The organism is Occallatibacter sp. (assembly GCF_049582745.1).
In the GTDB taxonomy this organism is placed as follows: Bacteria; Acidobacteriota; Terriglobia; order Terriglobales; family Acidobacteriaceae; genus Telmatobacter.
This window is the reverse complement of record NZ_JBAUUO010000074.1, coordinates 57,672-115,342: the sequence shown is the minus strand read 5'-3', so window position 1 is coordinate 115,342 and position 57,671 is coordinate 57,672. Positions and strand designations below refer to the sequence as shown.

Here is a 57,671-nt window from a genome sequence, read left to right as displayed (position 1 = left end):
GCAGAAAGCGCCCGTGGTCATATCGATTGTCGGAGCGAGACCTGCCTGATACTGCGCAGGATCAAAGCTCGCCAGCCGATTGTTCCGCTCCCATGCGTGCGGCAGTGCGTCATAACGGATGCCGTACTGCAGGCTCAGGCGATTCGAGAGATGCCAGTTGTCTTCGGCATACGCAGAAACCGTCTGGTTTACATAGTGGCGAATATCCTGATTCTGCAACTGAGAGTAGTTGGTGCTCAGTCCAAACAGGAAGTCCAGGTACGAATCGCCTGTCAGGTTAGCGGTTGTCGGAGCACCGGTCGTCTTGTCTCCGCCGTCGCTGAAGTTGAAGTAGCCGTTCGTACTGCCGAACAGCTGCTGGTTCTTGATGTAGCGGTTATAGCCGCCGCCGAACTTCATCGCGTGTTTCCCGTGCGTAACCGACAGGCCGAATACTTCCGCGTAATCAAACGCTGCATTTTTCCAGGGCTGTGACCACGGGTCGAATGCTGTTCCATACGAGCCGAGATTCACGCTGGGCAGACGGTTGAGTGCGTCGGCAGACTGCGCAAAGAAAGACTGCCCCGTCCAACCGGATGGCTTCGTGAAGGCCGGTCCTGAAGGCTGAATGCTGATCTTGTTGCCGTCAAAGTTAAACGCGGCCTCAAGCAGCACATTCGGCGTTAATGAACCTGTCAGCTTGATCACTGAACTCCACGATGGATTGCTGAAGTTCGATCCTACTGTCGGATAGTTGTCGCCGCTCCAAATTGAAGTGGCATACGTCTGTCCGACGGAGTCGCCAATATAGTGGCCGAGCAGCTGCCATTTGTCATTGATGTTGTGGTCGATGCGGAAGAGGTCTTCCCGCACGTTGGTCGGCTGTTTGCTCGATACGGAGGTAAGATCGCCAGCAGTGTTTGCCTTGGGGATTGCCCCGACAGACATCAGCTGGAATGCTGCATTATCCACAAATAGGTCTTGCGGAATGAGGTTATTCGGGAACGGCTGTCCCGGAACCAGGTTGGCGTGACTAGCGATCGCCTTTCCCAACGGTGTCGTAGGATCGACCACCGGCACATAGACGCTCTTCTGAGCACTGGGAGCGTACGCCGGAAGAACAAACGTCAGATCCTGCGGTGCAGTGATATAGTCGGCGGCCGGAATCGTGTGAATGCCCGCCGGAGCGCTGCCCTGGACGATCTTGCGCCACTCTTCGTTGTAGAAGAAGAATGTCCGTTGCTTGTTCTCGTTGTAAACGTGCGGAATGTAGACCGGACCGCCAATATTGCCGCCATAGATGTTCAAACGGAGCTCTGGCTTGGTGGCACCGGGCTTGTCAAAGTAGTTATGCGCCTGAAGTGCGTCGTTGCGGACGAACTCCCACATTTCTCCATGAAACCCCTGCGTGCCTCTCTTGATCGACATCGAGATCGTGCCGCCCGAAGAGATACCGTAGTCAGGGGGATAGTTGCTGGCCATCACTTGGAACTCGCCAAGAGCATCCTGTGAAGGCATCATGGACGATTTGCCGCCGGAACCGCGATCATAAGCTTCGCCGCCGTCGATCAGCCAGAGGTTGTGCGCCTGGTTCAGACCGTTGAAACTGATGGCAAAGCTCGAACCGACCGAGGTCGGCGTGTTGGAGTCGGGAAGATTCCCGCTAACGCCGAGACCGAGCGTAGCGAGCGCCACAATGTTGCGGCCGTTGGTCGCGAGTTCGGTGATCTGCTGCTCATTGATCAGGGTGCTCACCACGTTTGAGTCGCCCTGCACCGTCAGCGCATCTGCGTTCACAGTTACTGTCGTCGACTCCGAACCGACCGTCAACTTGGGGTCGACACGGAACGTATTGGATACGTTGACTACGATTCCATTTTGCTCGAATGTCTGGAATCCTTTCGCCGTGACCGTCATGTTGTAGTTTGCGGCATTCAAACCGGCAATTGAATACAATCCGGTTTCGCCGCTCTCTGTAGTTTTCGTTGCACCTGTGGCTGGATCAACGAGAACAATCTTCGCTCCCGCGACGACTGCGCCCGTCTGGTCCGAAACGATGCCGGTGATATTTGAGTTCGCCTGCGCAAATGCACCCGCGCAGGTCAGCACAAACAGCAACGACAGCAGAAGAATCCTGCAGCTCGTTTTTCTGATGTTCACTTCCATATGACTCTCCTATTCCAAAGTGATACTGCTTGTTAATTGCTGCCCGTGAGAGGGTCTTCTGATTCCGCTCGATCCGAAGGCTCGGCGCTTCGCCGATTTTGAAACTGCTCTTCGTTCGAGTTGCGCTCTCGTCGGTGCCGCTTGGCCCTTACTGGCGATTGGCTTTCAAGCTCGTTTCCTGAGCTCATGCCATTGGTCGGCTACCCGCACACAAAAGCGATGCAATTTCATACGTGTCAAATTGCCTCCGCAAAATACTCTCTGCGGTAAGGCTCAATGGCTAAGGCTCAAGGAAATGCCTGCCTAAATCGTTTCAGTAGACCGTCAACCACGCTATAGCAGGCGGCAAGGAGATGGCGTGATGATCGTCACTGATCACAGGAAGAGAGTTTGGATTGAGCACTTTTAGAAAAAGGACAAGGCCCAATGCTCCCATCTCATCAGGAGATAGCGTTTACTCGATATATTTCAATACCATGCCGCTGGCGGTGACCCCGCCAGCCGTCGCTTCAAATTCTCACGCGGAGCGACCCCTCAGCGACGGAATCGAGAGACCAGGTAGAGGAGGATGGAGAGCGCCACGCTGATCAGAATCGAGGTTCCAAGCGGAAGGAAGACGGTGGCGTTCTTCCCGTGGTAGGACACATCGCCAGGCAGCAGTCCCAGAGGCCATCCAAAGCGTGCCGCAATCATTAGCACCGCTCCGATCGCAATCAGCAGCAGTCCTAGACCGAGCAACATTTTCCCAAGGTCAGCAATTGGGCTCCCAGGCGGCTATTTCAGCTAGGATACGGTAATCGGGGCGGCGCAATTCACGCATCCGCACGAAGCGCCGTCGAAGGGGGTCAATGCAAGTCTTCACCATGCTGTCGGGCATTCTCTGTTTGATGGTCGTCCTGCTGGATGCCTTTCAAACCGTCATCCTGCCACGCCGGGCAGCAGGGCGCCTCCGGCTCACGCGCATCTTCTACATCCTTACCTGGATTCCCTGGAGATTCGTTGCCGTCCGCATCCACCACCCCCGCAAGCGCGAAACCGCCCTCAGCTTCTACGGACCGCTATCGCTCATCTTTCTTCTCGTCGTCTGGGCTTGCGGGATGATCTTTGGCTTCTCACTTATTTACTACGCCCTCGGCACTCCGTTCACCGACGTATCCCGCCGCATAGGCTACTTGACCGATCTCTACGTCAGCGGCACCAATTTCTTCACCCTCGGTCTCGGCGACGTAACCCCTCACGCATTGGTTGCGCGCGTCCTCACCATCTGTGAAGCCGGTACAGGCTTCGGCTTTCTCGCCATCGTCATGGGTTACTTTCCCGTGCTCTACGGAGCATTCTCGCGACGCGAGGTCAGCATCTCGCTCCTCGATGCCCGCGCAGGCTCACCACCGACCGCTGCCGAACTCATGCGCCGTCACTCCTTCGACGGAGCAGAAAACGCCCTCGCATCTCTCCTCTCCGAGTGGGAGCGCTGGTCCGCCGAATTGCTCGAGAGCCATATCTCCTACACCCTGCTCTGCTACTTCCGCTCGCAGCACACCAATCAAAGCTGGATCGGCGCCCTTACCGCCATTCTCGACACATCCGCCCTGCTTATCGCGGGCGTTCAAGGACACGAAGCTCGCCAGGCGCAGCTCACCTTCGCCATGGCTCGTCACGCCATGGTCGATCTGGCCCAGGTCTTCTCACTCAAACCCCGGCAGAACCTTCCCGACCGACTTCCGCGCGAGCGGTACGAGCAGCTCTATCAACTGCTCTGCCAGAGCGGCGTCAGCGTGTGCCGCGATGGAGCGTCCTACGAGCGTCTCCGCGATCTTCGCGCCCTGTACGAAGGTTATGCCGCGTCGCTCAGCGAGCATCTCTGCATGCCGCTTCCACCCTGGATGACCGAGCATCCCCACAAGGACAACTGGCTCGCTGTCGCCAAGGTGCGCGACCAGGCTGAAGCCGCCAATCCCGGGCCCAACACGATCGCCGAAGTCATCGATCGGCATCACGAGTTTTAGATCACGAATTCCGGGGCGTGCGCTGCGATAAACTGCTGCGTCCAAAACATCTGGATTCTTCCACTTTCACTCGAGCGACAGTTTCTGTAGCCTGTAAGGGACAGGCAGCGCAGGAGAACCATAGAAAAATGAAGCAATCCGTTCTCAACCACGAGCCGGCCGACCTCCAGACTCCGCCAACCACCAACAAACACCTGATTCGATGGGTCGAAAAAATGGCGGAGCTTTGCCGCCCCGATTCCATCCACTGGGTCGATGGCTCCCGGGCGGAATACGACTTCCTCTGCGATCGCCTCATTGATGCCGGAACCTTCACCCGCCTCGATCAGAAAAAATGGCCCGGATGCTACTACGCCCGCTCTACACCGAATGACGTTGCCCGCGTCGAAGACCGCACGTTTATCTGTTCTCTCTCGCGCGACGCCGCCGGCCCCACCAATAACTGGGAAGATCCATACGTCATGCGCCGCCGTCTGAAGCAGCTCTTCAAGGGCTGCATGCAGGGCCGCACCATGTACGTGCTGCCCTTCAGCATGGGCCCCGTCGGATCGGCCATGTCCGGCATTGGCGTACAACTCACTGACTCACCCTACGTCGTCGTCAACATGCGCATCATGGCGCGCATCGGTGCGCCCGTTTTCGCCGAGATCGATAAGGACGAAAAGCGCGTCGTTCCCTGCATGCACACGCTAGGTGTGCCGCTCAAGCCCGGCCAGCAGGATGTACCCTGGCCCTGCAACGACACCAAGTACATCGTCCACTTTCCTGAAACCCGCGAGATCTGGTCCTACGGTTCCGGATACGGCGGCAACGCCCTGCTCAGCAAGAAGTGTTTTGCTCTTCGCATCGCCTCCAACATCGCCCGCGACGAAGGCTGGATGGCCGAACATATGCTCATCCTCGGCGTCGAAAGTCCCGATGCCGAAAAGACCTACGTCGCCGCCGCCTTTCCATCCGCCTGCGGCAAAACCAACTTCGCCATGCTCATCCCGCCCAAGTCCATGCACGGCTGGAAGGTGTGGACCGTCGGCGACGACATCGCGTGGATCAGGCCGGACACCCGTGGCCACTTAAGAGCCATCAATCCTGAATACGGGTTCTTTGGAGTCGCTCCCGGAACGAGCGTGAAAACGAACCCGTCGGCCATGGCGGCACTCTCACGCAACGCCATCTTCACCAATGTTGCACTCACTCCCGACGGCGGAGTCTGGTGGGAGGGCATGACCGACAAGCCGCCCGCAGAATGTCTCGATTGGCGCGGCCAGCATTGGACGCCCGCCATCGGCAAAAAGAACGGCACCACCGCCGCGCACCCCAATGGACGCTTCACCGCACCCGCTTCCCAGTGTCCCACCATGGATCCCGATTGGGAGTCTCCCGAGGGAGTGCCTATCAGCGCCATCATCTTCGGCGGCCGCCGCTCTCATACTCTTCCGCTGGTTTATCAGGCATTCAACTGGTCCAGCGGCGTCTACATCGGCGCCACCATGGGTTCAGAGACAACCGCGGCAGCAGCCGGCACAGTGGGCAAGGTCCGTCGCGATCCCATGGCCATGCTCCCCTTCTGCGGCTATCACATGGGCGACTACTTTCGTCATTGGATCAAGATGCAGCGCGGCCTCGACGTCACGCCCCGCATCTTCAACGTCAACTGGTTCCGTAAGGACGACGATGGCAAATTCCTCTGGCCCGGCTTCAGCGAAAACATGCGCGTCCTCCGCTGGATCATCGAACGCGTCCAGGGCCAAGGCCACGGACGCGAAACCTCGATCGGCTGGGTTCCGCGCTATGAAGACATCGACTGGATCGGCCTCGATTTTTCGCGGGAAGCCTTCGACGCCCTCATGACCGTCGATCGCGCGGCCTGGCGCAAGGAAGTCATTGCCCACGAAGAACTGTTCATCGAGCTCCACGATCATCTCCCACCCGAAATGATCTATGAGCGCGAATTGCTCATTTGCAAACTATGATCAATTCACGTCGAGATCACGCAGTATGCGTGCATCACAGCCTGAAAGATCAGGCTGAAATTCACTAATCTTGCAATTCGGGATAAGCATGACGAATTTTCAGCTATCATAAAAAGTTCAGCACTGTCCCCGTGTGAACGGGCCTGCCACGACAGGCTATTGAAACACCCCAGGCGAACTCCACTGGGACTCGCTTCGCCGATTGTGTCTTTGACGTTCACCTCAACTGAATTTGTAGAACGACCTTATTCCATAAGCGAAGGTACCAATGCAGACATCGGATTATCGCCATCGCCTTCCGGCACCCCAGGGTCTCTATCACCCGCGCAATGAACACGATGCCTGCGGTATGGGCCTCGTAGCCAGCATCAAGGGCGAAAAAAGCCACGACATTATCCGCAAGGGCCTCGAGGTGCTCATCAACCTAACCCATCGCGGAGCTGCGGGCTGCGATCCCGAGACCGGCGACGGCGCCGGCATTCTCATCCAGATCCCTCATGTCTTTTTCGCGCGTGAGTGCGGCGAACTCGGCATCCAGCTGCCCGGCCCCGGCGCATACGGCGTTGCCATGGTCTTCCTTCCCGTCGACAAACACAGCCGCCTCCAGTGCGAAGGCGTCTTCGAGCGCATTGCCGCCGCTGAAGGTCTCAAAGTTCTCGGCTGGCGCGACACACCCGTCAACGGTGACGCCATCGGCCGCGAAGCCCGCGCCTCGCAACCTTATATCGAACAATTCTTTGTGGCGCGCCCCGACGGCATGGAAGAGGATACCTTCGAGCGAGCGCTCTACCTCGTTCGCCGCCGCACTGAAAACGAGATGGCTCTGTCCGACATCGAAGGCAAGGACGACTTTTACGTCCCCTCCTTCTCTTGCCGCACCATTATTTACAAGGGCCTCATGCTGGCCCCGCAGATCGAGAAGTTCTACTTCGAGCTCGCCAATCCCCTCGTCACCAGCGCGCTTTGCCTCGTCCACCAGCGCTTCTCAACCAACACGTTCCCAAGTTGGAAGCTGGCCCATCCCTACCGCTACGTCGCCCACAACGGCGAAATCAACACCATCCGCGGCAACGTCAGTTGGATGACCGCCCGCCAGTCCATCCTCGACAACCCGGTCCACGGCGAAAAAATCAAGGATCTCTTCCCCGTCATCATGCCCGAGGGCAGCGACTCCGCCTCGCTCGACAACGCCGTCGAATTCCTCTTCCAGTCCGGCCGATCCCTTCCTCACGTCATGGCCATGCTGATCCCCGAAGCATGGGCCGGCAATCCCGACATGGACGAGGACAAGCGCGCCTTCTACGAGTACCACGCCTCTCTCATGGAGCCCTGGGATGGCCCCGCCGCCATCGCCTTCACCGACGGACGCATCGTCGGAGCCACGCTCGACCGCAACGGCCTGCGCCCCGGCCGCTACATCGTCACCAAAGATGATCTCGTGGTCCTCGCCTCTGAAGCCGGCGTTCTCGACGTTCCTGCCGAAGACATCCGCAAGAAGGGCCGCCTACAGCCCGGTCGCATGTTCCTCGTCGACACCGTGCAGAAGCGCATCATCTCCGACACCGAAATCAAGAAGAGCCTCGCCGCGCGCCAGCCCTACGCTGATTGGTTAAAAGAGCAGCAAGTCTTGGTCGATGCCCTGCCCGAGCCGTCCCGCGTCATCGCCTCGAATCCTGAAACTCTTCTGCGACGCCAGCGGGCCTATGGCTACAGCGAAGAAGACCTCCGCCTCCTGCTCGGCCCCATGGGCGCACGCGGCGAAGAGCCCGTCGGCTCCATGGGCACCGACACGCCGCTCGCCTGCCTGTCTGACCGCCCGCAGCCGCTATTCAATTACTTCAAGCAGCTCTTCGCCCAGGTCACCAATCCGCCCATCGATCCCATCCGCGAAGAACTCGTTATGTCGCTCATCAGCTACATCGGCACCGAGCGCAACATCCTCGACGAAACGCCGGAGAACTGCCACACTCTCAAACTCCCGCATCCGATCCTCTCGAATCGCGATCTTGAGAAGTTACGCCGCGTCTCCTCCGGCGACCTGCTCGCCACTACGCTTCCCGCGCTCTTCCGCGCCGAGGATGGCGAGCCCGGCCTTCGTCATTCGCTTGAAGAACTCAGCGCCCGCGCCGCACACGCCGTCGCCTCGGGATACACGTTGCTCATCATCTCCGACCGCGGGGTCGATCCCACGTATGCGCCGATCCCCAGCCTCCTCGCCATGGCCGCCGTGCACAATCGCCTCGTCAAGGAGAAGACCCGCACCCAGGTCGCGCTAATCATCGAGAGCGGCGAGCCCCGCGAGGTCATGCACTTCGCCCTCCTCATCGGATACGGTGCCAGCGCCATCAACCCTTATCTCGCCATTGAAACGCTGCACGACCTCAAGCGCCGCGGCTTGCTGCCGCATAACGTCTCCGCAAGCCACGCCGAAAAGAGCTTCATCAAGGCCATCAACAAAGGCCTGCTGAAGACTTTCTCCAAGATGGGCATCAGTACACTGCAAAGCTATCGCGGCGCGCAGGTCTTTGAAGCCATCGGCCTCAACGACAACCTCATCCAGACCTACTTTCCCCGCACCGCGTCGCGTATTGAGGGTATCGGCCTTGACGTGCTCGCCCGCGAAGCGCAGATGAAGCACGCTCATGCCTTCCAGCCCCTCACCGACTCTGAAACCGAATTGGTCGTCGGCGGCCACTATCAATACCGCGAAGGCGGCGAATATCACATCCTCAATCCCCTCACCATCAGCAAACTCCAGCATGCGGTTCAAGCCAACAGCGCGACCACGTTCCAGGAGTACACCGACCTCCTCGATCAGCAGAACCGCACTCTTTGCACCCTGCGCGGTCTGCTCAAGCTCAAGTACGCTGACACCCCGATCCCCATCGAAGAAGTCGAGCCCGCCAAGGAAATCGTCAAGCGTTTCACCACCGGCGCCATGAGCTTCGGCTCCATCAGCAAGGAAGCCCACGAAACTCTCGCCATTGCCATGAATCGCCTCGGCGGCATGTCAAACACCGGCGAAGGCGGCGAAGAGGAAGCGCGCTTCACACCCGATGCCAACGGTGACTCCCGCCGCAGCGCCGTCAAACAAGTCGCCAGCGGCCGCTTCGGCGTCACCACCAACTACCTCGTGAACGCCGACGAGTTGCAGATCAAGATGGCGCAGGGCGCAAAGCCCGGCGAGGGCGGCCAGCTCCCCGGACACAAAGTCGACGATGTCATCGCCAGAACCCGCCACTCCATCCCCGGCGTTGGACTCATCTCACCGCCGCCGCATCACGACATCTACTCCATCGAAGATCTCGCGCAGCTGATCTACGATCTGAAGAATGTCAATCCAAAAGCGCGCGTCGCCGTGAAGCTCGTCTCTGAAGTCGGCGTCGGCACCGTCGCCGCCGGCGTATCGAAAGCTCATGCCGACGTCGTACTCATCTCCGGCGATAACGGCGGAACCGGCGCATCCCCGCTCAGTTCCATCAAGCACGCCGGCCTTCCGTGGGAACTCGGCCTCGCCGAAACCCAGCAGGTGCTGCTGCTCAACGATCTCCGCGGACGCATCAAGGTACAAACCGACGGCAAGCTGCAGACCGGCCGCGACGTCGTCATAGCCGCGCTTCTCGGCGCTGAGGAATTCGGCTTTGCCACCACACCGCTCATCACCATGGGCTGCATCATGATGCGCAAGTGCCATCTCAACACCTGCTCCGTCGGCATTGCCACACAGGACCCCGTCCTCCGCGCGCGCTTCACCGGACAGCCCGAGCACGTCGTCAATTTCTTCTTCTTCATCGCCGAGCAGATCCGCCAGCACATGGCTAAACTCGGCTTCCGAACGATGGACGAAATGATTGGCCGCGTAGACAAGATCGAAGCCTCCCTCGCCGACGCTCACTGGAAAGCGAAGGGCATCGATCTCTCCTCCATCCTCTACGCGCCCACCGTTCCCTCCCGCGTCGCGCGCCGCAAGATACAAGCGCAGGATCACGGCCTCGATCAGGCTCTCGACCACGCGCTCATCACCAAGGCCGCCCCAGCACTCGAATCCAAAACTCCGGTCACCGGCAACTTCGCCATCCGCAACGTCCACCGCACCGTCGGCGGCATGCTGGGCGGCGAGATCGCCCGCCGCTACGGATCTGCTGGATTGCCTGACAACACCATCCACTTCAAATTCGAAGGCTCCGCCGGCCAGAGCTTCGGCGCATTTGTTCCCAACGGCGTCACTTTGGAACTTGAAGGCGACAGCAACGACTACCTCGGCAAAGGGCTCTCCGGCGGACGCGTCATCGCCTACCCACCCAAAACTTCTTTCTTCCTTCCCGAAGAAAGCATCCTCGTCGGCAACGTCGTCCTCTACGGCGCCACCAGCGGCGAAGTCTTCCTCAACGGCATCGCCGGCGAACGCTTCGCAGTCCGCAACTCCGGTGCTACCGCCGTCGTTGAAGGCGTGGGCGATCACGGCTGCGAATACATGACCAACGGCACCGTCGTCGTACTCGGCACCACCGGGCGCAACTTCGCCGCCGGCATGAGCGGAGGCCGCGCATTCGTCTTCGACGACCACGGCGACTTCTCCACACGCCGCTGCAACAAGTCCAGCGTCGATCTCGAACCTCTCGAAACCGAAGCCGACATCGCGGAGGTCCGCGCCCTTCTCGAGCGCCATCGCGACTACACCGGCAGCCCGCGCGCCGCATGGATCCTCGAGCACTGGGCCGACGCGCAGCCGAAGTTCATCAAGGTCTTCCCGCACGAGTACAAGCGCGTGCTCGGCGTCGAACGCGTCGACACCATCTACTGTCCGCCAACTACCGCAGCGCCTCAGGTCGAGGCAGCAGCCGCCGAGGTGCAGCATGGGTAAGATCACAGGGTTTCTCGAAATCGAACGCGAACAGGCAACACGCCGCAGCGTAGAAGAACGCGTCCAGGACTGGTTCGAAATCTATCAACCGTTCCCGGAGGAGAAACAAAAAGAACAAAGCGCCCGCTGTATGGATTGCGGCGTTCCCTTCTGCCACACCGGCTGCCCCGTCAACAACCTCATCCCCGACTGGAACGACCTCGCCTACAACGGCCGCTGGCAAAACGCGATCCGCCGTCTCCACGCCACCAACAACTTCCCCGAGTTCACCGGTCGCGTCTGCCCCGCGCCCTGCGAGGCTTCCTGCGTGCTCGGCATCAATGCGCCCGCGGTTTCCATCAAGCTCATCGAGCGGAGCATCGTCGAGCGCGCGTGGGACGAAGGCTGGATCCATCCAGAGCCGCCCGAGCACAACACCGGCAAACGCGTTGCGGTCGTCGGCAGTGGTCCCGCGGGTCTCGCCGCCGCGCAGCAACTCCGCCGCGCCGGACACTCCGTCTCTGTCTACGAAAAGAACGACCGCATCGGCGGCCTGCTCCGCTATGGCATTCCCAACTTCAAGCTTGAAAAGCATGTCCTCGATCGCCGTCTCCAGCAGATGCGCGCCGAAGGCGTCACCTTCCTCACCAACGCGCACGTCGGCGGAAACGTCCCCATCGAATCTCTCACCGGACACTACGACGCCATTCTGCTCGCCGGCGGCTCAGAACATCCCCGCGACCTCAAGATTCCCGGCCGCGAACTCAAGGGCATTCACTTTGCCATGGAGTTCCTGCCCCAGCAGAACCGCCGTAACGAAGGCGACACCGTTGACCCTGCCATCTCCATCAGCGCAGCGGGCAAGCGCGTGCTCATCATTGGCGGCGGCGACACCGGCGCGGACTGCCTCGGCACCACCCATCGCCAGGGCGCAAAGAGCGTACACCAGATTGAAATCATGCCCAAGCCGCCCGAGACCCGCGCAGCATCAACGCCCTGGCCGCTCTGGCCGCTGCAACTGCGTACCGAAGGCGCGCACGAAGAAGGCGGCATTCGCGACTGGGCCATCAACAGCATCAAGTTCACGGGCGACGAAAACGGCAACGTGAAGCAGGTCCATGCGGTTCGCGTAGGTCCGCCGCCAAAGTTCGAAGCCATCGCCGGCTCCGAGTTTACGCTCGACGTCGACCTCGTCCTTCTCGCCATGGGCTTCCTCGGCCCCGTCAAAGGCGGCATGATCGAGCAACTCGGCGTCGCTCTCGACCAGCGCGGCAACATCGCCACCAATGCGGAGTACATGACCTCCGTCGATGGCATCTTCGCCGCCGGCGACATGCGCCGCGGTCAGTCACTCGTAGTCTGGGCTATCGCCGAAGGTCGCAAGGCTGCAGCCGCAGTCGACAACTACCTCGCCACGAAGGAGACGACTGCGCCCATGCCCAGGCACGCGCGAGCGTAGCTGTTAACGCTGTCATTCCGACTGACCAAAGGGAGTGGAGGAACCTGCAGTTGCCTCTCCTCCTCACACCGCGAGAGCGACACGAAGCCCGCGGCCTTGTCCCAACATCCCGCTGGCTCAAATCTGAACCGCCCTCCGCGAGACAACAACGGACATAGAATGCTGGTCCACTCGGCATTCTATGTTCCAGCTACTTTCCCTTGCTTTTCCCCCGCCGATACTGCCACACCCCGTACAGCACCCCAAGCACCAGCAGCGAAATGTACGCGACGAGGATAGGCGTACTCCAACCCTTCAGATCCTTCTGCCAGAAGTTGATGACCACCCGCCCATAGGTGTAGCCCACCCAGGCCACAAGGCCATACCGCACCGCGCGGCCACCGCCGTATGCGAAAAAAAAGCGCGCACGCGAAAGCCCCATCGCCCCGGCTGCAAACAGAAAGGGCATCAACGGCACGGGCGGCGGCAAAAGCGCGGCGATCGCCACAGAAACCACCCCATTCCGCTTCACCCATCCCTGCACGCGCCGCACCAGGCGGCCTTTTCCCAACTTCTCGAGCGCCGCTTCTCCTCCCTTTTTTCCGGTCGCCCACGTCATGTAGCCGCCCGTCACCGATCCGGCGAAGGCGCACGATCCAAAAAAGACAGGCGATGCAATCGACTTCGACCGGAACACCGCAAGCAGGAAAAGCACCAGGTCGGTGCTTCCCGGCAGCGATACCGGAATCATCGACGAGTCAATCACCGCCAGCCCGAACAGTCCGACACCGCCGAGATTCATCAGCCATCCCAGCCTGTGAGCGCCGCTTCCCTTTACCGCATGGCTGTTCAAAGCCGTCTTCAGCAAGAAGACGTCAGAAACGCAGCACACTGCCGCAATCAGATTCCACGCAGAACTCAAGGCTTGCCCTGCCGTCCCGCACGATCGCGCACGCCCACTCCATCTTCGAGATCAAACGCAGCGTTCACCAGCGCAATATGCGAAAACGCCTGCGGAAAGTTTCCTACCAGCCGCTTCCCTTTTGTGTCGTATTCCTCTGAAAGCAATCCGAGGTCATTCGTCAGTTTCAGCAAATCTTCAAACAGCTTCCTCCCCTCCGGCTCGCGCCCCACCGCCTTCAGGCTGCTCACCATCCAAAAGCTGCACGCTAGAAAGACTCCTTCGCCCGGCGGCAATCCATCCGGCGACTTCGAAGTGCTGTAGCGCATCACCAGCCCGTCTTGCATCAGTTCGCGCCTGATCGCCTCCACCGTGTTCTGCACTCGCCGATCGCTCCCCGGCAGAAATCCCACCAGCGGCATCAACAACAGAGATGCGTCCAGTTCATCCGAACCGTACGCCTGCACAAAACAGTCTCTCTTCGCGTTAAACCCTCTTTCGCAGATCTGCGCGCGAATCTCACCCCGGATCGTCTTCCACTGCTCAATCGGCGCCTTGTAATTCATCTGCTCCGCAAGCTGCACCGCACGATCAAACGCCACCCACGCCATCAGCTTTGAATATGTGAACTGCTGTGCCCCGCCTCGTGTCTCCCATATGCCTTCATCCGGCTCGTGCCAGATCGTCTCCAGATGTTTCAGAAGCAGCACCAGCACTCGGAAATCATCCTCCGTATGCTGTCCCATCTGGCGCTGTGCATGGAAAAAGCAATCCAGCACTTCTCCGTAGATATCCAGTTGCACCTGCATCGACGCCGCATTGCCGATCCTCACCGGCTTTGAATTTTCGTATCCCGGCAGCCAATCCAATTCCCACTCCATCAGTTGCCGCTCGCCGCGCAGACCGTACATGATCTGCACCTGGTCCGGACTTCCCGCCAGCGCCCGCAGCAGCCAGTCCTGCCACGCCACCGCCTCATCCACGTAGCCTGCATTCGAGAGTGCCAGCAGCGTAAATGTCGTGTCCCTCAGCCAGCAGTAGCGATAGTCCCAGTTCCGCACCCCGCCAACGCGCTCCGGCAACGACGTCGTCACCGCCGCCACAATTCCCCCCGTGGGCATATACGTCAACGCCTTCAGAGTAATGAGCGACCGCTCCACGATCTCGCGATACTTGCCGTCGTATTTCAGAACCTCCGTCCACTCTTGCCAGAACGCCTCCGTCTCCCGCAGGGCTTCGTCAACATTCTTGCCGTCCGGATCGTCCTGGTAAGAGAGTCCATAAGCAAGCGAGAACCAAGCGCGCTTCCCGGCCGCGACCTCAAACTCCGCCAGCGTCTTCAGATTCTCGCCGCGGGTCTGCACCGACGCATGCAGAATAGCCAGGTTCGGTCCGGCTACAGCGCGAACTCCGTTCTCCAGCCGCGTCACCCAGGGCACCGTGCGCCCATAATCAAACCGGAGACACAACTCCATGCCCATCCGCACGCTTCCGCGCAAACCCTCGACGATCCTCACCACATGCGAGTGTGCATTCCGCACCGGCATAAAGTCCAGAAGGCGCACCGCGCCCTCCGCGCATTCAAACACCGTCTCCACGATTAGCGTGTGCTCGCGATACTGTCTCGTTGTCTTCGAGTCGCCCTCGCACGGCGCAATTCGCCAATAGCCGTTCTCTTCCTTGCCCAGCAGCTTCGCAAAGCACGCCTCTGAGGCAAACGTCGGCCAGCAGAGCCAGTCAATCGACCCGCCCCTGTCCACCAGCGCGGCCGTCTGGCAATCGCCAATCAATGCGTAGTCTTCAATCTTCGCAGCCATATCTCGCTTTATTGTTCTCGATAATTGCGCATCAGCCCGCCGTCCACCACGAACGTCGAGCCCGTCACATAAGCCGCGTCGTCCGACGCCAGAAAAGCCACAACGCCCGCCACATCCTCCGGCGTCCCCATCCGCCCCAGCGGAATATTCTTGAGCAGCGCATCCAGCTTCGGCTTGTCCTCAAGCAGCGCCTTGTTGATCGGCGTCGCGATAGCCCCAGGCGCCACATTGTTCACCGTAATGCCCAGCGGTCCTAGTTCCACCGCAAGATTCCGCATCAACATGCGCAATCCGCCTTTGCTGCAGCAATACGAGTCGAACCCCGGAAACACCATGTCCTCATGCACCGAACTGATGTTGATCACGCGCCCCGTTTTCTTCGCGTCCCGCAATCGCCGCACAAACGTCTGGGTCAGAAAGAACGGCCCGCGCAGATTCACCGCCATCACCTGGTCATAATCGCTCTCCGGAGTATCCCAGAACTCCGACTTCTTCTCCATCCCCGCATTGTTCACCAGGATGTCCGCCGATCCAAACTGCTCCCACGCAGAGTCAACCAACCACTTCACATCATTCATCCGCGTCACGTCAGCCCGCACGATGCTCCCCTGCCCGCCGGCCTTTTCAATTGCAGCTTCGGTCTCCTGCGCTCCATCGGGATTGCCCACATAATCCACGATCACCTTGGCGCCCTCGCAGCCAAGCCGCTTCGCAATTCCCTGTCCAATCCCCGATCCGGCGCCGGTAACGATCGCGACCTTCCCCTCAAAACGCTTCATCGCTCCCCCAAAAAGAGAAAGAATGTCTGTACTTTGCATTAGATGCATGATCAGAAGGAAGGCGCATCAAAACCCAGCGATTCCGGAGTCGGAGCCCTGAAACTTCTCAGGCTCAACAGACCGCACGACCCCGGTCACTGCGACCGAAAAAACCCAAACAGCAGCACCGCCAGCACCACGGCGCTGACCGCAATATAGAGCTTGTCCCGCTCGATTCCGAACGCAATCAGAGCAAACACCACCCGGGCTACCGGGGTAGCAATCAGCAGCAGCACTGCCAGTTGAATCACCGCCTCGGAGTCACCCTTCGCTGCACCCCGCATCACTCCGCCGATGCGCCTCAACGCCTGCGGTTCGCTCTTGAAAACCCGGTAATCCGGTATCGCCGCATGATGGGCCCGCACGTAAAGGATTCCACCCACCAGCATTACAAACGACGCCAGCAGCACGCCGACCTGGAGCAAACGCCCCATGATCGACTCCATCTCGCGGTCGTCGAAATGCTCTTCGTGCCCCTCCGGCATCGGCTTCTCCCTCAGAACCATTGCTTCACCCCGTTGACAATCATCTCGACTCCCAGCGCCAGCACCACGAACGTGAACACGATCCGTAGCACCCCAACATGCGCCCGCACCAGGTACCGCGCGCCGATCAGCGATCCGCTCAGTACCCCCAGCATTACCGGAAACGCGAGTCCCGGCGCGATCAGGCCACGATGCAGAAAGATTCCCGCACTCGCCGCCGCCGTCACGCCGATCATGAAGTTGCTTGTCGTCGTCGAAACCTTGAAGGGAACCTTCATGATCCGGTCCATCGCCAGCACCTTCACCGCGCCCGATCCGATGCCCAGCAATCCCGACAGCGCCCCCGCAACAAACATCATCCCGAACCCGCCCGGAATATTCTCAACTTCATATTTGCAGCGCGATCCGTCCTTCGCCGGATAGTCTCCCGATAACCTCAGCCTGCCCGACCACGGACTACCCTTCTTCAGTTCAGGAACCGGATTCCGCGCCTGCTGCCAGGAGAGAAACGACGAATACAGCAGCACAACGCCAAAGATGATCGCCAGCGCCTGCGTGTGGACTACCGTCGCCAGGTATGCGCCCAGAATCGCCCCCAGCGTCGTCGCCACCTCCAGAAACATCCCGATCCGCACGCTCGAAAATCCCTCGCGCACGTACGCCGCCGCCGCCCCCGACGAAGTCGCAATCACTGAGATCAGCGACACCCCGATGGCATAGCGAATGTCTACATGAAATCCCAGCGTCAGCAGCGGCACCAGCACAACGCCGCCGCCGAGTCCTGTAAGCGCCCCCAGCAGCCCTGCAAGCAGCGCACCAACAAAAAGAAGTGCAGTAAACGTCAACAATGCCATAGAAAAAATGTGAAACCCGTTGCTTTGAAAGGGCACGGCTATAGCCGTGCCGAAAGTGGCACAAGCCCCTTGGCGGCTTTAGCCGCTGAGGGACGTTTTCTTTGGCCGAGTCCCAGACGCTTTCCCGTAAACGCTTCAGCTATTCGCTCCCTCACAACGGTTTCCCCCTGAACAGATAAAACAATTCGATCAGCAGGATCAGCACGACCGTAAACTCCAGGAAAAACGCCCGGCTCTGATCGAACTGATCCACCATATAGTTGTACAGGTCTTCGGCCGTCTTCACCTTGCGCGAAACAAGTTCCTTGTAATCCGGAACGCCCACCTTGGCCGCTGCCAGCCTGTAAAGCCTCGCCGCAAACATATCGCTCAAGAACTTGATCGCATTATCCGCGCGCTCCGTCAGCTCCGCCACATCCAGCAGCGTCGTGTGCAGTGTGCGCGCCGACTTCGCCATCCTCCACCGCGCGAACACTCCCGTCCTCTGCTCCAGCAGCGCGTATGCCTTGTCCAGAATTGCCGTCAGCAATTCGTCGTAATGCCGAAACTCCAGCAGCTGCGAATTCGCATACTCCAGCAGTTGAATCGCGGTCTCCGCGCCTGCCGTGCTGTCGTAAAGAAACGCCGCATTCCAGCCGATCACCGTCAGGTCATTTGCGTAATACGAAATCTGCGAGTGCAGAACCTCATTGCATTCCCCCTGGGACAGCCGCATCCTGTCTCCGCGAACCACTTGTGCGATTTCGGGCCCGTGATCCAGAATCAGATCCGCAGCCGCCGGGCCTTCCGGCCCCTCGCTCACGTGAAAAATGAAGTAGTCTTCGCTCAGCCACCGCGCTGCCGGCCGAATCATCGCATCCGCATATTGATCCAGCCTCGCCCTCACCAGTGGTTCGGCCCGCGAAGCAAAATCGATATCCCACACCCACCGGCTCGCCAGCTGCACCAGGTTGTCCCACCCGCCTGAAAACGGCAGCTGAAACACAACGCTGACCACCCCGTAGTCGTAGTACTTGATTACGCCTTCCAGCCGTTCTCCGCTGTCGAGTTGCAGCGCCTCCAGCGGTTCCACCACCGGCGGCCGCTCATAGCGCACATACGCAGGAGCACCGTGCTTCATGCTCGGCTGCTGCTGAACAGTCCGCTCCTTCACGTTCCTCAGCTGATCCAGGCGCAGTTCTTCGCACACGTCAAACTGGATCAGCACAAGCACCGAGCCATTCAGTAAATTCGTTACCGTCGTTGGGGATTCATTCGGCACGTACAAGCGCATGGTAAAGCATCGCACCCGCGTTTCGCGTCAACAGCAGTCGATCTAGCCTTTCTAACCGGCGCTCGCTTTAGTCTTTTCCCGTGCGGCCTTCACGCGCTTCGAAAGCAGCTTCTTCGCTTTTTCCAGTTTTGCCCTGCGCGACTTGCTCAGCCCCTTTCCCGCGCGATTGATAAAGTAGGTCAGCACCCGCATTCCCGATCCCGGCCTCTTCGGCGAAACCTTCTTCGACGCCAGTTGCCGCGCGATCGTCGCCGCATCTTTGGTAAACAGCCCCTCCGGCGGGTACGTCGAAAGCGTCTTGACCTTGCTCACCCACTTCCGCTTCGAGCCAGTTCCAGACCCACGCTTCTCTGCCTTCGTTTTCAATCCGCGCTCCTAGTGCCTCTTGAAATACTGAACATCGCGCTCGTGTTTCTTCGCCTTCTCCAGCGTTGAAAATGTTCCAAGGTTGCGCCGCTTCCCAGTCGAAGCATCCTTCTTCTTCGAATACAACCGATATTCTCCGGATTTGAGTTTGCGAATCATGCCCCTGTGATGCCGCTGCCTGAACACACGCTGCCTGATCCAGTCAGCACCCCTCCAGGGACAACTTGCCCCATAATCGCTACATCGAACGACTGGGGCTGCGAGAGCGGGCACCACACGCGATTCCTACCCGTGCGCGCGCCCCGACTCCCCAAGGAGGCAGGCATGGCTGGCCGTCCATTCTGGTCTGGGCAACTTCGCATTTCGCTCGTATCCTTCGGCATTCAACTCTTTCCTGCCACCAGCGCCGCATCCGAAATCTCCTTCCATCAGATTGATCGCAAGACCCATCAGCGCGTCCACCATCTCAACGTCATCAATGGCGACGAGCCGGTCGACAACGACGACATCGTCAAAGGCTACGAGTACAGCAAAGGCAAATATGTGATTGTCGAGCCCGAAGAGGTAAAAAAGCTCCGCCTCGAAACGCAGAATACGATCGACGTTGCGCAATTTGTCGACGCCAGGGAATTGCTCCCTACCCTTTTCGAAAAACCCTACTTCGTCGTTCCCGACCCCAAAGGCTCCATCGAGGCGTTCGCGGTCGTTCGTACCGCCATGCAGCAGGCCGACAAAGTCGCCATCGGCGAAGTCGCGTTCGGCGGCCGCGAGCACCTCGTCGCTATTGCCCCCGCGCCGCAGAAAAACGCGCGCGGCCTGATGGCCTACACCCTGCGCTATGCCGAAGAGCTGCGCGATCCCAAAGAATATTTCGACAGCATTAAAGAACATGCCGTCGACAAAAAGCAGCTGGCCCTCGCCAACGATCTCATCCGGGCCCAATCCGCGCCGTTTCATCTCGACGATTTCAAAGACGACTACGAAGCCGCGCTCCACGAACTCATTGAGGCCAGGCGCACCAAGTCGCCCCTGCCAGTCGCCGAGGCCAAACCGCGTGCAAAGGTCGTCAGTCTCATGGACGCGCTGAAACGCAGCGTGAGCGAAACGGAGAACGCCCCTAAGCATCCCAGACCCGCGACCTCGCGCCCGTCGAAAAATGGCCCTACACTGGTCAAGTCTCGCAAACGCTCTCGTAAGGCCGCATAACCATGCCAAAGGCAAAGACCGCCTCTCGCAAGAACGATCCAGCCGGCGTGCTGGAAGACCAGCTCAAGCGGTACCGGGAGATGCGGGATTTCAAAGTCACCGCTGAGCCCCGCGGAAACAAAGGCGCAATCCAGGCTGCCACCCAAGGCGGCGCGCTCCCCTTCGTCGTCCAGAAACACGCGGCCACGCGCCTTCACTATGATTTCCGCCTTGCGTGGAACGGCGTGCTCAAAAGCTGGGCCGTCGCCAAGGGCCCCAGCGACCTCCCCGCCGACAAGCGCCTCGCCGTCCAGGTGGAAGATCATCCCCTTGAATACGGCAACTTCGAAGGCACTATCCCCAAGGGCCAGTACGGCGGCGGATCCGTCATGCTGTGGGACTTCGGCGAATGGGAAGCCGTCAAGGATTACGACGACGTCGATCGCGCTCTCGCCGAAGGCCACCTCAAATTCAATCTCAAAGGCCAGAAGATGAATGGCCGCTGGGCGCTTGTGCGCATGAAAACGCTCGACGCACGTCCCGGCAAACCGAAGTGGCTCCTCATCAAAGACCGCGACGAATTCGCCCGCACCGAAGATCAACCATCCATCACCGATCGTATGCCTGACAGCGCTATCAGCAACCGCACCATCGAGGAGATCGGCAAGGATAGCGACCGCGTGTGGCACAGCAATCGGCCGCCTGACCAGCAACCCGAAGCAACGAAGCCGCCCGCTCCTCGAAAGAAAACGAAGTCCAAACCTTCCTTCACGGCATCGCTGAAATCCGCTCCAACCGAAAAGTTCCCGGCCTTCATCGCTCCCCAATTGGCCAAAGCCTCCACCGCTCCACCCTCAGGCGAAGGCTGGGTCCATGAACTCAAGCTCGACGGCTACCGCATTCAAATCCAGGTGCGTCCCGCCGGCGATTCCCGCAAAAAGCGCGTCTCGCTTCTGACCCGCAAAGGCCTCGACTGGACACATCGCATGCCGACTCTCGCGCGTGCCGTCGAACAACTCCCCTGCGACAGCGCCATCCTCGACGGAGAAGCCGTCGTCCTCGATGAAAAAGGCGCCACCAGCTTTGCCGACCTGCAAATCGCATTTCAGGAAGGCACAAAGTCCAACCTCACCTACTTCGCCTTCGACCTGCTTCATCTCGACGGCCACAACCTCCGCGCATTGCCGCTCCTCAAACGCAAAGAGCTTCTCGCGAAACTTCTCGCCGGCCTCGATGACGACGCGCTCATCCGCTTCAGCGAACACTTCGCAGCAGACGGCAAAAAGGTCTTCAACGAAGCCTGCAAACTCGGCGCAGAAGGCATCGTCTCCAAGCTCGCGTCGGCTCCTTACTCTTCCACCCGCGGCAATTCATGGATCAAATCGAAATGCTTCCAGGAACAGGAATTCGTAATCGGCGGCTTCACCGATCCATCCAATGGCAGTACCGGTATCGGCGCTTTAATCATCGGATATTTCGCAAACGGCAAATTGCATTACGCCGGCCGATCCGGCACTGGCTTCACGCAAAAGACCCAGCAAACCCTGCACAAACAACTCGGCAAGCTCGTGCAATCCAAATCGCCATTCACCGACGTGCCGAAAGGCGTCTCACGCGGAGTGCATTGGGTCAAACCGGAACTGGTCGCGCAAATCTCCTTCTCTAACTGGACCCGCGACAATCTCGTCCGCCAGGCAGCATTCAAAGGACTCCGCGAAGACAAACCTGCCAACGAAGTCGTCCGCGAAAGAGCCGAGCCGCCAGGATCCGCGGCAGCTATGAAGTCCGATCCCCCCAAGTCCCCGCAATCAAAAGCGGGCCGAGCCACGCATAAAGCCGCAGCCAGTTCAACAGGTAGAACCAGGACCGATCTGCCCATCACCCATCCCGACAAAATCCTCGACCCTGAATCCGGGATGACCAAGCTGATGCTGGCCAACTACCTCATCGCGGTGGCCGATCACATGTTGCCCCATATCGCCGACCGACCGCTCAGCATCCTTCGCTGCCCCGAGGGCGCCGGCAAACCGTGCTTCTTTCAAAAGCACATCGGCATGGGCCTTCCTCCCGGCATCGGCAGTGTTCCCGTCCCCAACAAAAAGAACGCATCAACCGAGCAGTACATCACCCTCAACTCCGCCGAAGGCCTCGTCGGCCTCGCTCAAATGGGTGTGCTCGAAATCCATCCGTGGGGCTCGAAAAACGATTCCCTCGAAAAGCCAGACCGCATCATCTTCGACCTTGATCCCGACGAATCCATCGACTGGAAGACGCTTGGCGCGACCGCAAAGGAATTGCGTTCACGCCTCGAAGACCTTGGTCTTGAAAGTTTCCTTAAGACCACCGGCGGCAAGGGACTGCATGTCCTGGCTCCTATCCGCCCCGAAAACGAATGGCCCGCTATCAAGGAATTTGCACACAACATTGTTCTGGGAATCGAACGAAAGAATCCCGGCCTCTATGTCACCAAGATGACTAAGGCGATCCGCACGAACCGCATCTATCTCGATTATCTCCGGAACGATCGTGGTTCCACCGCCATCGCTCCCTTTTCGACGCGTGCCCGCCCCGGCGCGCCTGTTGCTCTTCCCCTCGACTGGAAAGACCTCAATGCAAAATCGCGCCCCGCGTTCCACGTAGCCGACTTCAGCGAATGGAAAGCGCGCCTCTCTACCGATCCCTGGGCCGCGATGCCGCGCATCAAACAGCGTCTCACCGCCAAAATCATGCGCGCTGCCAAAGGCTGAGAAGCCTGGTTGCTGCCGTCGCTTCGCCTATCTTCAACACGCATGCAACCGGCGCAGAGGCTGCTTCATCCCACTCGGCAGCAGAACGCTAATTTGCAGGAGTAAAGAATGCTCTGGACAATTTTTGTAATTCTTCTCGTACTGTGGCTGCTTGGCTGGGTCGGTTTCCACGCGCTCGGAGCCTACATTCACATCGTGCTCTTGTTGGCGCTGATCGTGCTGGTCATCCAGCTCTTCTCAGGCCGCCGGTCCGCCCTCTAGGCCGGCGCCATTCCCATCTTGGCAGCGAATTCAGATCAGTCGTATGCCGGTTCATCGGGCAAGCTCAAAAGTTCAGACGCCCGCTCCAGTATCAATTCCGGCATCACGGGCTTCGCCAGCACCTCGAAGTTGTGCCCTTTTCTGACCGCCTCTTCCAGCAGCATCGCAGTATTCGTATGCCCCGAGAAGAGAATCACATGGCACTTCGGATGATTTGCCTTGATCACGATTGCCAGATCTATCCCGTTCATCTCCGACAAAATCACATCCAGGATCGCCAGTTCCGGTTGCCACTGCGCAATCAACTCCACGGCACGTTCGGCCGAGTAGGCCACGCGCGCGTCATAACGTTGCAACTTGAAGATCAATTGCAATGTATCGGCAATCGCCAATTCGTCATCGACGATCAGAATGCGCCGCCGACCCTTTACCTCCGACAGTCCATGCACGCTGCCCCAATCCTGCATCGTTGATCCATGTGCGCCGTTGGACGAAACCGATCCCGATGCGTCAGAATCAGGGAGCGAAGTCTCGCTGCGTTGCCCAGTGCCCCCCAGGCCATCGTTCCCCGTTTCCGCGCCCATTTTGCTCATCTTTGCCGCGGAACCCGGTTGTATAACCCTGCTCCCCATGCTGGCTTACGATGCGCAGAAAAGCCTGCTAGTATACCTCGGATGACGATAAATCGTTGATTTCATTAGAGCAATTGCACCGATGAAATTGAGCGGCCGAGCGCGCAGAAACCCCTCTGATGGCTGAACTTGAACCCACAACCCGCGAATGGTCCGACCGCATTCGGCGACTGTTGAACGAACTGAAACTCACCCAGGCCGGCCTCGCAGACCGCCTCGGCGTTTCCCCCGCAACCGTCTCGCGCTGGCTCGCGGGAAAAAACGAACCTACCGCCGAGACCTACGTCGCGCTCGGCAATCTCGCCGGCAGACCTGACGGCGCCTACTTCTGGGAGCGGGCCGGCATTGACACCTCCGAACTCCCCGACGCCAGCCTGCGCCAGACCCTCTCCTCCATCCGCGCTTCCCTCGAAGACTTCAACCTCATCACGACTAAAAAAGTCTCGCAGCACCTCAGCGGCAATGCCAATGCGGTCGCCATTCCCCTCATGAACGTCACCGCTTTCGGCGACCGCGTTCCCCCGCACGAAAACGTGCGCCTCTCCCAGGCCAAAGTCGAAGATGTGCTTCTCGCTCCGCTCTCCTGGTGCCCGCACCCTGAAAACATGCTCAGCATGCATGTCGCTGGCGACTCCATGTTTCCCGTCATCCCTTCCGGATCCATCCTCTTCGTCGACACCGCCGTTACTGAGCGCAGCCATCTCAATGAAAAGCTCGTCGTCGTTGCTCATCGTGACCTCGGCTTCAAAGTCGCGCGCCTGCAGCGCCTAGCCGGCTCCGATCTTCTCGTATCCGCAAATCCCAAGTACCTTCCTCTCGATGTCAGCAACGCCACCAAGTGGAAGATCTTCGGCGAAGTCCTCTGGTGGGTCTCCAAAGACGCCAAACACGACTCCTGACACCGCGGTGACATTTCGTCCCGCTCAGGCGATCATCTAATCAACCGATGCCGTCCCCCGTCACAGCCGATTCCGCTACCACCGTCTCGCGCCACGATCTCGAACTTTGCATCGCAGCCGCGCAAGCACGCGTAAAGAATCCCGTCGCCGGAATTTTCGGCCCCGACTCCCTCACCTGGCGCATCAATCGTGAAGCCGCGCTGTTCCTCGGAGCCGGACGCGCCGCCCTCCTGCAGCTTGCGCACCCATGGGTCGCCGTTGCGCTCGATCAGCATTCCTCCCTGCTCGCCAAACCCGTCGCGCGCTTTCACAACACCTTCCGCGTTGTCTTCACCATGATCTTCGGCTCCGCGCCGCAGGCCTTTCTCGCCGCACGCTCGCTTTATCAACTGCACACCGCCATCACCGGCGAACTTCCCGCCAGCGTTGCCGCCTATGCAAAAGACTCTCGCTACCAGGCGCTGCACATTCCCGCACTGCTCTGGGTCTACGCCACCCTCATTGACAGCGCCATCACCGCATACCACTCCGTTCTTCCGCCGCTCAAAGACGCGGAACTCGCCGCCTACTATGCCGAATCGAAAATCCTCGCCGGCCTCTTCGGACTCCCGCCCGAAGCCCTTCCCGCCGACTGGCTGGCCTTCCAGATTTACATCGGCGAGATGTCCACATCGCAGGCCCTCGGCGTCGATGATCGCTCTCGCGCCGTGGCGCACCGCATCATGACCGGCGCAGGCTCCTGGATTCCCATTCCCCGCTGGTATCAGGCGCTCACTGCCCAGTGGCTGCCGCCGCGCTTCCGCCAGGAGTTTGCCCTGCCCTTCGATTCCACTGAACAATCGCGCGCAAAGAAAGCCCTCCACAATCTCCCGCGCATCTACGCAAAACTACCCGCGCCCCTGCGCTACGTCGGCCCCTGGCGCGAAGCACAAGCGCGCCTCGCCCATCGAGCCCCCCGCTTCCTCACGCAACGCAGCAACCGCTTCTGGATCGGCCAGCCCCGCATGCCTTTCGCCGATTAAGCCAGCGAGAATCACACCCCGCGTTCACATCACATCTCTACTTCGCCAGCAACTCCGCCACCAGTGCTTCCCACTCGTCGTCCAGCTCCGGACGATGAAACTCGCGCCCCGCACGTGCATACCAGTAGTCCGCGTTTGCGAGCGAACCCTCTTTGCGATGCAGATAGGCATGCACCGCCATGCCGTCCTTCGTCTCCAACTCATCCACAAGGCCGTGCGCCTGCGTCCAGTCGCCCTTCGCATCCCACCACAGCGCCGCCAGCGGTGCCGACAAATCCTCCGGCGGAATCTGTTGCCTGGTGCTTTCACGGAACTGAATCGCCTTCATCGCATCGCCCTCCCCATCTCCTCGTATCCTGTTCGTTCTTTTCATCCGTTAAGTGACCTAAATCACATCTTCCGACGGCTCCTACGGATAAGAATAGTCTCAATTTCAGCTTGCTATGATACGCGTTCTGAAGGGGTCGATAAAGCACGTAGCGGCACGATGCACAAGCACTCCTTCCAGGAGGTCGGTCCATGGGATTCCCCCGAAAAGCACCAATCCGGACTAGCGTTTGCGATTCCGACCAAAATGGTCGTATACTGAACTCAGACCATTCTGGTCGTAGTTATCGGTTGCTGCGTTTTCGGCAATCCGTGGGAGTTCGCCAAGTGACTGTGTTGACGGATCTGCGCATCGGCGAAACCGCCACCCTGGTCTCCCTCGAACTCCCCGACTCCGTACAGAACTACCTCATGCACATGGGCTTTGTCCCCGACGCCCTCGTCACCGCACTGCGTCACGCTCCCGCCGGCGATCCCACGGTCTACGGCATCGACGGCATGGAGATCGCTCTGCGCCGTGAGACCGCCCAGGCGATCCGCGTTCGCAACACCACCGATACGCCCCGGGGCGAACTCGACGCCGAGCTCGAAAAGATCGCTGCCGAAGTGCAGCGCGAGCGTCAGACTGAAATTCACGAATTTGCCGGTGCCATCAGATGAATGCCTGCTGCGAGACGCCGGCGTTTGAAGCGCCTCTTGCCCCCATATCTGGGAGTCTCAGGACCGTCGTCCTCATCGGTCCGCCCAACTCCGGCAAGTCCACGCTCTTCAATCGCCTCACCGGTCTGCGCCAGAAAGTTGCCAACTACCCCGGCGTCACCGTCGAGCAGCGCTCGGGATTGATGTCCGGCGTGGGCCGCGACGACCTCACCCTCATTGACCTCCCCGGCGTCTATTCGCTTACTCCGTACTCTGAAGACGCGCGCGTCTCCATTGACGTGCTCAAGGGCAAAATGCCCGGCACGCCGAAACCCGATGCCGTTCTCCTCGTGCTCGATTCCCTGCACCTCACGCGCCAGTTGATGCTCGCCGCCCCCGTCCTCGCTCTCGGATTGCCCACACTCGTCCTGCTCAACATGAGCGACTTGATGGAATCGCGCGGCGGCGTGATCGACCCGCTCAAGCTCGCTAAGGAACTCGGTGCTCCCGTCGCTCAGATCAGCGCTGTTCACGGCACCGGACTCGACGCCGTGCCGCTCTTCCTCCATCAGCACGACTCGCCCCAGGCTGCGCAGAAGCCGCTCTCGCTCCCCGTGCTCGGCAATGCCGCCAGCACCCATACGTGGGCCGCGCAGGTAAGCCGCCGCACTGGTTATCGCGCTCCGCTTTCGGCTGAAAACAGCCGCAAGCTCGACAACATCCTTCTCCATCGCTTCTGGGGTCCGCTGCTCTTTCTCATCGTCGTCATCGGCGTCTTTGAAGTCGTCTTCTCCATTGGCCAGCCGATGAGCGACGGCTTCGGCTACATCCTCGGAAAAATGGGATCGATGGCCCGCCCGTTGCTCCCAGCCGGTTGGCTGCAATCGCTTGTTCTCGATGGCGCATGGAAGGGCATCTCCTCCGTGCTCGTCTTCCTCCCGCAGATCCTGTTGCTTTTTCTTTTCATCGGAATCCTCGAAGACTCCGGCTATCTCGCCCGCGCCGCGCTCATCGCCGACCGCGTCATGCGCACCATCGGCCTCAATGGCAAAGCCTTCATCCCTCTGCTCTCCGCCTATGCCTGCGCCGTGCCCGCCATCATGGCCACCCGCACCATCGAGAACAAGCGCGACCGCCTCGCCACCATCCTCGTCACGCCCTTCATGACGTGCTCTGCACGCCTGCCTGTCTACATGCTTTTGATCGCGGCCTTCATTCCCAACATCGCTTTCCTGCACGGATTCCTCGGTCTTCGCACCATCGTCATGCTCGGGCTCTACCTCGCCGGATTCGTTGCCGCGATGACCACGGCCCGCCTGCTCAAAAGCTCAATCCTCAAGTCCAGCGAAGCCCCTTTCATTCTCGAGTTGCCCCAATACCGCATGCCCACCTTCCGCGCGCTGGCCATGCGTCTTGTCGATCGCGCCAGCGTCTTCCTTCGCCAGGCCGGCACCGTCATTCTCTGCGTGACCCTCGCTCTCTGGCTCCTCGCGCACATTCCGCCCGTGCCTTTGCACAACGGCCACTACGCCGCACCCGAACTCGCCGACAGCGTGATTGGAAAGCTCGGCCACTTCATCGAACCCGTCATCGCTCCCCTCGGCTTCAACTGGAAGGTCGGCATCGGCCTCATCTCCAGCGTGCTCGCCCGCGAAGTCATGGTCTCCACCATGGGCACCCTCTACGGCGCCGATCCTGCAACGCAGACCATGCATCTGCAGACTGCCCTGCACCACGACATGACCCTCGGCGGCGCAGTCGCCCTCATGATCTTCTTCGCCTTCGCCATGCAATGCACCTCCACCATGGCCGTGGTTCGCCGCGAGACCAACAGTTGGAAGTGGCCTGCCATCCAATTCGGCTACATGCTTGTGCTGGCCTACATCTCCGCCTTCGCCGTCAACCACATCATCACCGCCCTCTTCGGATAACGAAGTCGAAGCATTTGCTGTTGTGTTTCCTTCGCCTTCGAACCACATCCCAAAAACGCTCTTGCGCTCTCGCTCATCAGGGGGTAGATTATCTACATCATTTTTGATGTAGAAGGTCTACAGCCTATGGCGATGAAAGACGGTTATCAGAATCGAATCGAACTCCTCCAGGGAACCCTGGACATGCTGATCCTCAAGACCCTCCAGTGGGGCGAGCAGCATGGATATGGCATCAGCCAGACCATTCGCGCGAATTCCGGCGACGTGTTGCAGGTTGAAACCGGCTCGCTCTATCCGGCGCTGCATCGGCTGGAGCGCCAACGCTGGGTCAAGGCTGAATGGAAGCAGAGCGAAAGCAATCAGCGCGCGAAGTTCTACAAGATTACGAAGCTCGGCAAGGAGCAACTGGCCTCCGATTATGAACGCTGGGGAAAGATGGTCGCGACAATCGAAGGCATCATGACGGCCAAGTGAGGTGGCGCGTGAGACTATTTTCATTTTTGCGGCGCAAATCGGAACTGATTGAAGAGATCGAGAGCCATCTGAATCTGGCCATCGCAGACCGGATAGCACGCGGGCAATCACCCGCGGATGCACGCAAATCGGCCATGCGCGAACTCGGGAATGCTCCCTTGATTGCCGATGTAACACGCGACCAGTGGAAATGGCTGCGGCTCGAGTTGTGGATGCACGATGTCCGTTATGCGATGCGCCAGTTGCGCAAGTCGCCCGGCTTCACATTTACCGCCATCATCACTCTCGCGCTCGGCGTCGGAGCGAATACAACAGTCTTTTCTATGATCAATGGCCTGCTTCTCCGGCCGCTCGCGGTGCCGGCCAGCGATCGGCTGGTCGTCATAGGAATGGACACAGACGGCCCCCGGCGAAACTACAGCTTCCCCGAATCGATCTTCCGTGGGATCGAGTCCCGGCACGAGGCCTTCACCGATGTGTTTGCCTTCGATCATGACAAGTTCCAGGTGAAGAGCGGAAGTGGCAACGAACTAGTCCCCGGCCAATTCGTGAGCGGATCGTTCTTCCGCGAACTACAAACTCCGCCTCTCCTGGGGCGAACGCTGACACCGGAAGACGATCGAACCGGCGGAAATCCCAACGGTTTCGGCGTGGTGATCGGCGAAAGCTATTGGATTACGCGGTTCAATCGCGCTCCCGACGTCATCGGGCGCAAGCTCGAAATCGATCGAGTGGTCTTCACCGTAGTCGGGGTCATGCCCAGGCGGTTCATCGGCGGGGATCCCCTGCAGCGGCCGCAGATCTTTGTGCCGCTTGCGACAGAGCCCGTCGTCAATCGGGAGCGCAGCCTTACAGCGTATGGATATCACGCCTGGTGGCTCACCGTGATGGGTCGCCTGCAGCCCGGAGTCACGTTGGAGAAAGCCAATGCGCAGGTAGCTGCGATCACAGGTGCCGTCATGCGTGCGAAGGTGCCCGACGCGAAGTGGATCGCGAACCGCGAGAAGTACCACTTCCGATTTGCGGCGGAGCCGGGATCGACAGGAGCCAACTACGTCCGCATGAGCTTTCGCAAGCCGCTGGTCGCAGTATTCGCCATGTGCGGTGGGATTCTGCTGCTGGCTTGCCTCAATCTTGCCAGCCTGCTGCTGGCGCGAGGCACCGCGCGCCAGCGGGAACTGGCCACACGCATGGCGATGGGAGCCTCTCGCGGCAGGCTCATCCAGCAGTTGCTCGTGGAGGGCCTGCTGCTGGGCATGATCGGATCGCTGGCCGGCCTGGCGATTGCGCCGGTGGTCAGCAAATCACTCGCTGCCATGCTGCTGACAGGCGGTAATGGCATGGTTCTCGACACCTCGCTGGATGTGCGCGTGTTTGGCTTCGCCGCTCTCGCGGCGATTGTGGCCACGTTGCTCTTCGCGCTCGCTCCCGCAATCCAGGCCACCTCGCGAGCCCTCATCGATCGCATCAAGGATGGTCAGCACGCCACTCAAACCCGCGAGCGGCGCGGGATTCTTCCACGCGTGCTGCTGGGTGTGGAAGTGGGTCTGGCCTTGATGCTGGTGGTGGGGGCAGGACTGCTGGCATCGAGCCTGGTGCGGCTTTACACCAGCAACTTGGGCTTCGATCCGCGCGGCGTCCAGAATATTGCCTTCAACATGGACAAGCTCGGACTCAAAAACGATGCGCTGATGGCTTTCTACCGTGAAATGGGCGACCGGCTGCAACATCAACCCGGCGTAAAGAGCGTGAGCTTCGCGCAAATGGTTCCCTTGACGGGCTATCAGTGGGACGAAAACTTTCCAGACCCCGCCGGAGCAGACCACGACATCTACATGAACAGCGTGGCGCCCCGCTACTTCGACACCATGCGCATTCCCATCTTCGCCGGGCGCGACTTTACGTGGAATGACACCAAGGCTGAGGTGCTGAAGATTGTCCTCAACCAGTCGGCTGCAAAGCTGCTGGCCCCTGACGGAAACGTGCTGGGGCGGACCGTCAAAAACCACGATGGAGACAAGTTGGTTTCCTATCAGGTTGTGGGTGTCGTGGGAGATGCCAAGTACACTGATCTGCGCACCCCAGCGCCTCCCACCGCGTACGTGCCCATGACGCAGGCCGAGGAACACATGCAGTCTTATCAGGCTGTGGTGCGCATCGACGGATCGGCTGCGCCCCTTGCCTTAGCGGCCCGCACCCTTGTTACGCAGATGGCGCCCTCAATACCGGCTCCGGAGATGACTTCGATGGAGACCATTGTGGACGAGTCGCTTGCGTCGGAGCGCATGATGGCCTTGTTATCGGTTTTCTTCGCCATCTGCGCGCTGGCCGTCACGGCAGTTGGCCTCTATGGCACGCTGGCCTACGCCACGGCGCGGAGAACCAGCGAGATTGGCATCCGCATGGCGCTCGGAGCACGGCGCGCGCAGGTGGCGCAGATGGTCTTCGGGCAAAATCTCTGGGTGGTCCTTGGAGGCACGATCTTTGGACTTGCAGCCGCCTTGATGGCTGACCGCGCGCTCGCCAGTTTCCTTTACCTGACCTCAACGCGCGACCCATGGGTGATTGCCGGATCACTTCTGGCGCTGGCCGTGATTGCCTGCGCCGCATCGCTGCTGCCCGCTCTCCGCGCCGCACGCATTGAGCCCATGAGCGCGATACGCTGCGAATGATCGGTTGGATGCCCATGCCCCGTAGGGACGAAGCGGGAATAGCCCAGGACAAACCGAGGCGAAACTGAAGGGACAGCCATGGGAAATCAGCCATTGAGAATAATCCAGCCCCGGAGATGCGCCGTCCCGATCATTGAAGCTGGGACGTGTTCAGTTTCTCCCGGATCGAAATCACGGCGTCGGAAGTGATAAGCCGTCTGCTGCACACAAGACAACGTGCCATGTGCTCGACATAGGCGTGACGGGATTTAATTAGATCCGCGTTCGCGTGCTGTGCTTCTCTTTTGAACTCGTGGACTTGGGGAAGCCCGACCGGAATAAGTTCGAGAGCCTGTTCGTACGCGTCGAACCACCCCCATTCTTTCAGGGTGTGTTCAAAGTGCAGACGAAGGCGCAGCCCCTCTTTACAATCGCGGTTCATGTGACCTCCGGGGAAGCCAGACGGCTGTCAGCGTGCGGCAGGGGAGATTCTGAAATCGTGGCCTACTTCGGCGATAAGGTCTGCACGATATCTTACAGACGATTCGTGGATTCTTCAAAACAGAGTTGATGCGGGGCAAGTCGCACCAGTGTTTAGACGCATGAGCGGGCGGCAAGTTGCGGCTGACGATAGCGGCAGACATCCATCCAGTAGGGGGCGACCGAAACTCCTGGGACATTTCGATTTCTCGACGTCAAGCCCCAAATTCCATCACTGCCCTCTAACACCCTCAAAGCAAACGCTAAAAAAGTTCCCCGTGTTTGCAGGTTATTTCGCCAATTGGCCTACGCTGAATCTATCTGGCCAACCGCCGATGAACGGTGTCGAACGCAGTTTCACACGGTGAAGCCCTTACTGACCCCAGAGCAACAACGTTCCGGGAGCATCTCTGACCCCTGACGCCCGAACCCTCCTTCTAAGTCCAATGCTCAGAGGACTCTGTATCTAACTTCTTTGCTTGGACGACTTTGCAGGTTTTAAACCCCGTAACCCACTGAAAAGGCGAACTTCCTCCCAGAGATGGGGTGGGGGTATCCCGGAGAACGAACACACAACACGGAGGAGACACGGTAGTCGAAGTATCAACAAAGTACGCAGGCACCCCGCCGCTCTGGCTACCCATGAAATAACACCACCGTCCGAGTATCGTAGGCGCATGAGGTTTGCTCGACCAATGAGGCATTTCCAAGCTCGCCGGAGCACCGCCGCAGCGAGCCTGATGTTCCTTGCCCTCACCGCGCAAATCGTCTCCGCCCAGACGCCGACGCTCAAGACGCGCACCAGGGAAGAGCGCGAACGCGAATTCCAGGCCAGCCATCGCATCACGCTCAACGTTCAGGTAACCGACGCCGCAGGAAAGCCCGTCACCGACCTCGACGCACAGGACTTCACAATCCTCGACAACCACCATTCCCGCAAGCTCGCAGCATTCCACGCCATCGACGGCCAGGCCATGAACGATGCCACCGAAATTGTCATCGTACTCGATGCAGTCAACAGCACCTCCCCTGCGCTCGAAGCGGAGAAGGCCGGCATCTTCAAGTTCCTCGCCGGGGCCCACGGTCCGCTCCCCTACCCAACCTCATTCGTCCTCTTGTCGAGTGGCCACCTCAAGGCGACCGCTGCAACCACCGATCGCAACGCGGTGGGCCGCGCCTTCGTCGGCATCACGAAGAACCTCCACTCCAATGTCTGTGCTCCGGTGGATGCTTCGGAAGGGCAAGCCACCGCGGGTGGCGTCGGTGCTCTGGGCTCCAGCAACATTGGCGATCGCGCGGTGGGCGTTGCCACATGCCTCGAGCAGCACTTCAAGGACTCGATTTCAGCGCTCGATGGCATTGCGCAAAAGCAGCTCGCCGTCGGAGGCAGAACCATCCTCATCTGGGTCGGCCCCGGGTGGCCCCTTCTCTCGGATGTCGAGTTTCAGCAATTATCGCCAAAGGCGCGGAAAGGGTTCTTCGCGGAGACTGTATCCGTGCTTCACGATCTGCGTGCGGCACAGGTGACCGTCGATCAAGTAGGCCCACGCGATGCGACGCGCGAATCCGAGATCGCACGTGTGAATTTGCCTCAATTGACTTCAGGAACTGCATCGCCGGAATATGCCGGGCCGGGCAGCCTCGCATTACAGGTCCTTGCTCAACAAACCGGCGGCCGCGTGATGGCGACAAGCAGCGACATTGCGGCGGACCTTGCTAAATTACTCGACGACGCCGACTGGTATTACGCAGTTTCGTTCAGCCCGCCGCCGGCACAGAACGGAGTAGAGTTGCACTCGCTCGAAGTGAAGGTGAACAGGCCTGACCTGCACGTACGCACCATGACCGCGTACTACACCGAGCCTTGATGCCAGAGTCTATTTCTGAGTTTCCTGCGCAATTACTCCAGCGCGTCCGGGTGCAGTGCGATGTTCTTTTCCCCCGCCGCCTTGCGCTCGTTGTAAGCCTTTAGCCAGTCTTCCCAGTGCTTGCCGGCAGCGCGATCCTTGCCCGAGAACTCGAGCCGCGCGATCTCGGCGTAGCTCAATTTCAACTTTGCCGTAGACTTCGGCGAAAAGTACTGCACGTAGGAATCGACTAAACTCGCTCCGGTCGAGCGATTGAAGATGTATGCTTCGATCCGCTCGCCGCTCCTGGTCGTGATTGTCACGTCCCCGCGATAGTCGAAGGCCTTTTCGAGCGCATTGCGCAGGTCATCGTCACTGGCAAGCTCCGGAATCCATCCTTCGAGCCGCTCGTGTTCGGTTCCCGGCGCGAGTTCCAGTGATTCGATCTGCTCGATCGTGTACTTCGCAACTTCACCGGTCATGCGTTCGTCTCCTCCAGGCTCCGCGCGCCGTGCTCGATCTGCACCAGAGTCGCCGGCCCATGCGGCGCAGGCTCATTCAGCAGCCGCAGCGCGTGCTCATCCTTGTAAGTCGAGAACGTCCCGCGAATCATCCCCCAGATTCCTCGCAGCGAACCAAACCCATCGATCACTGCGGAAGGCTCATAACCGCAACTCACCATGCAGTTGGCGCACTTCGGATTGCCCGATGCGACGCCATACTCTTCCCATTTCGTCGTCTCCAGCAGCTCCTGGAACGTCTCCGCGTATCCATCCTGTAGCAGGTAGCATGGCCGCTGCCAACCGAAAATGTTGTACGCAGGCGAGCCCCAAGGCGTGCACTCGTACTTGCGGTCGCCCATCAGGAACTCCAGAAACAGCGGCGACATGTTGAACTTCCACGTCTTCTTCCGGTTCGACAGGATCGTCCGGAACAGTCTCCGCACACGCGCGCGCCCCAGAAACCGCTGCTGATCCGGCGCCATCTCGTAGCTGTAGCCCGGAGACAGCACGATACCCTCGACGCCCATCGCCATCACGTCGTCGAAGAAGCCACGCACATTGTTCGGATCGGTGCCGTCAAAGAACGTCGCATTGGTCGTGACGCGGAAGCCGCGCTTCACCGCGTCCTTGATTCCTTCGACCGCCAGGTCATATCCGCCCTCGCGACAAACTGAGAAGTCATGGTGTTCGCGGTCGCCGTCGAGATGCACAGAGAATGTCAGGTATTTCGATGGAGTGAACTCCGGCAGGCGCCTCTTTAGTTCCAGCGCGTTCGTGCACAGGTAGATGTACTTTTTCCGCGCAATCAGTCCATTCACAATTTCCACGATCTGCGGATGCAGGAGCGGCTCACCGCCGGGGATGGAGACCATTGGCGCACCGCACTCTTCCACCGCGCTGAAGCATTCCTCCGGCGTGAGCATGCGCTTCAGCACATGGGGCGGATACTGCACCTTGCCGCAGCCGGCGCACGCCAGGTTGCAGCGGAAAAGCGGCTCGAGCATCAGCACAAGCGGATAGCGCTTGTTGCCGCTGAAGCGCTTCTTCAGTACATAGGTGGCAACCGTCCACATCTGTGAGATCGGAACAGCCATTCTTGTTTATCCCTTGGGGGCAGTAGCCCCGTTCAATTCTGTTTTCGTTCTTTCCAAGAAGCGCAACCAAACGTTGCTTGAAACCAATTCCTAACCTAAGAAGCGCCCTCGATTGTCCGCACGTAGCTCGTCAACGCCATGAGTGGGAAGTATTGCCGGTACATCGTGTATGCCAGATAAAACACTTTTGGGAAACCCGTTCCCGTGATGATGCCCTCGCGCTTTGCGCCTTCACCCATCGATTCGTCCCAACTTCCATTCGCAAGTTGGCGCGCCAGCAACCAGCGCACACCCTTGGCAATTGAGTCTGACCGATCGTCACCGGCTGCCAGCAACGCAAGGAGCGCCCATGCCGTCTGCGAAGGTGTGCTTGGTCCAACCCCGCGCGTATTGGGATCATCATAACTGCCGCAGGTTTCGCCCCATCCGCCATCGGCGTTCTGCACCATGCGAATCCACTCCGCCGCCTGCTGAACCTGCGGCTCGTTGTGTTCAAACCCGATCGCATCCAGCCCGCGAAGCACCAGAAATGTGCCGTAGATGTAGTTAACCCCCCAGCGTCCAAACCAGCTTCCGTCCGGCTCCTGCTCGCTGAGAATGAACTTGATGGCCTTTTCAACTCGCTTGTCGGCACGGGTATACCCGTAGCAGGCCAGCATCTCCAGCATGCGTCCCGTAATATCCACCGTCGGCGGATCCAGCATCGCATTATGATCCGCGAACGGAATGTACTGGAAGATCATCTTGGTGTTGTCTTTGTCGAAGCTGCCCCAGCCGCCATTGCGGCATTGCATGGCAAACTCCCACTCAATCGCGCGCTGCTCCACCTGGTGCTGATAACGCTCGCGCGGATTGTCGACCTTGCTCAGCGCGAGCAGAACCTGCGCCGTGTCATCTGTATCGGGATAGAACTCGTTATTGAACTCGAAGTACCAACCGCCCGGCTCGGTCTTCGGAGCTTTCACGGCCCAATCGCCCTTGTGCCGCACTTCCTTCGACAAAAGCCAATCGGCAGCCTTCAACATCCGCGGATCGGTGCGGGGAACGCCTGCCTCTCCCAGTGCATACAGCGCCTGCGCCGTATCCCACACCGGAGACATACACGGCTGCATGCGGAACGTTGGCTCAGGCATCACGTCGTTGGCCGGTTCTTCAATTCCGAGCTTCTCAAATTCATCGCGCGCGCGAATCACCTGCGGATCGTCTTCCGAATACCCGAGGCAGCGCAGTGCAATAATCGCGTTCATCATCGCCGGGTAGATGGCGCCGAGGCCGTCCGACATCTCCAGCCGTTCCAGCATCCACTGCTCCGCCTTCTTCAAGGCGAACTTGCGCAACGGACGGATATGCACCGCTTCAAACCAATGCGTAATGCGATCGATAACAATAAAAAAAATTCGCCACGAAATCAGATTCTTCGAATCCCAGCGAAGACGAAGGCTCGCGTTTGCACGACCGCCGATAAAGAGCTCATCGATGCTATGCTCGGGCGAAATCTTCTTGAATGGTTTCTTCGCGTAGATGATCGCGAGCGGCACCAGAATCGAACGCGACCACGCTGAAATCTCATAGATATTGAAATAGAACCAGTTGGGAAAGAGAACAATCTCCGGTGGAATTGCGGGCACAGCGTCGTAGTCATATTGCCCGAGCGCACAAAGATACATCTTTGTAAAGGTGTTGCATTCCACCACTCCGCCGTGCGCCAGGATCCACTCGCGGCACTTTGCCAGCCGGGGATCGCTCACCGGAATCTCCATCAGCTTCGCTGAAAAGTAACATTTCACGGTAAGCGAAATGTTGCCGGGACCGCCGGGATAGAGGCTCCAACTGCCGTCTTCTTTCTGATACCGCATCATTTCGGTGCATGCGCGTTTCAGGCGTTCGGGATCTCCCGACTCGAGCAGCGTGTGCAGAAAGATGTAATCGGCCTCCAGCATCGCGTCCGCTTCAAGTTCCCCGCTCCAGTACCCATCGGCGTGCTGCAGCGAAAGCAGATACTCGCGTGAGCGATCAATTGCCGATTCCACATCAGCAAGGGCCGCATCCAGACGGCCGAACCTCGGTGCCGCGGATTTTCTCTGTCCTTGCTGAATACCCATTGCGATAACTGATCCTTTATCAAACAAAAATACCTGGAATTCACGCGATTAGATGCGTCATTTCTTGCGAAGAGGGGCCGATCTGCCGAACCATGAATGGCCCGGAACACACGTACGCAGGATTGATGTCTCCAACAGTCCGGCTATGCACCCTAACGAACCGGCACGGCTTGCGTACCGCCCGGTCCACCGATGGCTTGGATGATCTCCGGAGGCAGGCCGAAACGCACATTTTCGGGCATTACCTCAACCTCTTCGACGTTGGAGTAGCCGTTTTGACGCAAATAATTGACCACGTCCTCCACGAGCACTTCCGGGGCCGATGCGCCTGCAGTCACCGCGACCGTCGACACCTTCTCAAGCCATTTCGGGTTGATTGCCTGGGAGTTATCAATCAGGTACCCGATCGTTCCAAGATTCCGGGAAACCTCAACCAGTCGGTTGGAGTTCGAACTATTCGTCGACCCAACCACCAGCACCATGTCCGCATTGTGGGCCACATTCCGCACCGCAACCTGGCGATTTTCCGTCGCATAGCAGATGTCCTGCGAGTGCGGTCCCGCAATATTCGGGAATTTCTCTTTCAAAGCGTGGATGATGTCCCGCGCTTCGTCGAGCGAGAGTGTCGTCTGGGTCAGATAGGCCACCCGGTTTGGATCCGGGACTTGGAGAGCCGCAACTTCGGCCACATTCGAAACCACTTGTGTCACATCGGGAGCTTCGCCAAGGGTACCCTCGATCTCATCGTGGTCACGATGCCCAATCAGGACCAGCGAATAGCCCTGCTTTGCAAATTTGACCGCCTCAATGTGAACCTTCGTGACCAGCGGGCAGGTTGCGTCTATCACCTTGAGACCACGGCCCTTACTCCGTTCCCGCACGGCTGGCGAAACGCCGTGAGCCGAGTAAATCACGCGCTGACCATCCGGAACATCATCGATCTCGTGTACGAAAATCGCACCCTTCTCGGCCAATTCGTTCACAACATAGCGGTTGTGAACAATCTCGCGCCGGACGTAAATGGGCGCGCCAAAGGTTTCCAAAGCGATCTTGACGATGTCGATTGCTCGAACGACGCCGGCGCAGAAGCCGCGCGGTTTGAGCAGAAGAACCCGCTTCTGACTGGGGGAATTCTCGCCCTGGACGCTGTTGGGGACTGAATCAAGCGTGGTTATAGTCACAGCACCATTATACCAATGAGTGGACCCCTTCCGAGGTCGCGGAGGGTGGGATATCAGCTTGGTTCCTCATACATGTTCACTGGTGTCAGGTTCAGATTCTGGATCCCCCTAGGGAAGTCCCATTTGGCGCAGAATTGCGGGGCGGCTGCTATCGGTTGCGCTGAATGAGGAGAATCCAAAGGATTCCCAATTTCGATCGTGATTGTCATAGAAACCGATGCCAGGGCCTCCCGAAATCCAGGGTCCAAATGCTCCAAATCCGCCCCCCGCCGCACCAGTATCCTTCGCCTCCAGGATTTTCCTGCGATTCTTGTAGAGAATAATCACGGTTGGATTTGTACCGGTGGCCGTAGCTGTTATGACGTCGCCTTCAGCGAGATAAGTGGCGCTGCTTCCCGTCTCGAAATTCCAGTAACTGCCGTTGGGGCCATTCCAACGCGCGATATGACAATACTGATTGTCAGACATCACGCTGCAGTAGGCTTCGTATCCCGTGATGCTCCTGGACGTAATCGTTGTTCTCAATCTCAGCTCGACTTCATGGCAGCAGCCGCCCATGGGCACATTATTGATGTGGACGGTTGCCGTGACTGACTGGGTAGGACCCCACGACCCGGCAAGAATTGCAGTTGGATCACCGAACTCGGTAGGCTCATCGACGCCATAAGCGACGCTGTGATTGGTTTGTACATTGCCCCACAGACGCCCTCTCGACCAGAGACTTCCTCCTGCCCGGATACTCGCGCCTGCACTGCTTCCCCCGACCCAGACTCCGCTTTCGCTGATTGGATTCTCGATCTGCGGAAACGATGTCCTGTAGAAATGCTCGCCTCTCGCATCGCTCGAGACCACAGCCGCTGGACTCTTTGCATTGCCCCGGTCCCTGCTGCATCCACTACCAAGCAGAGGTGCAATCGAGAGAATGAGAATGGCTCGCTCCCAACTGGTGAAAAGTCTTTGTGCGATCATACGTACTCTCCAATCGTCCAAATCTGGCGAGAGTTCAGGAAATCATGAATCTGGTTCTGATCGCCATCGCCCGAGGGTTAATTCTCGGGGCCATCTATGAGCGTCGGAAGCAGCGACGATGTTGAGCGGCCTTTACGGCGATGTGCGAGCAGCATCAGTAACTTCACGGCATTACCACAAAAATCCAGCCGGATTACCAAATGGGTCTGGCAACTACTTGTCAGGTGCCCTAACGTCAAGGTCTGTTACTTCGTTGGCAGCGGAGCATAAACGTGACGATGGAAACGAATGCGGTTCTTCCTCAGAATGCGAATAAAAGCGAAAATCCCGCCATCGTGAAAGAGCGGTCAATCTACCCCAATCTCAAGCTCAGGGTCTATACAACCGGCATGCGTCAAAATCGCCTGGCAAGACTCGTCGGCATCGACGAGGCCTACCTCAGCCGGATTATCAACGGAGTTCGAGCGCCTGGGAAACAGATGCAGGAACAAATCGCCCAAGTGCTCGGCTGCGATGCTGAATGGCTCTTTCAACAGACAACTGTGCAAATCCCGGTGGACATAGCCGGCAGCAACCAAAAGCTGGGATAGCAGCTGCACCTGCACACTGCTGCGGGGTTTCGCAACAAGGGAGCCTCGTAACGACTGCATCGAACATGCAATTCGACCCTTTCTCCGCCCGATCCAGGCGAACGTGCAGGGCTCTGATGTGATCGTTGAGCGAGTGCCCCTTATCACCTCGCATTCGTTTCCCTCTACTGGTTAATGATTGTTCCTTTGTTTTGCCTTTAAGGCAATGACGACGGTGCCGTCTATTGGCAGGCGTGTGCAAGATTCCCGTGTAAATCGGAACGCATTCTCTTCTGATACGGTCCCGCAACCCAATCTCAGATCATCCGATCCGTCACCCGATAAGGACAGTCCTCCCACTGTCAGTTGCCACAGCGTTCAGCGCCTTTGAATGTTGTTCTGGCGATCCACTCGGATAATCACTGGGAACAACACTCAGGAATGGGTTCGCTAGCGGCGAAATTCCGATCGCGAACGCGCCGCGTCCAATCGACATGAAATAAGCCAACGTCAATCGCTGGGATGCCGATGCGTAGAGTGGATTGACTCAAACCTGGCGAGGATTAGGTTTCTCGCGCAAAATGCGTCGTTTGCGCGAGGGACGTGCGCCTTTCCTTGAGCCAAACGGGGTAACTGTTTTCGAGGTTACTAGTCACTCTACTTCGCCTTTACAATCTGAAATCTAGCCCTATTTTAAGTACCACCTTCGGGTTACTTACTTGATTCAAACTTAAATGTCTCAATATGTTGCAAACTGAGTACAAAGGTAATCAGTACATACCACATCCGTGACCATCGTCACCTGTACCTCACCCCATCCAAGGGCGATTCTGCATGTAGTCATCCGGTGCGCGTCATCGGTTCTCCTGCGGCAAGATCAGCGAGCTTTCTGCATCGGTGACGGGATTATCAGGAACTTTGGAACAGGTGATGTCGATGGATAGATTCTGCAATATTTCATTTTCCGTTATTGAAGATAAAGTTGTAACCGCTCGTCCAGCAGTCAACCAGACAAAAGGCCGTTTCAGTGGATCAAAAAAGGGCTGGGCCATGGCGCTGGGATTGGCAGCAATGGCAATTACAGCCGGTCTCGCGGGCTGTGGTTCAAACTCTGGCGCATTCTCGTCGGCAAACCAAAGCTCGTCTGTGCTGTCCGTAAGTCCTTCGACGATCGATTTTGGCGACGTGAGCGTCGGGGTACCCGTATCTCGGAGCGTGTCCATCACGAATTCGGGCGCCACTTCAGTGCAGATCGGGCAGTTGAGCATATCGGGCAGTGCCTTCACGGTGGATCCAACTGCGGTGCAGGCTCCCCTGCCCGCTGGCAAGAGCATGAGCGTACAGGTGAACTATGCCCCGGCGTCGGCGACTGACTCAACCGGCCAACTGAGCGTCACTGCGATGACTGCCAAGCATGAAACCGTGGCAGGCTGGGTGAAGTTGCATGGAAAGGGTTCCAGTTCGTCCTCGGCTACTCTCACAGGTTTGAGTTGCGCGAGTACTACCATGGTCGTGGCAGGAACAGATACTTGCACCGTGTCATTGAGTGCGCAGGCTCCGAAGGGCGGACTTACGGTTAACCTCGCGAGCAGCAGCGGCTCTGTGACGGTTCCGGCCTCAGTTGTGGTCCCCTCCGGCGCCACGAGTTCGACTTTTGCGGCATACACATCGGCCGTGACGGCTTTGCAGACGGTCACACTGACCGCAAAGCTAGGAAAGGTCTCAAAGACAACTTCGATCAATCTGAGTGGTTCGGCAGCGCCGTTGACGCCTTCTATCGGCGCACTCTCATGTGCAGGCAGTTCGTTTACGGGTGCGGCCACGACGGTATGCACCCTCTCCTTGACTTCGGCGGCTCCGTCTGCCGGTCTTAGCGTAAGCGTGGCAAGCAGCAGCAGTTCGGTAACAGTCCCAGCGGCCGTGTCCGTAGCCTCTGGCACGTCTGCGGCCTCATTCAATGCAAATGTAGCCTCCGTAAGCACATCGCAGACAGCGACGTTGTCAGCGAGTGCGAATGCTTCTTCAAAGAGCTTTGTAATGCAACTGAATGCAACAAAACCGGCGCTGAGCCTCAGCGCCAATTCGCTGGCATTCGGCAATGTTTCGCTTGGCACGGCGGTCACAAAGTCAGTAACGGTCACCTCGAGCGGTACGGCGCCGGCCAGCATCAACTCTGTCTCAATCACGGGGACAGGCTTCTCGATGTTGGGAGGGACCTCCCCTGTCACTCTCAATCCGGGGAAGTCTACGGTGCTGTCGGTTCAATTTGATCCGACCCAGGCAAGTTCAGTCACCGGACAGTTAACTTTGTCGAGCAATGCGCCTTCGGTGGCTGTCAGTCTGAGCGGGACGGGAACAGAGGTTACTCCGGGGGTGAGTGCTGTGAAATGCAGCAGTACTTCCATCACTGGATCGATGGCTGACTCTTGCACAGTGACACTGTCGAGTTCTGCGCCGGCGGGTGGCGTGAGCGTCGTGCTCGCAACCAGTAACTCCGCGGTTTCGGTGCCCAGTTCAGTGACCGTTCCCGCGGCAGCAACGAGTACGTCCTTCATAGCAAGTGTGGTCTCGGTGACCAGCACGCAATCTGCAACTCTGACCGCATCTACGGGCAGTAATGCCAAGGCAATTTCACTACAACTAAATGCAGCCACATCCGCACTGAAGTTGAGTACGACATCACTCTCGTTCGGCAATGTTCCGGTTGGTACCGCAGTCGCGAATTCGGTGACAGTTACCTCCAGCGGCACCGCCGCAGTCACGATCAACGCCGCTACGACGTCAGGGACGGGGTTCTCCCTTGCGGGAGGAAGCTTCCCTGTCACGCTGAATCCGGGACAGGCCACGGTACTTACTGTCAAGTTTGATCCCACATCAGCGAACTCGACAACCGGGCAACTGACGATTTCAAGCAACGCGTCGCCAGCTACGGTAAGCCTTAGTGGCACCGGGACAACGTTGACTCCAACCATCAGCGCCGTAAGCTGCAACAGCACATCCATCACAGGGTCGATGGCGGACGCCTGCACAGTGAGTCTGTCGGGTTCTGCGCCGGCAGGCGGCGTGAGTATCATCCTCGCATCAAGTAACGCCGCCGTTTCAGTGCCCAGTTCGGTGACCGTTCCGGTAGCGGCGACAAGTACGTCCTTCATTGCAAATGTGTCCTCCGTGACCGGCACGCAGTCTGTAACCCTAACCGCGACGACGGGGAGCACTTCCAAGGCAGTTGCTTTGCAACTCAATGCAGCCACGCCTGGACTCAGCCTGAGCACGACATCTCTCTCCTTCGGCAACGTCTCCTTAGGAACGTCGATCACGAAATCGGTGACAGTCACCGCGAGCGGCACGGTCGCGGTCACGATCAGCGCCGCCACGGCTTCCGGAACGGGATTCTCGGTTACGGGAGGAAGTTTCCCTGTTACGTTGAATCCCGGACAGGCGACTGTAGTAACAGTTCAGTTCAATCCCGCATCAGCCAACTCCTCAACCGGACAGCTGACGATTTCGAGCAATGCGTCCACAGCTACGGTAAGCCTTACCGGCGCCGGGACAACAGTGACTCCAACCATCGGCGCCATAACCTGCAACACCACAACCATCACTGGATCCATGGCGGATTCGTGCACGGTGAGCTTGTCGGGTTCTGCGCCAAGCGGAGGTGTAAGCGTTGGGCTCGCCAGCAGCAGCAGCGCAGTGACGGTGCCAAGCGCCATATCCGTAGCTGCAGCCGCAACGAGCGCGACATTCACAGCAAATGTGGCTTCGGTTTCCAGCGCACAGTCCGCAACTGTGACTGCATCGACAGGAACCGTTTCCAAGGCGGTGTCCCTGCAGCTAAACGCCGCGACCCCGACACTGACCGTGAATGCAACGAGCATCGCCTTTGGCCCGGTGGTTGTGAACAATTCAACGACGCAGACCATTACGCTCAATTCAACTGGCACGGCGCCAGTGACGGTGAATTCGTTGTCAGTAACCGGCAGCGGTTTCTCGGCTTCGCCCCTGAGCCTGCCGAAAACGCTGAACCCGGGACAAGCGATCACGGTAACGCTAACTTTCAACCCGTCGGCAGTAGGCGCAGCTGCGGGCCAATTGAGCATCGGCAGCAACTCGTCGACGAATCCAACATTGGCAATAACTCTCAGCGGGACGGGCAATCCGCATGAAGTGGAGTTAAGCTGGGTGCCCCCGTCAAATTCCAGCGTTCCGGTCGCGGGTTACAACATATATCGCGCATTGGGCACGGGCAGTTCATTCGTCGTATTAAATTCGATGGACATTCAAACTGCATACGTCGATACATCGGTCCAAACTGGACAGACCTATCAGTACTACGTGACGAGCGTGGACTCATCGGGGATGGAAAGCGCACCATCAAACACGACCACTGTTACCATTCCATAAAGCGCTTCAGCGAACATGCGCGCCGCCCATACTCGGGCGGCGCGTTTATTTGTGGCTGATCAGATCGAATACTTGGGTTGCTGCTTCAGCGGCATCGCCGCGCGCTCCTGCAAAACAAACCGCTTTGTCGGCAACGCGCAGAAAGAAGTCGATCATTTCGGGAGATTTCGCGATTTCATGAGGAGTGTTACGCAGCAAAAGCATGACCGCTTCCCCCTGCGACATCTCCTGAACATCCCACGTCGCACCCGGACTGTAGTCGAGGGCCAGAATCCAACCTACGGGCGCAGGGTTCGTGGCAAAGCGGGAGTCTAGTTCTTCCGGTAGAACAAGCGTCTGCAGCAGACCTCCCTTGCGAAGGAGAAGCGGCCGAGGGTAAGAGTGGATGCGTCCCTGGCCGTCGATGAGAGCATACTCATCGGAAAAATGGGACGCGCCGCGGCGAAGAAGCTCGGCAACCAGAGAAGATTTCCCCGCGTGCGAGGAGCCCGGAACCAGCAGTGCCCTGCCCTCGATGAGCACAGCGCCCGCATGTATGGCCCGATACATCTTCATGCGATGGACTACCACGTCGTCGAGTGCCTTTACGGCGCCAAGGGAGGCATCGTGGAGCGTGACGGCGGATACTGCAAACTTCTGGTCGACCTCGACCCGAAAGCGGTCCTCTTCCCTGTCGACAAATAGATGTATATCCGGAGAGGATGGTGCAGGCTCGCTGCGCGGCAACGGTGGGAATATATAGCGGTCAAGCGCATCGCGAATTTCGGAGTCGGCGCTTTCAACCAAAATGGAGGAGTCGAAAGCGCGAATACCGAAGACAAAATTACCACGAGAGGCCATGGTTAAAAGAGTAATTGACGCGGAAACAAAAATGGCGGCCCTGCTCGGCCGCCATTTTTGGCTTTAGGTACTGCATCGCGCTCCGCAACCCAGGCAGGGAACGATGTCCAGCAGATCCGGGAAAAAGTTGTGGAATCTACGAACGAATTCGTTTCTCTGGTTCAGTGATCGAGTCTTGCTAAAACTCTGATCAGAAGTTGCGTTTGTGGTTCTTCGGAACATCGGCACGCGGACCGTGATAGTCGGCCGAGCTGGCATGCTGCGCGTGCGCCTTTTGCTCACCAATGGTGAGCGACACCACTAGAGGAAGCGCAACTGCACCTAACCCCGCAAGCACTTCGCGACGAGTCGCTTTCGGAGACGCTCCCGAAATCTTCACGAGATTCTTTTCCTGAAACTGAAGGATGCAAGCTTCCGCAAGTTCGTCCGTGACGTTGGGATCAAAGCTACGACGCATCTCGTCAGCCACTCCGGCGACGGTGATAGCGGAGGAGCAAGCGTCCCAGGCAGCTGCAGCAGTCGCGTTCATCGCGAATACCGTTTCGTTGTTTGAGTTGCGTACGACGCGAGAACCGTCAGGCATGGAGTTGACAACCAAATCTTTCGCATTTACACGTTCAACTTGCATCGGGACTCTCCTTGTTTCGCACTGCGATGTGGGAATCGCTGCAACTTCACGAGCAGAATATCGGAGGCAAGCCAAAGGGCAATACATTAACTTGCTTGGCGAGCTTGTCCGAAGTAATGGCGGAGGTCTTTCGGTAATCTCCCCAGCATGGTACTTTCCGGGGACATGCAAAAACTTTGGATTTGGGGAGAGTGTGGAAAGCCGGACCTCGTTGCTCTAATCGCGGGAGAATTGGTAAAGGCATGTTATACAGACTGTAAGTGCTATGGAAGGCGGGAATGAAGGTTCTCGATCGCGACACCGGCAACCTGCTGCGGGCAGTGGTTCAGCCGCACTCTGCAACCGGTGGAAAGACGGTTGCGAAGCTGGCGACGCAGATCTCCTGTTGGGATGTGGCTATCGAGGCCGCAAGGCACCACGGCATTTTGCCGATGCTCTACGCCGCGCTTGCCGCCAACAGAGCGGCCATTCCACCAAAGGCGCTGGAGCTTCTCCGAAGCGAGTTCGAACGCAATGCGTTTCACTGCTTCGCGAATGCGTCCGAACTGCTTCAGGTTCTCAGTGCGTTTGAACTGGCTGGAATTCCCGCAATGCCCTTCAAGGGCGTGGTGCTGGGTGCTTCAGCTTACGGCGACATGACGGCGCGGACCGCGGGCGATCTGGACGTTCTGATCTACTATCGCGATCTGCTGCCGGCCACACGCATCTTGAAAGACCGCGGATATGAAGTTATTACAAAGGTGCGGGAGGATGGCTCTCCCGTTGCGGAAAACTACTTCGAATACCACTTCGAGCGCGCGGCGGACGGGATGGTGCTGGAACTGCGCTGGCAACTCGAGCTGACCCAGCCTCGATACAAATACAACCTTGGAATGGACTGGGTTTGGAACGCGCGGAGGACAGCCAGGCTAGCGGGAGCAGAGGTGCCGCATTTCGACGCGGTTTCGGAACTTCTGATGCTCTGCATGCACGGCAGCAAGCACGCATGGTCGAGGCTGATCTGGATTTGCGACGTGGCAAAGATGCTTGCGAGCGAACCGGAACTGGACTGGGAACTGGCGCGACGGGAAGCAAACCGCGTGGGGTTATGGCGATGCCTCGCACTGGGAGTCATGCTGGCCCAGCGCGTCGCCGGCGCAGAAGTGCCGACTGCGGTCTCGCGGCGGTTTGATAGGGATCGGACGGCTCGAAAGCTTGCCGAGTTCCTGGATGAGAACGTTGTTGTGGCACCGGGCAGTATGCCGGTTGGACGGATTCCGTACAACATACAGCTTCTCGGATTCCGGGATCGGGCTGGGGTCATTTTGTCGCCCGAATTCTTGCGGCCCAACGAGCAGGATCGGGCGGTTGTAAAACTGCCCAAGGCTCTGGAATCGCTTTACTACGTGATACGCCCCTTCCGCTTTCTGATTGACCGTTCAGCGCGGTAGAGCCCCAGACTCTCCAAGCCAGACTCTCCAAGATTTACTTTGTAGATACTACTCAAGCATGAAACATTTACACGATCACAGTGATCGCCAAAGATCGAGTGCCTGTTGAAAACCCGCCCATAAATACGTCAACTTCTAGAATTTATTGGGTCTGCAACCAAAGTAATGTACCTCTCGCACTTTGGTCGCTGCCTTGCATCAGTGCTGCTAGAGATTTTCGAATCCACGGGCCACAACAAAGCACACGCGTAAATTTGTGCGCCGAGTCTGGCAGTATTTCGCATCCTGCTCTGGGCTAGAAAGACTGTTCAGCGTATTGATCGCCAGCTGGCATTTGTCCTGCGATCTGTACGAACAAGGCTTCAGCAACTGAAGGATGTCTCCGTTTGCCGCTTAAAGAACCAGCGACACGCGCACGGGAGGGTTGTGTTTCTGCCCGTCGATCGCGGCCGAGGGTCAGGAAGGAGGAGTGACAACAACCCTTTGCGCCTGAAGTTCGCTTCGCTTCAGGCAATCCGTTCCGCCAAATTTCCGTTCGCCGTTTATTGCTAAGCAGTATTGATCATTCTTCTATTTTGCGGCGGCAAATCGCCCGCGAGCGCATTGGCTTTTAGAACAAAGGTGCGCACGCACCTGCTGAGGAGAAGTAGATGTACCAGTCTGGATTTTGGCCGGTGTTCGGCCACGAACTTGCCGGTCAGCCGGCAGATAAGCGAAAAGGCAATCAAGTCGTTTACAGTTTTTTTGCTTCTACCATTTCCTACCCAATCCTATTTCTTTTTACAAAGAGAGCCATCCGCAGTAGCACGTTGGCCCTTCTGGCCGTTTCCGTCGTCTCAATATTGTCCGGCTGCGGAGGCGTGACCTTCAACAAAAGTTCGTCGCAGACAGGTTCGGGAAGCACGCCGAGTGCGGTCGTGTTGACCATGGTTTCGTGTGGCGTTCAGTCATTGACCGGAGCGCAAACAAAAGTCTGCTCGGTGTATCTGAGCGACGCAGCGACAAGCGCAACTTCAGTGTCTTTGTCGAGCAGCAACCCGGCGCTTGTCGTCCCGGCGTCAGTCGTAGTTGCAGCAGGAGCAAAAACTGCGGAATTCAACGCTGTTAGCGAAGCCGTCAACAAATCAGTGAGCGTGACGATTACGGCAAAGGCGGGTGGCGTCACCGAAACGGAAGTCATCACGCTCGACCCAGTCGCTGGCCCTGACCCTGCGCCTGTGGCACTGAGCAATCTTTCGTGTGCGACGCAATCGGTGACCGGGCCGGCGACTATAACGTGTTCGGTAAATTTGAGCGCTGCCGCCGCTGCCCAGACAGAGGTCATGCTTTCGAGCAGCAGCAACACACTGAAGCCACCGCCTTCAGTAAATGTAGCCGCGGGTAAGACGTCGGCAAGCTTCAGCGTCGCTGCATCAGCCGTGAGCAGTACGCAAAAGACGACGCTGACCGCGACCATGGGCACCGTGTCCAAGTCCCAGTCAATCCTCGTATACGCCCCCGCCGGCGCGCCTGCGCCTGTATCCACGTTGAGCAAGGTTTCGTGTGGCTCGCAGACATTGACAGGCCCCGCGACCGAGTCGTGCGCGGTTTACCTCAGCGCAGCAGCCGCAAGCCAGACGACCGTGATGCTCTCGAGCAGCAGCAGCGCACTGCGGACACCAGCCTCGGTGAATGTCGCCGCCGGTGAAACGACTGCGGCCTTCAGCGTGACGGTATCGGCCATAAGCACTGCTCAAAAGGTGACGCTGACTGCGATTGCTGGTGGAGTGAAGCAGACTGACGTGATCACTCTGTCCCCCGCCCCTGTCATTGCACCCGTCGCAAAGTTGAGCGGGCTTTCTTGTGGGACGGCATCGCTTACGGGAGCACAGACCAAGTCCTGCTCTGTGACTCTGAGTGCAGCCGCGACGAGCCAGATGGTAGTGACACTCTCAAGCAGCAGCGGCGCGCTGCAGGCGCCTGCATCAGTGACCGTGGCCACAGGTGCGAACTCCGCTGCCTTCAGCGTAACGGCGTCTGCGGTAAGCACCACTCAAAACGCCACCCTCTCTGCGACCGCGGGTGGTGTCTCGCTTACCGACGTGATCACTCTTTACCCCACCGCAGCGGTCACGCCCACGCTGAGCAAGGTTTCGTGCACGACGCAGACATTGATTGCCCTGACAACCGATACATGCGCGGTTTATCTCAGTGCGCCCGCGACAAGTTCAACGGTAGTTACACTCACAAGCAGTAACGCTCTACTGCAGGTGCCGGCCTCGGTAACTGTACCCACCGGTTCCGCAGTCGCCGGCTTTAGTGTGATCGCATCGTCAGTCGTCTCACCGGTAACCGTAACTCTGACCGCGACGACAGGCAGTGTGTCCCAGACTCAAGCAATTCAACTTCAACCAAGTTCGTCGGCGCCCGCCGTGCAGCATAAGGTCCAGTTGAGTTGGAATGCTCCGGCCTCTTCTGAGGTTCCTGTTGTGGGCTATAACGTTTATCGTTCAGCAGCAGGTGCTTCGGCCTATGACTTGCTGAATCCCTCTGTGGATGCAACGACAAGCTACACTGACAGCACAGTCCAGAGCGGAGACTCGTACGACTATGTCGTCAAGAGCGTCGACTCAACAGGTGTTGAAAGCCCTCCGTCGAACGTAACGAATGTCACCATTCCGTAAATACGGTCCTGTGCGAACCCGTCTCTCACCAGCAATGGTTGGGGGATGGTGTTCGCGCTGTTTTCGATGAGGGCTTTCCCGGTTCTGCTCTGAACTCAGAGCACCAGCTTGCGGCAGTAGAAGGCCTCGGCGTAGCCGCTGGCAGAATTGCATTCCATCCCGCGCAGGCGCATCAGGCCAAGAAACACGCTTCTATCGAACCAATGCTTGTTGGCCTGAGAGTGGAATGTGTTCATGAGCTGATCCACTTTCCGGTCGCAGATTGTCTGGTCGAGCGGTACGAAGACGCTCGGAGCACCCATATCGCCATCGTATTTCGGAATCTCGTATCCAAGGATGAAGTGGTTGCGGAAGGTGTTCCACGTCAATTCAGAGAGAAGACGATGATCCTGGTGCGCATCCTCGCCGCGGTGGGTGAAAATCACATCCGGTGACACTGTCTTAAGCTCTTCAAAGATGCCCTTCACCTTCTCGCCGTTGTAGGGCATAAACCCATCGACAAACTCGTGAAGATGCAAGGATCCAATTTGCTCCCGGCCAGCGAAGGCGTCAGCACCACGTTGCGCCTCTTCTTTTCGAACCCCGAGCGCACTGAAGACAACCCAGTGCACACGGCATCCAGGATAGTCACTGATGAGCCGAAGGATGGTTCCGCCACAGCCGATCTCGATGTCATCGGAATGCGCGCCGAGGCAGAGAATCGTCAGCGGACGATTCTGTTTCAGATTCAACTTCAAATCGATCATGAGTTAGAGGGCCAGGTCCTATCTTAAGCTACGGTGCTCACGGAAGAACCTTACCGCTGGGTAAGTGCGCCAGACAGCGCGCGCTCGGCGGCCTTCTCTCCGCTCTTGAAGCTTTCGTCCGTCCAGAGGTATCCCCATTCCCCGTAGCGGCCGCAATAAGAGATTCCAATGTCGTCGAGATAGGCGTGAACGGTCTTCACGGCCTCGGCTCGCTCCAGATCGAAGATGATATTGGCATATTTCAGCAGTCTCGCTTCCTTGGTCATAATCTGATCTTCGTCGCGCAGCAGACCACACCGGCGGAGATCGCGAATGACAGGCTCAATCCAATCTTCAGGCTTTCCGGTAAAGGGTTTGTACTTTGAAGAGAAGTAGACCTCTGCCTGGATACTGCCCATTCCCGGAGGAGCATTCTGTGTAGATAGCATGTGCGGGAAGCCCAATCGAGCAAAGCACATGTCCTCATCATAGAAATACGTCATGTGAGCCTTGGAAATGTCTTCGCGGTTGATGCCCAGGTTCACCAGGACGCAGGTGGAGCAGGCCAGGCGCCGGGTTGCATCAACGACATCGGAAGGCGCTCCCTTGATCATCGGAATCAGTTCTGGAAGTGGCACAGACGAGACCAGTTGGTCATACCGGGCAGTTACGCCATTGGCGAATGAGAGCTCGTGCGAATTCGGGTCGATCGCAGTCAGTTCGTGGCCGAGTTTGAGATTGCCGAGCGGAACAAATTTAGTGAGATACCGCACGAATCCGCCGGCAGTCGGATACCGGAAGTTCGTCACATAATGGACGTGAGGAGCGGTGGGAGACAAAGCGCCCAGCAGTACCTCCTCAAGGCTGGGTCGGTAAATGCGCGGCCCAAGCCAGTCAGTGCTGAGATTTTCAGCCGCGGTCAGGTGGTATTTTTTCGTGTACTGCATGGGAAATGTTTCTGAGAAAGTCTTCCCAAAGCTCGCGTACAACCAGTCCGCATAGTTGCGGACGGTGCGTTCCGGAGCATTCTTCTCTTCGACAAAATCACTGATGACCTTGACCACAATGTCATGCGGCAGACCATGGAGGTGGAGCTGCGCAGGATGCTGAGGCCAGTGGCCTCGCCAGTAGTTGTTCAGATAGATCTGTATCGTCTCGTATTTCTGGTCAACACTGTCGGCGAAGATCTCCTGAATTCGAGGGTCCTTTGTGTATGAGATGTGGGGACCCATGTCAAAAATGAAGCCGCCTTCATTTTTAAATGAAGTTGTGTGCCCTCCGTGGTAGGAGTTCTTGTCAAACATCACAGGGCTGATACCTTCCGAATGGAGACGGTAAGCAGCTCCGAAAGCGGCCATTCCGGATCCAATCACAACAAAACTCGGATTAGACATTGAGGGAACTCCTTGAAAACCAGGGGGATCTTCTACTGCCAAGTGAAAACAATCCTTGTATTCGTCTGAAATTGAGCCAATCTTATCCTGAATTTGCACCAGATTGCCAGAAAAGTGCCATTTCAGACAAAACTTGAGAGCAGTCTTTCGTAACGCTGAATTTGCTCAATAGTTGTAGCCCGCAGGTCTCCACCACTTTCAAACGCCTGATACCACTCTACGATCCAGGAGAGCGTCTGTTCGATGCGGAGAATCGGGTGCCAGTTGAGGCATGCGCCGGCCTTTGAGGCATCCAGCTTGAGTGCGCGCGCTTCCTTTGCGGAGACGGCTGAGTCTTGAATCCAGGACGCTCCCTTGCCCCATTTTGAGCTAAGCGTATCGGCGATCCAGGAGACGGGTTTGGCATCGCCTTCGATTGGGCCGAAGTTCCAGCCGGAAGCGAATGCGGCCCCATTATCGGCAAGCCGCTCTGCGATAAGAAGGTATCCACGCAGTGGTTCAAGGACGAACTGCCAAGGGCGGTAGGATAGCGGATTTCGAATCAGGCACGGCTGCCCGGCGATGAATGCCCGCATGAGATCGGGGATCAATTGATAAGCCGTCCAGTCGCCCCCTCCGATTGCGTTGCCGGCCCGAGCACTGGCCAGCGCAACGCCATGCTCGTGTAGAGACTCGGGCGGAAAGTAAGAATCGCGAAAGGCGGAGGTGACGAGTTCTGCACATCCTTTGGAATTTGAATAGGGATCGTGACCGCCCATTCGGTCAACTTCACGATAGCCCCAGACCCATTCCCGGTTCTCATAACATTTGTCGCTCGTCACATTCACCACGACGCACTTGCGTTTGAGGGTGCGCACAGCTTCAAGCACGTGCACTGTGCCCATTACGTTTGACGCATAGGTGTCGACTGGATTCTCGTAGCCCGTGCGGACTACAGACTGTGCGGCAAGGTGGAGGACGACTTCCGGCTCGAATTCGGCAATCGCGGCGCTCAACCGCGGCAAGTCGCGAATGTCCCCAATAATGGATTGAAGGACACCGGCCACCTCAGCCTGCTCGTAGAGCGAGGGGCTCGTCGGCGGATCGAGCGCGTATCCAACGACCTTTGCCCCGAGCGTTGAGAGCCATAGCGATAACCAGCTCCCCTTGAAACCAGTATGTCCGGTGAGAAAGACACGACGGTCTTTCCAGAAACTGCGCTCCAACCTCATCGAGTCTCCGAAAGCGAAGGTGCCGCGCTCAAGGCTTCCACTTGTGCCGGCCATCGATCATTCTGCTCCTGCCACAATTTCCAGATAAGGGTTTCGCCGGCTGGGTGGATGTCCTCCGTGGAGACAACGTCGTCCTTGGCAACATCCCTGCGAAGCACGCAGCCTTCTGACAGACCGATGGGCAGAGCCCGCATTTCGCGAGCCGCAGACCTGTTCTCAATGAGCCCGTAGGTGCAGAAGCCGCCGACTCCGTCGAGGCGCTCGCCGGCTTTCAGATCGCGCTTGGCAACGGCTACAACCTCGCAAACGGGTCCGCCAATGGGAGCGACCGTGGCATCCAGCTGCAGGACCGCGCGGCCGATCGTAGACGCGATCTGAATGTGCGGCAGATGGAATGGCGTGTAGAAGACATAAAAAGGCCCGTCGCCGAGCTTGTAATAGGCCAGCTGGGTCTTTTTGAGCGGAACATCTTCGTAGACCACCGCAAATGCTCCCGTATGCGGAGCCGCGCCAAGCGCGTAGTCCACAAGTCCGGTGGAGAGCATTTCGTCGGCAGGCAGCAAGTCTCCAACCTGGCGGACATACTCACAGGCTGGACCGTACATTCCTCTGCGCCCGACGTGAAAACCCGTAGCATTCGCCAAGACCGTGGTTTCCATTGAGAGCTTGGTGGAATCGGCGAAAGATGTCACTTTCTTGACATCTTGATCATGCTTCGCAGCGAAAGCTCGTTGCGTGTCGGGATTGCGATAGTAGTCAACCATACCCTTGATGTTTCCAGCCGCAACTACGCGAAGTCCTAAGGTGCGTAAATAGCGGAGGAGTGTCATCGCCACACCTGGCTCATCGCCGTCGGTATGCGTAATGACAACGCCCGCCTCGTCGGCTTTTGCTTTGAGGATGGGGCCAATCAGCGAATCCAGCTCCGCATTAACGAGGACAACGTGCTTGCGATACTTCAACGCATCGAGCACTACATTCGCAGCCGGCTCAATGCTGCCCGTGACCTCAACCACAATGTCAATGGCGCTGCAGGAGGTCAGCACGGCAGGGTCAGTCGTTAAAGCCAGTACGCCACGCGCGATTTGCTCCTCGGCTTCGCTTGCGGAATTCACCCGCGCCCACTTGAGGAAGCCTGCTTCCCGAAGCGCTCTCTCGGCATGCCCGGCCGTGCGGTTGGCAATGGCGACAAGCCGCATTCCCGGCACTGGCGTTCCAAGCTGCAAGGCGATCGCTCGCCCTGTTGCGCCGGCTCCAATAATTCCAACACGAATCGGATTGGCAGAGGATTCACGTTTTTGTAGTGCCGTATCAACACTCATAGTGGGTTTTCTCCAGTTACAAGGCTCGAAGAAGCCTAAATCGGATGAGTTCCTGCGGTGGGGCGACAGGCGAACTCACCGTCGGAAAAGGCGAATTACTTACTGGCTTGGCGGGGCATCGTTATCCCGTTTCCATTTGCATGACGTCGATCCAAAAACTCCACCACCGGAACCGGTGCGTGTGGCTTGCTCTCGGCGGAGAGATGGCCATTATCCTTCCACACGTGCCAGGGCGCAGCACCCGACCCCCAGAGACTTTCTAGTTCCTGTTTGTCTTTGAAGGTGTCCATACCGGCCCAGAAGCCATCGTATGTGTACCCGATGAGTTGTCTCTCCTCGATCAGTCTCTGGAATGGCTCAAGGACCAGTTCTTCACCTTCGCGCATGTAATCGAATATCTCTTTTCGAAACGCAAAATAGCCGCCATTAATGCGTACAGATCCATTTCTGATTGGGTTAACCCCGGACACAAGACTCGTACCAGGCTCCATCGAGACCACGTGATAGCTCAGGTTCGGAAGCACGCAAAGGAAGCTGGCGACCTTCTGCTGGCGGTGAAAGTCTTCGAGCTGCAAGGGAAGCGGGAGATCTGTCAGACCGTCGCTGTAATTGGCGAGAAACGTCTCTTCGCCGTCCAGATACCTTTCGACAGACTTCAGCCTTTGCCCGATGTTTGAAGCAAATCCCGTATCGGCGAAGGTGATCCGCCAGTCGTGGATGTCGCTGTTATAGAGTTCCACCTTCTTGCCGCCGCACGAGAGAACAAAGTCGTTGGAGGCGCATTCGCTGTATTCAAGAAAGTATCTCTTGATCTGATCGGCGCCATAACCGAGGCACAAGATAAAGTCCTTATGCCCATGGTGAGCGTAGTACTTCATCACGTGCCAGATAACCGGCCGGTACCCAATCTGAACGAGCGGCTTCGGGATATCTGCGGCGTCTCTGATACGCAAGCCCATTCCACCGCAGAACAGCACGACTTTCATGTAATTGCCCTCCGCATCCTCGTCGTGAGGTAGTCACTTGCCCTGAGTTCGAGTCGTGCAGTTCGTCAGCGCAGGTACCCGCTTTAGCGCGAGATCGCCAACTTCGTGCAGATCATAGTCAATAAAGTCGCAGATGTGAATGCACACAAAGTTTGATTGCCAGCTAAAAGTTCAGGCAGGCGCATCGTTTTGTTCGCCGAGTTCTGCCTTCCATCTTAACCGACTTTCTGAGATTTTCGATGAGGTTTTTGATTTAAATAGCAGCTGAAATGCGACTTAGCATGCTTTGCGGGGTCCGGCTGCCCGTTGTCCTTCCGTCTCAACACGCTCAAGCCAGATCTCTCGCCAATAGATGCGCTCATCCAGCGGGGCAAATTCAAAATACTCCCCTGTTGCGGTCACGCCCTCCAAGGTTATGCATGGTGTCCCGATCGTAATCATTTTGCCGGTTCTCTCATCTATCTGGCGGTTGACACGCGCAAGGACCTTGTACTGCCCACCGCAGAAGCGCGTCATCTCTTTGTCGAACCAAAGTCCGCGATTCTTGAATTGCGAATTCAAGGTCTGCTCGATTTCATGCTTGGTCTTGATTCGAACAAGTTCGCCTGGTTGGATATCCAAGACCGTATGTGGCGTCGTCTGTGATTTTGAATGGGCCAGAACCGGGAAACGCGAACCTCGAATACGACGCTGCACTCCGTTGAACGCAAAGATCGCGATAAACGCGAGAAAAGGACCGATTCGAACGTTTCCGCTGAGAAGCTCCCTGAGAAGGTTGGGAGGATAAGTCCAGGGCGTCGGAGTACTCGCCATGGGTAACCTGCTCAATTGGCAGACGAAGCGTGTTTCGGAGGTCTCTGCATCGATTCGTGTTGTGAATTGACGGAGATCGATTTGGGTGGGAGAGCCAGCAGCCTGCATGTCGTCGGCTTTCTCTTTCGTCGAGGCACGACGCAACCATGCCTCTTTCCAGAGAATCGGGCAATCGGCTTGACATCCGCTGTGATAGCCCCCGTCGCATCGCAAGCCTTCCAGGATAACCGTATCGCTCATCCGCCGCAGGCCACTTGAAGTAATCCAGTCGAATATCTTGTCAACGCGTCGGAACACGCGCGCGCTTCGACCAAACCACGCCTCCATTTCGGGCATGAACGGCAGACAATCCAGTTCGCCTTTGGAATCCAGCGTTGCAAGGATTTCGTCGCGAGAGCGTATCTCAACCAGCTCTCCAGCGCGTAAGTCAAGTTGTCCTGGCCGCTGGCCCCCAAGGGCACGCAGGCCACGCAAAAGCGCACGAAGGCCCCCCACAACGAATCCGCCGTGCCATTCGCGTGGACGCCCCACGTATGGAACTCCACGCGTCTCGAGGCTATCGCGACGCAAGCTGACAAGCGCCCCTGCTAACACAAGAACGCTCGCAATCTCTATGCATAAGAATATGAGACCTCCCAGCCCCCAGACCAGCGCTCCTGGGCGCGGCCACGGCCTCTGCGCGATCTGCGTCTCAACTACGAGCCAGACGACAGCAGCACACGTCACGAGAACAAACAATGCGGCGCCCATAGCTGTCTTCCAATAGCTCTTCCGGTGATCAGTCAACCTCAAAAACTCCTTCCAGGATTTCTGCTCATTCTCCCTC

Annotated in this window: 46 protein-coding genes and 1 pseudogene (1 of these 47 only partly in view); 19 read left to right on the top strand and 28 right to left on the bottom strand. The window is 58.2% G+C overall.

Translation table 11 applies throughout. The annotated features are described in order from the left end of the window. Positions 1–2,145: the 5' portion of a TonB-dependent receptor gene (locus WCA10_RS12380; protein ID WP_472822829.1), read on the bottom strand. Its footprint begins 1,395 nt before the window's first position; only the first 2,145 of its 3,540 coding nucleotides appear in the window; the start codon lies at positions 2,143–2,145; the stop codon falls past the left edge of the window. A 534-nt stretch (positions 2,146–2,679) separates the two neighbouring features. Next, entirely contained in the window at positions 2,680–2,886 is a 207-nt protein-coding gene (locus WCA10_RS12375; RefSeq protein ID WP_472822828.1) for a DUF2905 domain-containing protein, read from the bottom strand. Between the two features lie 107 nt (positions 2,887–2,993). Here WCA10_RS12375 and WCA10_RS12370 point away from each other — a divergent pair, with 107 nt between their 5' ends. The 4 genes from WCA10_RS12370 (at position 2,994) to WCA10_RS12355 (ending at position 12,423) form a co-directional block, all read left to right on the top strand. Then, positions 2,994–4,151 carry a potassium channel family protein gene (locus WCA10_RS12370; RefSeq protein ID WP_472822827.1) on the top strand — a complete coding sequence of 386 codons (1,158 nt, stop codon included), beginning with the start codon at positions 2,994–2,996 and terminating at the stop codon, positions 4,149–4,151. A 128-nt stretch (positions 4,152–4,279) separates the two neighbouring features. After that, positions 4,280–6,121: a phosphoenolpyruvate carboxykinase (GTP) gene (locus WCA10_RS12365; protein ID WP_472822826.1), complete on the top strand. Its 1,842-nt coding sequence runs from the start codon at positions 4,280–4,282 to the stop codon at positions 6,119–6,121. 268 nt (positions 6,122–6,389) lie between these two features. Further along, the gene (gene gltB, locus WCA10_RS12360) at positions 6,390–10,985 is read left to right on the top strand and encodes a glutamate synthase large subunit (RefSeq protein WP_472822825.1); all 4,596 of its coding nucleotides are present in this window, start codon (positions 6,390–6,392) and stop codon (positions 10,983–10,985) included. Continuing rightward, positions 10,978–12,423, top strand: coding sequence for a glutamate synthase subunit beta (locus WCA10_RS12355; RefSeq protein ID WP_472822824.1), 1,446 nt, complete (start codon positions 10,978–10,980; stop codon positions 12,421–12,423). The genes gltB and WCA10_RS12355 overlap by 8 nt, the downstream gene beginning before the upstream one ends. 190 nt (positions 12,424–12,613) lie before the next feature. On the opposite strand, the gene WCA10_RS12350 is transcribed toward WCA10_RS12355, so the two are convergent. From WCA10_RS12350 to WCA10_RS12320, 7 genes are all read right to left on the bottom strand, one after another. Continuing rightward, entirely contained in the window at positions 12,614–13,324 is a 711-nt protein-coding gene (locus tag WCA10_RS12350) for a DedA family protein (protein ID WP_472822823.1), read from the bottom strand. Then, entirely contained in the window at positions 13,321–15,120 is a 1,800-nt protein-coding gene (locus WCA10_RS12345; protein WP_472822822.1) for a glycoside hydrolase family 15 protein, read from the bottom strand. The genes WCA10_RS12350 and WCA10_RS12345 overlap by 4 nt, the downstream gene beginning before the upstream one ends. 8 nt (positions 15,121–15,128) lie before the next feature. Next, complete coding sequence (locus tag WCA10_RS12340) at positions 15,129–15,899, bottom strand: SDR family NAD(P)-dependent oxidoreductase (protein WP_472822821.1); 771 nt, start codon at positions 15,897–15,899, stop codon at positions 15,129–15,131. Positions 15,900–16,033: 134 nt separating this feature from the next. Next, positions 16,034–16,423, bottom strand: a complete 390-nt coding sequence (locus WCA10_RS12335) for a DUF1634 domain-containing protein (RefSeq protein ID WP_472822820.1) — start codon at positions 16,421–16,423, stop codon at positions 16,034–16,036. A gap of 11 nt (positions 16,424–16,434) precedes the next feature. Continuing rightward, complete coding sequence (locus WCA10_RS12330) at positions 16,435–17,277, bottom strand: sulfite exporter TauE/SafE family protein (protein WP_472822819.1); 843 nt, start codon at positions 17,275–17,277, stop codon at positions 16,435–16,437. A gap of 151 nt (positions 17,278–17,428) precedes the next feature. Then, positions 17,429–18,550, bottom strand: a complete 1,122-nt coding sequence (locus WCA10_RS12325; RefSeq protein ID WP_472822818.1) for a hypothetical protein — start codon at positions 18,548–18,550, stop codon at positions 17,429–17,431. 51 nt (positions 18,551–18,601) lie between these two features. Next, entirely contained in the window at positions 18,602–18,916 is a 315-nt protein-coding gene (locus WCA10_RS12320) for a DUF3175 domain-containing protein (protein WP_472822817.1), read from the bottom strand. Between the two features lie 324 nt (positions 18,917–19,240). Between WCA10_RS12320 and ku the strand changes: the two genes are divergently transcribed. The 3 genes from ku to WCA10_RS12305 all read left to right on the top strand — a co-directional run bounded on the left by ku (position 19,241) and on the right by WCA10_RS12305 (position 23,109). Beyond that, entirely contained in the window at positions 19,241–20,122 is an 882-nt protein-coding gene (gene ku / locus WCA10_RS12315; protein ID WP_472822816.1) for a non-homologous end joining protein Ku, read from the top strand. Positions 20,123–20,124: 2 nt separating this feature from the next. After that, entirely contained in the window at positions 20,125–22,848 is a 2,724-nt protein-coding gene (gene ligD / locus WCA10_RS12310; protein WP_472822815.1) for a DNA ligase D, read from the top strand. Between the two features lie 108 nt (positions 22,849–22,956). Next, positions 22,957–23,109, top strand: coding sequence for a lmo0937 family membrane protein (locus tag WCA10_RS12305; RefSeq protein ID WP_472822814.1), 153 nt, complete (start codon positions 22,957–22,959; stop codon positions 23,107–23,109). A 35-nt stretch (positions 23,110–23,144) separates the two neighbouring features. On the opposite strand, the gene WCA10_RS12300 is transcribed toward WCA10_RS12305, so the two are convergent. Then, positions 23,145–23,693, bottom strand: a complete 549-nt coding sequence (locus WCA10_RS12300) for a response regulator (protein WP_472822813.1) — start codon at positions 23,691–23,693, stop codon at positions 23,145–23,147. A gap of 167 nt (positions 23,694–23,860) precedes the next feature. Between WCA10_RS12300 and WCA10_RS12295 the strand changes: the two genes are divergently transcribed. Further along, the gene (locus WCA10_RS12295; protein WP_472822812.1) at positions 23,861–24,640 is read left to right on the top strand and encodes a S24 family peptidase; all 780 of its coding nucleotides are present in this window, start codon (positions 23,861–23,863) and stop codon (positions 24,638–24,640) included. 47 nt (positions 24,641–24,687) lie between these two features. After that, on the top strand, positions 24,688–25,662 hold the full coding sequence (locus WCA10_RS12290) for an oxygenase MpaB family protein (protein WP_472822811.1): 975 nt from the start codon (positions 24,688–24,690) through the stop codon (positions 25,660–25,662). A 37-nt stretch (positions 25,663–25,699) separates the two neighbouring features. Here WCA10_RS12290 and WCA10_RS12285 read toward each other — a convergent pair whose 3' ends face one another. Continuing rightward, entirely contained in the window at positions 25,700–25,990 is a 291-nt protein-coding gene (locus WCA10_RS12285; protein WP_472822810.1) for a hypothetical protein, read from the bottom strand. Positions 25,991–26,316: 326 nt separating this feature from the next. Here WCA10_RS12285 and WCA10_RS12280 point away from each other — a divergent pair, with 326 nt between their 5' ends. The 4 genes from WCA10_RS12280 to WCA10_RS12265 all read left to right on the top strand — a co-directional run bounded on the left by WCA10_RS12280 (position 26,317) and on the right by WCA10_RS12265 (position 31,705). Further along, a complete protein-coding gene (locus WCA10_RS12280) occupies positions 26,317–26,649 on the top strand; it encodes a FeoA family protein (RefSeq protein ID WP_472822809.1) in 333 nt (110 codons plus the stop codon). After that, a complete protein-coding gene (feoB, locus tag WCA10_RS12275) occupies positions 26,646–28,559 on the top strand; it encodes a ferrous iron transporter B (RefSeq protein WP_472822808.1) in 1,914 nt (637 codons plus the stop codon). Before WCA10_RS12280 ends, feoB begins: the two co-directional genes overlap by 4 nt. 126 nt (positions 28,560–28,685) lie before the next feature. Next, a complete protein-coding gene (locus WCA10_RS12270) occupies positions 28,686–29,033 on the top strand; it encodes a PadR family transcriptional regulator (RefSeq protein WP_472822807.1) in 348 nt (115 codons plus the stop codon). A gap of 8 nt (positions 29,034–29,041) precedes the next feature. Next, positions 29,042–31,705 (top strand): ADOP family duplicated permease, encoded by a 2,664-nt coding sequence (locus tag WCA10_RS12265; protein WP_472822806.1) that lies wholly within the window; start codon positions 29,042–29,044, stop codon positions 31,703–31,705. 130 nt (positions 31,706–31,835) lie between these two features. On the opposite strand, the gene WCA10_RS12260 is transcribed toward WCA10_RS12265, so the two are convergent. Continuing rightward, complete coding sequence (locus WCA10_RS12260) at positions 31,836–32,126, bottom strand: hypothetical protein (protein WP_472822805.1); 291 nt, start codon at positions 32,124–32,126, stop codon at positions 31,836–31,838. Positions 32,127–32,859: 733 nt separating this feature from the next. On the opposite strand from WCA10_RS12260, the gene WCA10_RS12255 reads away from it, so the two are divergent. After that, positions 32,860–34,032 carry a VWA domain-containing protein gene (locus WCA10_RS12255; protein ID WP_472822804.1) on the top strand — a complete coding sequence of 391 codons (1,173 nt, stop codon included), beginning with the start codon at positions 32,860–32,862 and terminating at the stop codon, positions 34,030–34,032. Between the two features lie 32 nt (positions 34,033–34,064). Here WCA10_RS12255 and WCA10_RS12250 read toward each other — a convergent pair whose 3' ends face one another. The 5 genes from WCA10_RS12250 to WCA10_RS12230 all read right to left on the bottom strand — a co-directional run bounded on the left by WCA10_RS12250 (position 34,065) and on the right by WCA10_RS12230 (position 39,860). Next, a complete protein-coding gene (locus tag WCA10_RS12250; protein ID WP_472822803.1) occupies positions 34,065–34,493 on the bottom strand; it encodes a hypothetical protein in 429 nt (142 codons plus the stop codon). Beyond that, entirely contained in the window at positions 34,490–35,608 is a 1,119-nt protein-coding gene (gene hpnH, locus WCA10_RS12245) for an adenosyl-hopene transferase HpnH (RefSeq protein ID WP_472822802.1), read from the bottom strand. The genes WCA10_RS12250 and hpnH overlap by 4 nt, the downstream gene beginning before the upstream one ends. A 95-nt stretch (positions 35,609–35,703) precedes the next feature. Further along, positions 35,704–37,710 carry a squalene--hopene cyclase gene (gene shc / locus WCA10_RS12240; RefSeq protein WP_472822801.1) on the bottom strand — a complete coding sequence of 669 codons (2,007 nt, stop codon included), beginning with the start codon at positions 37,708–37,710 and terminating at the stop codon, positions 35,704–35,706. 152 nt (positions 37,711–37,862) lie between these two features. Next, positions 37,863–38,885 carry a 4-hydroxy-3-methylbut-2-enyl diphosphate reductase gene (locus WCA10_RS12235; RefSeq protein ID WP_472822948.1) on the bottom strand — a complete coding sequence of 341 codons (1,023 nt, stop codon included), beginning with the start codon at positions 38,883–38,885 and terminating at the stop codon, positions 37,863–37,865. 114 nt (positions 38,886–38,999) lie between these two features. Next, positions 39,000–39,860, bottom strand: a complete 861-nt coding sequence (locus WCA10_RS12230; protein WP_472822800.1) for a hypothetical protein — start codon at positions 39,858–39,860, stop codon at positions 39,000–39,002. Positions 39,861–40,138: 278 nt separating this feature from the next. Here WCA10_RS12230 and WCA10_RS12225 point away from each other — a divergent pair, with 278 nt between their 5' ends. After that, entirely contained in the window at positions 40,139–40,450 is a 312-nt protein-coding gene (locus WCA10_RS12225; protein ID WP_472822947.1) for a helix-turn-helix domain-containing protein, read from the top strand. 833 nt (positions 40,451–41,283) lie between these two features. Here the strand turns inward: WCA10_RS12225 and WCA10_RS12220 are convergent. Further along, positions 41,284–41,715: a hypothetical protein gene (locus tag WCA10_RS12220; protein ID WP_472822954.1), complete on the bottom strand. Its 432-nt coding sequence runs from the start codon at positions 41,713–41,715 to the stop codon at positions 41,284–41,286. On the opposite strand from WCA10_RS12220, the pseudogene WCA10_RS12215 reads away from it, so the two are divergent. Next, positions 41,615–43,918, top strand: a pseudogene (locus tag WCA10_RS12215) (beta strand repeat-containing protein); the annotation flags it as partial. The gene WCA10_RS12220 and the pseudogene WCA10_RS12215 sit on opposite strands and share 101 nt — an antisense overlap. Here WCA10_RS12215 and WCA10_RS12210 read toward each other — a convergent pair. Next, on the bottom strand, positions 43,885–44,247 hold the full coding sequence (locus tag WCA10_RS12210) for a hypothetical protein (protein WP_472822953.1): 363 nt from the start codon (positions 44,245–44,247) through the stop codon (positions 43,885–43,887). The pseudogene WCA10_RS12215 and the gene WCA10_RS12210 overlap by 34 nt on opposite strands. A gap of 4 nt (positions 44,248–44,251) precedes the next feature. Here WCA10_RS12210 and WCA10_RS12205 point away from each other — a divergent pair, with 4 nt between their 5' ends. After that, a complete protein-coding gene (locus tag WCA10_RS12205) occupies positions 44,252–44,833 on the top strand; it encodes a choice-of-anchor D domain-containing protein (protein ID WP_472822946.1) in 582 nt (193 codons plus the stop codon). Positions 44,834–44,878: 45 nt separating this feature from the next. Here WCA10_RS12205 and WCA10_RS12200 read toward each other — a convergent pair whose 3' ends face one another. Together WCA10_RS12200 and WCA10_RS12195 are read right to left on the bottom strand one after the other, a co-directional pair. Then, entirely contained in the window at positions 44,879–45,673 is a 795-nt protein-coding gene (locus WCA10_RS12200) for a hypothetical protein (RefSeq protein ID WP_472822799.1), read from the bottom strand. Between the two features lie 190 nt (positions 45,674–45,863). Further along, entirely contained in the window at positions 45,864–46,301 is a 438-nt protein-coding gene (locus WCA10_RS12195; RefSeq protein ID WP_472822798.1) for a PqqD family peptide modification chaperone, read from the bottom strand. Between the two features lie 278 nt (positions 46,302–46,579). On the opposite strand from WCA10_RS12195, the gene WCA10_RS12190 reads away from it, so the two are divergent. Then, a complete protein-coding gene (locus WCA10_RS12190; RefSeq protein WP_472822797.1) occupies positions 46,580–47,731 on the top strand; it encodes a nucleotidyltransferase domain-containing protein in 1,152 nt (383 codons plus the stop codon). Positions 47,732–48,674: 943 nt separating this feature from the next. Here the strand turns inward: WCA10_RS12190 and WCA10_RS12185 are convergent. Then, the gene (locus WCA10_RS12185; RefSeq protein WP_472822796.1) at positions 48,675–49,256 is read right to left on the bottom strand and encodes a hypothetical protein; all 582 of its coding nucleotides are present in this window, start codon (positions 49,254–49,256) and stop codon (positions 48,675–48,677) included. Between the two features lie 31 nt (positions 49,257–49,287). Between WCA10_RS12185 and WCA10_RS12180 the strand changes: the two genes are divergently transcribed. Beyond that, positions 49,288–50,394, top strand: a complete 1,107-nt coding sequence (locus tag WCA10_RS12180) for a hypothetical protein (RefSeq protein WP_472822795.1) — start codon at positions 49,288–49,290, stop codon at positions 50,392–50,394. A 95-nt stretch (positions 50,395–50,489) separates the two neighbouring features. Here WCA10_RS12180 and WCA10_RS12175 read toward each other — a convergent pair whose 3' ends face one another. The 6 genes from WCA10_RS12175 to WCA10_RS12150 form a co-directional block, all read right to left on the bottom strand. Next, a complete protein-coding gene (locus WCA10_RS12175; protein ID WP_472822794.1) occupies positions 50,490–51,140 on the bottom strand; it encodes a PIG-L deacetylase family protein in 651 nt (216 codons plus the stop codon). A 50-nt stretch (positions 51,141–51,190) separates the two neighbouring features. Further along, positions 51,191–52,513 (bottom strand): protoporphyrinogen/coproporphyrinogen oxidase, encoded by a 1,323-nt coding sequence (locus WCA10_RS12170; protein ID WP_472822793.1) that lies wholly within the window; start codon positions 52,511–52,513, stop codon positions 51,191–51,193. 122 nt (positions 52,514–52,635) lie between these two features. After that, positions 52,636–53,724: a CDP-glucose 4,6-dehydratase gene (gene rfbG, locus WCA10_RS12165; protein WP_472822792.1), complete on the bottom strand. Its 1,089-nt coding sequence runs from the start codon at positions 53,722–53,724 to the stop codon at positions 52,636–52,638. Then, on the bottom strand, positions 53,721–55,046 hold the full coding sequence (locus WCA10_RS12160) for an NAD(P)H-dependent oxidoreductase (RefSeq protein WP_472822791.1): 1,326 nt from the start codon (positions 55,044–55,046) through the stop codon (positions 53,721–53,723). Before WCA10_RS12160 ends, rfbG begins: the two co-directional genes overlap by 4 nt. A 95-nt stretch (positions 55,047–55,141) precedes the next feature. Beyond that, positions 55,142–56,032 (bottom strand): glycosyltransferase family protein, encoded by an 891-nt coding sequence (locus tag WCA10_RS12155; protein ID WP_472822790.1) that lies wholly within the window; start codon positions 56,030–56,032, stop codon positions 55,142–55,144. A 276-nt stretch (positions 56,033–56,308) separates the two neighbouring features. Beyond that, positions 56,309–57,637, bottom strand: coding sequence for a hypothetical protein (locus WCA10_RS12150; protein ID WP_472822789.1), 1,329 nt, complete (start codon positions 57,635–57,637; stop codon positions 56,309–56,311). Between the last annotated feature and the right edge of the window lie 34 nt (positions 57,638–57,671).

Bases quoted from the DNA above. Each gene is read 5' to 3' on its own strand.
- WCA10_RS12295 (WP_472822812.1), top strand. From the start codon at position 23,861: ATGGCTGAACTTGAACCCACAACCCGCGAATGGTCCGACCGCATTCGG.
- WCA10_RS12285 (WP_472822810.1), bottom strand. From the start codon at position 25,990: ATGAAGGCGATTCAGTTCCGTGAAAGCACCAGGCAACAGATTCCGCCG.
- WCA10_RS12305 (WP_472822814.1), top strand. From the start codon at position 22,957: ATGCTCTGGACAATTTTTGTAATTCTTCTCGTACTGTGGCTGCTTGGC.
- WCA10_RS12160 (WP_472822791.1), bottom strand. From the start codon at position 55,046: ATGAGTGTTGATACGGCACTACAAAAACGTGAATCCTCTGCCAATCCG.
- WCA10_RS12300 (WP_472822813.1), bottom strand. From the start codon at position 23,693: ATGGGCGCGGAAACGGGGAACGATGGCCTGGGGGGCACTGGGCAACGC.
- WCA10_RS12365 (WP_472822826.1), top strand. From the start codon at position 4,280: ATGAAGCAATCCGTTCTCAACCACGAGCCGGCCGACCTCCAGACTCCG.
- gltB (WP_472822825.1), top strand. From the start codon at position 6,390: ATGCAGACATCGGATTATCGCCATCGCCTTCCGGCACCCCAGGGTCTC.
- WCA10_RS12375 (WP_472822828.1), bottom strand. From the start codon at position 2,886: ATGTTGCTCGGTCTAGGACTGCTGCTGATTGCGATCGGAGCGGTGCTA.
- WCA10_RS12155 (WP_472822790.1), bottom strand. From the start codon at position 56,032: ATGAAAGTCGTGCTGTTCTGCGGTGGAATGGGCTTGCGTATCAGAGAC.
- WCA10_RS12200 (WP_472822799.1), bottom strand. From the start codon at position 45,673: ATGGCCTCTCGTGGTAATTTTGTCTTCGGTATTCGCGCTTTCGACTCC.
- WCA10_RS12175 (WP_472822794.1), bottom strand. From the start codon at position 51,140: ATGATCGATTTGAAGTTGAATCTGAAACAGAATCGTCCGCTGACGATT.
- shc (WP_472822801.1), bottom strand. From the start codon at position 37,710: ATGGGTATTCAGCAAGGACAGAGAAAATCCGCGGCACCGAGGTTCGGC.
- WCA10_RS12370 (WP_472822827.1), top strand. From the start codon at position 2,994: ATGCAAGTCTTCACCATGCTGTCGGGCATTCTCTGTTTGATGGTCGTC.
- WCA10_RS12270 (WP_472822807.1), top strand. From the start codon at position 28,686: ATGGCGATGAAAGACGGTTATCAGAATCGAATCGAACTCCTCCAGGGA.
- WCA10_RS12330 (WP_472822819.1), bottom strand. From the start codon at position 17,277: ATGGCATTGTTGACGTTTACTGCACTTCTTTTTGTTGGTGCGCTGCTT.
- WCA10_RS12225 (WP_472822947.1), top strand. From the start codon at position 40,139: ATGGAAACGAATGCGGTTCTTCCTCAGAATGCGAATAAAAGCGAAAAT.
- WCA10_RS12195 (WP_472822798.1), bottom strand. From the start codon at position 46,301: ATGCAAGTTGAACGTGTAAATGCGAAAGATTTGGTTGTCAACTCCATG.
- ligD (WP_472822815.1), top strand. From the start codon at position 20,125: ATGCCAAAGGCAAAGACCGCCTCTCGCAAGAACGATCCAGCCGGCGTG.
- WCA10_RS12340 (WP_472822821.1), bottom strand. From the start codon at position 15,899: ATGAAGCGTTTTGAGGGGAAGGTCGCGATCGTTACCGGCGCCGGATCG.
- feoB (WP_472822808.1), top strand. From the start codon at position 26,646: ATGAATGCCTGCTGCGAGACGCCGGCGTTTGAAGCGCCTCTTGCCCCC.
- WCA10_RS12260 (WP_472822805.1), bottom strand. From the start codon at position 32,126: ATGAACCGCGATTGTAAAGAGGGGCTGCGCCTTCGTCTGCACTTTGAA.
- rfbG (WP_472822792.1), bottom strand. From the start codon at position 53,724: ATGAGGTTGGAGCGCAGTTTCTGGAAAGACCGTCGTGTCTTTCTCACC.
- hpnH (WP_472822802.1), bottom strand. From the start codon at position 35,608: ATGGCTGTTCCGATCTCACAGATGTGGACGGTTGCCACCTATGTACTG.
- WCA10_RS12290 (WP_472822811.1), top strand. From the start codon at position 24,688: ATGCCGTCCCCCGTCACAGCCGATTCCGCTACCACCGTCTCGCGCCAC.
- WCA10_RS12325 (WP_472822818.1), bottom strand. From the start codon at position 18,550: ATGCGCTTGTACGTGCCGAATGAATCCCCAACGACGGTAACGAATTTA.
- WCA10_RS12345 (WP_472822822.1), bottom strand. From the start codon at position 15,120: ATGGCTGCGAAGATTGAAGACTACGCATTGATTGGCGATTGCCAGACG.
- ku (WP_472822816.1), top strand. From the start codon at position 19,241: ATGGCTGGCCGTCCATTCTGGTCTGGGCAACTTCGCATTTCGCTCGTA.
- WCA10_RS12255 (WP_472822804.1), top strand. From the start codon at position 32,860: ATGAGGCATTTCCAAGCTCGCCGGAGCACCGCCGCAGCGAGCCTGATG.
- WCA10_RS12230 (WP_472822800.1), bottom strand. From the start codon at position 39,860: ATGATCGCACAAAGACTTTTCACCAGTTGGGAGCGAGCCATTCTCATT.
- WCA10_RS12170 (WP_472822793.1), bottom strand. From the start codon at position 52,513: ATGTCTAATCCGAGTTTTGTTGTGATTGGATCCGGAATGGCCGCTTTC.
- WCA10_RS12335 (WP_472822820.1), bottom strand. From the start codon at position 16,423: ATGCCGGAGGGGCACGAAGAGCATTTCGACGACCGCGAGATGGAGTCG.
- WCA10_RS12355 (WP_472822824.1), top strand. From the start codon at position 10,978: ATGGGTAAGATCACAGGGTTTCTCGAAATCGAACGCGAACAGGCAACA.
- WCA10_RS12190 (WP_472822797.1), top strand. From the start codon at position 46,580: ATGAAGGTTCTCGATCGCGACACCGGCAACCTGCTGCGGGCAGTGGTT.
- WCA10_RS12250 (WP_472822803.1), bottom strand. From the start codon at position 34,493: ATGACCGGTGAAGTTGCGAAGTACACGATCGAGCAGATCGAATCACTG.